Annotated in this window: 44 protein-coding genes; 19 read left to right on the plus strand and 25 right to left on the minus strand. The window is 44.5% G+C overall.

What is annotated here, in order from left to right:
• On the plus strand, positions 1-629 hold a 629-nt coding region (locus tag GTH32_RS17075), incomplete at its 5' end, for a transposase (RefSeq protein ID WP_425482380.1).
• A gap of 307 nt (positions 630-936) precedes the next feature.
• Here the strand turns inward: GTH32_RS17075 and rrtA are convergent.
• Complete coding sequence (gene rrtA / locus GTH32_RS17080) at positions 937-1,545, minus strand: rhombosortase (protein WP_163088108.1); 609 nt, start codon at positions 1,543-1,545, stop codon at positions 937-939.
• A 150-nt stretch (positions 1,546-1,695) separates the two neighbouring features.
• Here rrtA and GTH32_RS17085 point away from each other — a divergent pair, with 150 nt between their 5' ends.
• Positions 1,696-2,460 carry an enoyl-CoA hydratase gene (locus GTH32_RS17085; protein ID WP_163088027.1) on the plus strand — a complete coding sequence of 255 codons (765 nt, stop codon included), beginning with the start codon at positions 1,696-1,698 and terminating at the stop codon, positions 2,458-2,460.
• Positions 2,461-2,475: 15 nt separating this feature from the next.
• Positions 2,476-4,233 carry a gamma-glutamyltransferase gene (gene ggt / locus GTH32_RS17090; RefSeq protein WP_163088029.1) on the plus strand — a complete coding sequence of 586 codons (1,758 nt, stop codon included), beginning with the start codon at positions 2,476-2,478 and terminating at the stop codon, positions 4,231-4,233.
• A 70-nt stretch (positions 4,234-4,303) separates the two neighbouring features.
• Here the strand turns inward: ggt and GTH32_RS17095 are convergent, their stop codons facing one another.
• Together GTH32_RS17095 and cysK are read right to left on the minus strand one after the other, a co-directional pair.
• Positions 4,304-4,786 carry a nuclear transport factor 2 family protein gene (locus tag GTH32_RS17095; protein WP_246223308.1) on the minus strand — a complete coding sequence of 161 codons (483 nt, stop codon included), beginning with the start codon at positions 4,784-4,786 and terminating at the stop codon, positions 4,304-4,306.
• Positions 4,787-4,962: 176 nt separating this feature from the next.
• Positions 4,963-5,928 (minus strand): cysteine synthase A, encoded by a 966-nt coding sequence (gene cysK / locus GTH32_RS17100; RefSeq protein ID WP_163088031.1) that lies wholly within the window; start codon positions 5,926-5,928, stop codon positions 4,963-4,965.
• A 227-nt stretch (positions 5,929-6,155) separates the two neighbouring features.
• On the opposite strand from cysK, the gene GTH32_RS17105 reads away from it, so the two are divergent.
• From GTH32_RS17105 to GTH32_RS17115, 3 genes are read left to right on the plus strand one after another with little or no spacing between them, the layout of a single operon-like run.
• Positions 6,156-6,992, plus strand: coding sequence for an AAA family ATPase (locus GTH32_RS17105; protein WP_163088033.1), 837 nt, complete (start codon positions 6,156-6,158; stop codon positions 6,990-6,992).
• Positions 6,992-8,173 (plus strand): vWA domain-containing protein, encoded by a 1,182-nt coding sequence (locus tag GTH32_RS17110; protein WP_163088035.1) that lies wholly within the window; start codon positions 6,992-6,994, stop codon positions 8,171-8,173. Before GTH32_RS17105 ends, GTH32_RS17110 begins: the two co-directional genes overlap by 1 nt.
• Before the next feature lie 6 nt (positions 8,174-8,179).
• Entirely contained in the window at positions 8,180-8,821 is a 642-nt protein-coding gene (locus tag GTH32_RS17115; protein ID WP_163088038.1) for a nucleotidyltransferase family protein, read from the plus strand.
• 50 nt (positions 8,822-8,871) lie between these two features.
• On the opposite strand, the gene GTH32_RS17120 is transcribed toward GTH32_RS17115, so the two are convergent.
• The 8 genes from GTH32_RS17120 to cmoA form a co-directional block, all read right to left on the minus strand.
• Positions 8,872-10,245, minus strand: coding sequence for an MATE family efflux transporter (locus GTH32_RS17120; RefSeq protein WP_163088040.1), 1,374 nt, complete (start codon positions 10,243-10,245; stop codon positions 8,872-8,874).
• Positions 10,238-11,518, minus strand: a complete 1,281-nt coding sequence (moeA, locus tag GTH32_RS17125) for a molybdopterin molybdotransferase MoeA (protein ID WP_163088042.1) — start codon at positions 11,516-11,518, stop codon at positions 10,238-10,240. Before moeA ends, GTH32_RS17120 begins: the two co-directional genes overlap by 8 nt.
• 161 nt (positions 11,519-11,679) lie before the next feature.
• Positions 11,680-13,434 (minus strand): sugar phosphorylase, encoded by a 1,755-nt coding sequence (locus GTH32_RS17130; protein ID WP_163088044.1) that lies wholly within the window; start codon positions 13,432-13,434, stop codon positions 11,680-11,682.
• Between the two features lie 3 nt (positions 13,435-13,437).
• Entirely contained in the window at positions 13,438-14,664 is a 1,227-nt protein-coding gene (locus GTH32_RS17135) for a glycosyltransferase family protein (RefSeq protein ID WP_163088046.1), read from the minus strand.
• Positions 14,665-14,676: 12 nt separating this feature from the next.
• A complete protein-coding gene (locus tag GTH32_RS17140) occupies positions 14,677-15,486 on the minus strand; it encodes an HAD-IIB family hydrolase (RefSeq protein ID WP_163088048.1) in 810 nt (269 codons plus the stop codon).
• Complete coding sequence (locus GTH32_RS17145) at positions 15,483-16,355, minus strand: P-loop NTPase fold protein (RefSeq protein WP_163088050.1); 873 nt, start codon at positions 16,353-16,355, stop codon at positions 15,483-15,485. The genes GTH32_RS17140 and GTH32_RS17145 overlap by 4 nt, the downstream gene beginning before the upstream one ends.
• A gap of 96 nt (positions 16,356-16,451) precedes the next feature.
• Positions 16,452-17,435, minus strand: a complete 984-nt coding sequence (gene cmoB, locus GTH32_RS17150) for a tRNA 5-methoxyuridine(34)/uridine 5-oxyacetic acid(34) synthase CmoB (RefSeq protein ID WP_163088052.1) — start codon at positions 17,433-17,435, stop codon at positions 16,452-16,454.
• Between the two features lie 27 nt (positions 17,436-17,462).
• Positions 17,463-18,191, minus strand: a complete 729-nt coding sequence (cmoA, locus tag GTH32_RS17155; protein WP_163088054.1) for a carboxy-S-adenosyl-L-methionine synthase CmoA — start codon at positions 18,189-18,191, stop codon at positions 17,463-17,465.
• 174 nt (positions 18,192-18,365) lie between these two features.
• Between cmoA and GTH32_RS17160 the strand changes: the two genes are divergently transcribed.
• Positions 18,366-19,001 (plus strand): response regulator transcription factor, encoded by a 636-nt coding sequence (locus GTH32_RS17160; protein WP_163088056.1) that lies wholly within the window; start codon positions 18,366-18,368, stop codon positions 18,999-19,001.
• A gap of 281 nt (positions 19,002-19,282) precedes the next feature.
• Here GTH32_RS17160 and fadE read toward each other — a convergent pair whose 3' ends face one another.
• From fadE to purM, 4 genes are all read right to left on the minus strand, one after another.
• Positions 19,283-21,748: an acyl-CoA dehydrogenase FadE gene (gene fadE / locus GTH32_RS17165; protein ID WP_163088058.1), complete on the minus strand. Its 2,466-nt coding sequence runs from the start codon at positions 21,746-21,748 to the stop codon at positions 19,283-19,285.
• A 287-nt stretch (positions 21,749-22,035) separates the two neighbouring features.
• Positions 22,036-22,779, minus strand: a complete 744-nt coding sequence (locus GTH32_RS17170; protein ID WP_163088060.1) for a DUF3108 domain-containing protein — start codon at positions 22,777-22,779, stop codon at positions 22,036-22,038.
• Positions 22,739-23,389 carry a phosphoribosylglycinamide formyltransferase gene (gene purN, locus GTH32_RS17175; RefSeq protein ID WP_163088062.1) on the minus strand — a complete coding sequence of 217 codons (651 nt, stop codon included), beginning with the start codon at positions 23,387-23,389 and terminating at the stop codon, positions 22,739-22,741. The genes GTH32_RS17170 and purN overlap by 41 nt, the downstream gene beginning before the upstream one ends.
• Positions 23,386-24,426 carry a phosphoribosylformylglycinamidine cyclo-ligase gene (gene purM / locus GTH32_RS17180; protein ID WP_163088064.1) on the minus strand — a complete coding sequence of 347 codons (1,041 nt, stop codon included), beginning with the start codon at positions 24,424-24,426 and terminating at the stop codon, positions 23,386-23,388. The genes purN and purM overlap by 4 nt, the downstream gene beginning before the upstream one ends.
• 226 nt (positions 24,427-24,652) lie before the next feature.
• Here purM and GTH32_RS17185 point away from each other — a divergent pair, with 226 nt between their 5' ends.
• Positions 24,653-26,092: a DUF2066 domain-containing protein gene (locus tag GTH32_RS17185; protein ID WP_163088066.1), complete on the plus strand. Its 1,440-nt coding sequence runs from the start codon at positions 24,653-24,655 to the stop codon at positions 26,090-26,092.
• A gap of 5 nt (positions 26,093-26,097) precedes the next feature.
• Positions 26,098-26,838 carry a DnaA regulatory inactivator Hda gene (hda, locus tag GTH32_RS17190; protein ID WP_163088068.1) on the plus strand — a complete coding sequence of 247 codons (741 nt, stop codon included), beginning with the start codon at positions 26,098-26,100 and terminating at the stop codon, positions 26,836-26,838.
• 59 nt (positions 26,839-26,897) lie between these two features.
• Here the strand turns inward: hda and GTH32_RS17195 are convergent, their stop codons facing one another.
• The 3 genes from GTH32_RS17195 to arsC are packed head-to-tail and all read right to left on the minus strand — an operon-like array spanning position 26,898 to position 28,271.
• On the minus strand, positions 26,898-27,317 hold the full coding sequence (locus tag GTH32_RS17195; RefSeq protein ID WP_163088112.1) for a DUF2069 domain-containing protein: 420 nt from the start codon (positions 27,315-27,317) through the stop codon (positions 26,898-26,900).
• Entirely contained in the window at positions 27,307-27,918 is a 612-nt protein-coding gene (wrbA, locus tag GTH32_RS17200; protein WP_163088070.1) for an NAD(P)H:quinone oxidoreductase, read from the minus strand. Before wrbA ends, GTH32_RS17195 begins: the two co-directional genes overlap by 11 nt.
• Entirely contained in the window at positions 27,918-28,271 is a 354-nt protein-coding gene (gene arsC / locus GTH32_RS17205; RefSeq protein ID WP_163088072.1) for an arsenate reductase (glutaredoxin), read from the minus strand. The genes wrbA and arsC overlap by 1 nt, the downstream gene beginning before the upstream one ends.
• 219 nt (positions 28,272-28,490) lie before the next feature.
• Between arsC and GTH32_RS17210 the strand changes: the two genes are divergently transcribed.
• A complete protein-coding gene (locus GTH32_RS17210) occupies positions 28,491-28,973 on the plus strand; it encodes a TlpA family protein disulfide reductase (RefSeq protein ID WP_163088075.1) in 483 nt (160 codons plus the stop codon).
• Here GTH32_RS17210 and bepA read toward each other — a convergent pair.
• The gene (bepA, locus tag GTH32_RS17215; protein ID WP_163088077.1) at positions 28,959-30,425 is read right to left on the minus strand and encodes a beta-barrel assembly-enhancing protease; all 1,467 of its coding nucleotides are present in this window, start codon (positions 30,423-30,425) and stop codon (positions 28,959-28,961) included. The genes GTH32_RS17210 and bepA overlap by 15 nt on opposite strands.
• A gap of 271 nt (positions 30,426-30,696) precedes the next feature.
• On the opposite strand from bepA, the gene GTH32_RS17220 reads away from it, so the two are divergent.
• Positions 30,697-31,770 (plus strand): AI-2E family transporter, encoded by a 1,074-nt coding sequence (locus tag GTH32_RS17220; protein WP_163088079.1) that lies wholly within the window; start codon positions 30,697-30,699, stop codon positions 31,768-31,770.
• Positions 31,771-31,844: 74 nt separating this feature from the next.
• Here the strand turns inward: GTH32_RS17220 and bcp are convergent, their stop codons facing one another.
• Positions 31,845-32,312 (minus strand): thioredoxin-dependent thiol peroxidase, encoded by a 468-nt coding sequence (bcp, locus tag GTH32_RS17225; protein ID WP_163088081.1) that lies wholly within the window; start codon positions 32,310-32,312, stop codon positions 31,845-31,847.
• Positions 32,290-32,853: a glycine cleavage system transcriptional repressor gene (locus GTH32_RS17230; RefSeq protein ID WP_163088083.1), complete on the minus strand. Its 564-nt coding sequence runs from the start codon at positions 32,851-32,853 to the stop codon at positions 32,290-32,292. Before GTH32_RS17230 ends, bcp begins: the two co-directional genes overlap by 23 nt.
• A gap of 181 nt (positions 32,854-33,034) precedes the next feature.
• Here GTH32_RS17230 and dapA point away from each other — a divergent pair, with 181 nt between their 5' ends.
• From dapA to GTH32_RS17250, 4 genes are all read left to right on the plus strand, one after another.
• Positions 33,035-33,919 carry a 4-hydroxy-tetrahydrodipicolinate synthase gene (gene dapA, locus GTH32_RS17235; protein WP_163088085.1) on the plus strand — a complete coding sequence of 295 codons (885 nt, stop codon included), beginning with the start codon at positions 33,035-33,037 and terminating at the stop codon, positions 33,917-33,919.
• Between the two features lie 12 nt (positions 33,920-33,931).
• A complete protein-coding gene (gene bamC, locus GTH32_RS17240) occupies positions 33,932-35,035 on the plus strand; it encodes an outer membrane protein assembly factor BamC (RefSeq protein ID WP_163088087.1) in 1,104 nt (367 codons plus the stop codon).
• Between the two features lie 12 nt (positions 35,036-35,047).
• Positions 35,048-35,761, plus strand: coding sequence for a phosphoribosylaminoimidazolesuccinocarboxamide synthase (purC, locus tag GTH32_RS17245; protein ID WP_163088089.1), 714 nt, complete (start codon positions 35,048-35,050; stop codon positions 35,759-35,761).
• 177 nt (positions 35,762-35,938) lie between these two features.
• A complete protein-coding gene (locus GTH32_RS17250; protein ID WP_163088091.1) occupies positions 35,939-36,847 on the plus strand; it encodes a DMT family transporter in 909 nt (302 codons plus the stop codon).
• Between the two features lie 5 nt (positions 36,848-36,852).
• On the opposite strand, the gene GTH32_RS17255 is transcribed toward GTH32_RS17250, so the two are convergent.
• Positions 36,853-38,043, minus strand: a complete 1,191-nt coding sequence (locus GTH32_RS17255; protein ID WP_163088092.1) for an MFS transporter — start codon at positions 38,041-38,043, stop codon at positions 36,853-36,855.
• A gap of 49 nt (positions 38,044-38,092) precedes the next feature.
• On the minus strand, positions 38,093-39,196 hold the full coding sequence (locus tag GTH32_RS17260) for an NADH:flavin oxidoreductase (RefSeq protein WP_163088094.1): 1,104 nt from the start codon (positions 39,194-39,196) through the stop codon (positions 38,093-38,095).
• Positions 39,197-39,612: 416 nt separating this feature from the next.
• Between GTH32_RS17260 and GTH32_RS17265 the strand changes: the two genes are divergently transcribed.
• Genes GTH32_RS17265 through GTH32_RS17280 form a run of 4 tightly spaced genes read left to right on the plus strand, consistent with a single transcriptional unit; the run spans position 39,613 to position 42,465 of the window.
• Positions 39,613-40,242, plus strand: coding sequence for a hypothetical protein (locus GTH32_RS17265; protein WP_163088096.1), 630 nt, complete (start codon positions 39,613-39,615; stop codon positions 40,240-40,242).
• A gap of 3 nt (positions 40,243-40,245) precedes the next feature.
• Entirely contained in the window at positions 40,246-40,503 is a 258-nt protein-coding gene (locus tag GTH32_RS17270; protein WP_163088098.1) for a hypothetical protein, read from the plus strand.
• The gene (locus tag GTH32_RS17275) at positions 40,496-41,368 is read left to right on the plus strand and encodes an HprK-related kinase A (protein ID WP_163088100.1); all 873 of its coding nucleotides are present in this window, start codon (positions 40,496-40,498) and stop codon (positions 41,366-41,368) included. The genes GTH32_RS17270 and GTH32_RS17275 overlap by 8 nt, the downstream gene beginning before the upstream one ends.
• A complete protein-coding gene (locus GTH32_RS17280; RefSeq protein ID WP_163088102.1) occupies positions 41,365-42,465 on the plus strand; it encodes a nucleotidyltransferase family protein in 1,101 nt (366 codons plus the stop codon). Before GTH32_RS17275 ends, GTH32_RS17280 begins: the two co-directional genes overlap by 4 nt.
• Before the next feature lie 15 nt (positions 42,466-42,480).
• Here the strand turns inward: GTH32_RS17280 and yfaE are convergent, their stop codons facing one another.
• The gene (gene yfaE, locus GTH32_RS17285; RefSeq protein WP_163088104.1) at positions 42,481-42,753 is read right to left on the minus strand and encodes a class I ribonucleotide reductase maintenance protein YfaE; all 273 of its coding nucleotides are present in this window, start codon (positions 42,751-42,753) and stop codon (positions 42,481-42,483) included.
• Positions 42,754-42,762: 9 nt separating this feature from the next.
• Positions 42,763-43,893 (minus strand): class Ia ribonucleoside-diphosphate reductase subunit beta, encoded by a 1,131-nt coding sequence (gene nrdB / locus GTH32_RS17290; RefSeq protein WP_163088106.1) that lies wholly within the window; start codon positions 43,891-43,893, stop codon positions 42,763-42,765.
• Between the last annotated feature and the right edge of the window lie 210 nt (positions 43,894-44,103).

Raw genomic sequence — 44,103 nt, forward strand, 5'->3', positions numbered from 1 at the left:
AAACCCACATTGAAGCGGTGGAGGAAACAGCAGAAGTCTGGCGCAAACGGCTATTTGATATCAGTTGGTTTATGCGTGCATTAAATGAGTATATTGCCAGAGCTGCCAATAAAGAAGACGACTGCACCGGGCACTTCTGGGAAGGGCGGTTTAAATCGCAAGCGCTATTAGATGAATCGGCCCTTGCCGCCTGTATGGCCTATGTTGATTTAAACCCGGTACGGGCCAAAGTAGCAAAAACGCCAGAAACCTCTGACCATACCAGCATTCAATACCGTATTAACGCCGCCAGGGTAGGTAAAACGCCCAAGCGACTCATGCCTTTTGTAGGCAACTCAAACCAGGCAATGCCTCAGGGGTTACCTTTTACCTTGCCCGATTACCTTCAGCTTGTAGATATAACCAGCCGGTATATTCACCCAAACAAGCGAGGAAAGGTAGACCATAGTCTGCCCATCATACTAGAGCGCCTCAATATAGAACACGAGCAATGGCTAACTTTAACCACACAATTTGAAACCTGCTTTAAGCAGGCGGCTGGCAAAGTGGTACACCTTGAACAGTATGCCCACAATCAACATCAACAACGGGTACAGGGACGACAAAACGCCAGGCGATTACTGGGGTAGAATTGTACCTTAATAATCCAATTCTCTAAATTTACCACCACTTCACGCTAGCGAACAAATCCCCTAAGGCGAAAATAAGGCTTACACGCACATTCACAATTACTGACAATCCCCAACATAGATAAAGTTACCTACATTAATAACCTCCTGAAAGAGGTTATGCATGCTACTTTTCATTTCTAAAAGTGCCTGTCTTAGTTAGTGGTACTAAATATGCCTGTCTCGATTAGTATCGTATCATGCCTGTCTTGCTTAGTAGTTGTGTTTAATGATTTCCGTTAGTGTGGTATCGCTAAAGGGAGGCCGTCTAGGCGTTAGACGATGTATTGGAAGAGTGGCGAACAGACGTTAACCACATCAGAAGAAAGAGAAAAGCGCCACTAATTGCACCGAATAAGTGCGCATCGATGGCAACTTTTGCATCAATTAGCGCTGCTACTTCGGCGCTGCTGCCAGACATTTGTTCGTAAATAACTTTTACTGCCACACCTATAAGCAACAACCAGCCTGACGTCATACGTTGGCGTATATCCATACACGCTCCCCATACAAAAATGCCGTGCAGTGCGCCTGACAACCCCGCGTACCATATAAGATTTTCAGCAAAAAAATAAAGGCCCACACTGGTGCCCAGACTGCACCATACGAATACTTTAAGAAATAGCCCTATCCGATAATGCTCACCATGCAATGCCCAGAGCAGTGTCAACCCAGCAAGATTTAACAAAACGTGATACCCATTAGTATGCACAATATTCCCTGTCAGTAATCGCCACGTTTCCAAACCTTGAATAGCATAACGGTCGTACGCTAGCCAGTTTCCCGCAGTAGGCTCCAAGCAATAAGCGATAACAGAGAGTAAGGCGAGTATTAGCGGGCCTAGGCTATACTTTGGCGATAGTGGCAGTGACATCATCATTGATAATTATTTTAGTAATAGTGCTGGGCTGGGTATGATACAGAAAATACCTTACCTACGTAAGGACCTACATAAGTTCAACCACGTACCTTAAGTGAAAACCGTGAGTCTACGTGGTGTTAATAACCTACCTACGAGGACGTGTTTATGTCGCTAATTTTAACCGAAACAGCAAACCACGTGTTAACCATAACAATAAACCGCAGCGAAAAGAAAAATGCGTTGACGCGGAAAATGTACCAAACAATGGCCGATGCCATTTTCTCTGCCAAACATAACGATGAAGTTAAGGTTGTACTAATAAAAGGTGAGGGCGACTGCTTTACGGCGGGGAATGACATTAGCGACTTTGCAAATCGAGAGGAAAGTGAGCACATCGGCGAAACAGTAGCCTTTATGCGAGCCTTAATGGATTGTGAAAAGCCTGTTGTAGCTCAGGTTCACGGTATGGCTGTAGGAATAGGTACTACCATGTTACTGCACTGTGATTTCATCTACGCTGAGCAAAATACCCGATTTGTTCTACCGTTCATCAATTTAGGTCTTGTTCCAGAATATGCATCCAGCTATCTTCTGCCTAGAGTGGCGGGCCATGCAAAAGCCAGCGAATGGTTGATGCTAGGTGAGCCCTTTGGCACGAAAGATGCCTATCAGTTTGGCCTGCTTACTGCGGTAGTACCAGAAAGTGAGTTGGTGTCGACGGTGAACACCGTTGTTCAAAAGCTTGTAGATAAACCTGCATTTGCACTGTATCAAACCAAATCGTTATTAAAGGGTGAGAACGACCCAGTTCATCAACAAATGAACGTGGAGTTTGATGTGTTTTTAGAGGCAATGGGCACCCCTGCCGCACAAGAAGCGTTTGAAGCTTTTTTGAAAAAGCGGCCCATTAATCCGGAAAAGTTTAAGTAAAGAGGACGAAATATTTTGAGAAGAGGTTCGTGGTTTAGTTCATCAATTATTACTTTGGCAGTAACAAGCTGCTTAGTTGTCCCCGCAGTTGCGAAGCAAAAACGTGAAGTGGGAGAACCAGAAGCTGCCACCGGCTATATTGAAAAAACAGCGGTAGTCGCTGAAGATTATATGGTGGTAGCAGCGAACCCCTATGCTTCGTGGGCGGGAAAGCAAATTCTGGAACAAGGCGGAAGTGCAATTGACGCGGCTGTAGCTGTGCAGTCCATGCTGTCGTTGGTGGAACCACAATCCTCTGGTATCGGCGGCGGTGGCTTTATTCTTTATTGGGATAATGAGAACAAGGTACTGCACACTTTTGACGGCCGGGAGATGGCCCCTCAATCGGTAGATGAAAATTGGTTTATGCAAGGCGACAAACCAATGAAGTGGATAGACGCGGTAGTAGGCGGCAAATCGGTGGGCGTACCCGGTGCGGTAAAAGCATTGGAATTGGCCCACAATCAGTTTGGTAGCTTACCGTGGCGTTCTCTATTCACAGATAGCATAGAAACAGCGCGAGAAGGATTTGAAGTATCGCCCCGTTTGGCTAAATTAGTTGCGCTTAATTACCACCGCGGGTTAAAAACCTTTCCCACCAGCCATGACTATTTCTTTCCGGGCGGCGAGCCGCTAAAAGCGGGCACTATAAAGAAAAACCCTGCATTAGCTAAAACTCTGCAAGGTATCGCTGAAAATGGCAGTAGTTATCTGCATACAGGTGAGGTAGCCAAGCACATAGTAAACGCGGTTAATTCGGTTAGTATTAACCCAGGTAAAATGACCCTAGACGATTTGGCAAACTATGTACCTAAAGAGCGTGCGCCTATGTGCGGTGTATATCGTGAGAAGAAAATCTGTGGTATGGCGCCGCCAAGTTCAGGTGGCATCAATGTTTTCCAATTACTAAAAATGCTAGAAGGTCAAAATCTTGGGGCAATGGGGCCAGATTCAGTTGAGTTTGTTAACGCCTATGCACAGGCCAGCGCTATGACGTACGCTGATCGCGAAAAATACATTGCCGATAGCGACTTTACCACGCTTTCTTATGAGGCCATGATAGATGCTGACTACTTAGCGCAACGGGCAAAAAATATCGATCCTGCTAAACCGTGGCATAAAGCGAACGCAGGCAACCCTTTTGGCGATGCTCAGGTAGCACAAGGTATGTCTAAAGAGTTACCGAATACCTCGCATTTTTCTATTGTAGATAAAAAGGGTAATGCGTTATCTATGACCACCAGTATCGAGTTTATGTTTGGTTCTGGTATTATGGTTGATGGCTTCTTATTGAATAACCAGCTTACCGACTTTTCTTTTTCTCCTATCAAGAATGAGCAATTGGTCCCTAACCGCGTAGAGCCATCCAAGCGTCCGCGCAGTGCCATGAGCCCAACTATGGTGTTTGATAACGAGGGTAGCCTTGAGGTAGTAGTAGGTTCGCCAGGGGGTTCACGAATAGTAAGTTACGTGGCGCAAACATTAATTGGTGTTATCGACTTCGGTCTTGATATCCAACAAGCTATCAACCTGCCCAAAGTAACCAACCGTAATGATTATACTGCGTTGGAAAAGGGAACTCCTATTACTGCGTTAGCGGAGTCGCTTGAAGCATTGGGACACCCAGTGAAGATTGTCGACCTTAATAGTGGTTTACACGGTATCCAGTTTAAGTCGGGTAAAATTGTTGGTGGTGCTGATCCTAGAAGAGAAGGGGTGGCGTTGGGCGAGTAGCCTTAATATCTTTAAAAAATATACCACTTAATTGAAAAAAGGCTGTCGAAATTAATTCGGTAGCCTTTTTTTAGAAAAAGTGATCAGGATGCACTTTGGTGATTTTCCATTCGCCATCAATTTTCTTTAAATCGATACTGCGAATATCTTCAATTTTATCCCCGTCGTACATACCACTGAAAAATACGGTAATCGTCGACTTCTCGGCATATTGGTTGCGACCCACATCGTTATTACTTTGTGGCGTTAGTTCTACCGTATCGTATTTCAAGTTAATTAGGTGTCGCTGTGCGTTACCATTCGTATGGTAGCGCGTTAAAATGCGCGCTAAGCTTTCATCCGATAACGCAATAGCCGTATCAAGATTGTCGTCTTCATATATGCTGCGCAAAAACGCAATTGTTACGTATTCAGGCGTATTTTCATCCAACATGCCATAACGTCCCACCCCTTTTTCTTTCTTGTCACATCCAGACAAAAATAAAAGGGTAATAAAACTGATTAAAATGAACCACGAATAACTGCGCATAACAATAATCTGACTGCTTAACATTAACAGTGTCTATTATTAAGCTTGTGAGAGGGAAGTGCAATCATTGAAATGACGTGCACAAATGATCGGCACGTTATACTAATGAATGCAATTTAAAACGGGCTACAAAAAAACGAGGCAGAGCCTCGCTTTTTTATTTAGCAAATGTTTAACTTTTTAAGCGCTATATTGTGCGTTTACTGAACTTCTTCTTGCTCATCAAACGCGCCAGCAAACATTGGGCTACTTAGGTAGCGTTCGGTACCACTTGCCAATAATACAACTACCACCTTATCTTTATTTTCTGGGCGCTCGGCAAAACGTTTCGCGGCAACAACTGCTGCACCAGAAGAAATACCGGCTAAGATACCTTCATCGGTCATAAGCTTGCGGGCCATTTCCATGCATTCTTCATTAGACACTTGTTCAACTTCATCAATAAGGTCTAAATCTAAGTTTCCTGGGATAAAGCCTGCGCCAATACCTTGTATTTTGTGCGGCCCAGGGGTGAGCTCTTCACCGGCGAGTGCTTGGGTGATCACGGGAGAGTCAGTCGGCTCTACAGCTACCGCAGTAATAGCTTTACCTTTCGTGTTTTTAAGGTAACGCGTAACCCCAGTAATAGTGCCACCCGTACCGACACCAGCAACGAATGCGTCGACGCTACCGTCAGTGTCTTCCCAAATTTCCGGGCCTGTGGTTTTCTCATGGATGGCTGGGTTGGCTGGGTTGTCAAATTGTTGCAACAGTACGTATTTCTCTGGATCAGAGTCTACAATTTCTTGTGCAGCGGCAACCGCGCCTTTCATTCCTTTAGGCGCTTCGGTAAGTACTAAGTTAGCACCTAGCGCTTTAAGTAGCTTACGGCGCTCTAAGCTCATGCTGCTTGGCATCGTTAAAGTAAGCTTATAACCACGCGATGCAGCAACGAAAGCTAGCGCTATACCCGTATTGCCGCTAGTCGGCTCGACAATTTCTTTGCCTTCGGTTAATACGCCGCGTTTCTCAGCGTCCCAAATCATGTTAGCACCAATACGGCATTTAACGCTGAAGCTTGGGTTACGAGATTCAATTTTTGCGTACACATTACCTGAAGTAACGCGGTTTAGTTTTACTAGCGGCGTACGGCCGATAGAAAGTGAATTGTCGTCAAATACGTTCATTATTATTCCTTACCTTGTTCCTTTAATGTTAGGAAACCCCATCTATTGTTTTAAGTACAAGATACTTAGTACTCTCTGCTTAATAGTTAATAATTCATAGCCTGAATTAGGGGAATTCTTTATACCCTTATATCATTGGTCCCAAACGCAAAAATGCAAAGTGTTTTTTAGCTATATGTTATTGTTAAAATACATGACGATTAAGAATTCAACGGAGTAACGCAAGCATGGCTTTTAGTGGCACGTCTAATTATATTGCAACCAAAGACCTCCAACTGGCGGTAAATGCGGCCATAACCCTAGAACGTCCCTTATTGATAAAAGGTGAGCCAGGGACGGGGAAAACTTTATTGGCTGAAGAATTGGCCGCCAGCTTAGGCACAGATCTTATCCAATGGCATATAAAATCCACCACTAAAGCACAGCAGGGCCTTTACGAATATGATGCAGTATCGCGACTACGCGATTCTCAATTAGGCGACGATCGTGTTCATGATATTTCAAACTATATTGTGAAGGGAAAACTATGGCAGGCTTTTACTGCCGAAAAGCGTCCTGTGTTATTGATTGATGAGATTGATAAAGCGGATATTGAGTTCCCTAACGACTTGTTACTCGAACTCGATAAGATGGAATTTTTTGTATATGAAACACAAGAGCGTGTTGTTGCTAAGCAGCGGCCCATCGTCATTATTACCTCTAATAACGAAAAAGAACTGCCAGATGCATTTTTACGTCGCTGTTTCTTCCACTATATTAAGTTCCCGACGCCAGAAGAAATGCAAGATATTGTAGACGTTCATTTTCCTAATCTCAAAAAGCGTCTGCTAGAAGAAGCATTAAACGCTTTCTTTGAAATTCGTGATGTGCCGGGACTAAAGAAAAAACCCTCTACCTCAGAACTAATTGATTGGTTAAAACTGTTGGTCGCCGAAGACATACCACCTGAAGCATTGCACTCTAAAGACGGTAAGGCCACTATTCCGCCATTATACGGTGCATTGCTTAAAAATGAGCAAGATATACATTTGTTCGAAAAATTGGTCTTTATGGCGCGTCGCTAATGCTTATTCAGTTTTTTTTCACGCTACGCAAATACAAGGTTAAGGTTACCTTGCGAGAGCTGCTTGATTTACTGAAAGCGATGGAAATGCATGTTGTCTATGCAGATATAGAAGATTTCTATAGCATCGCCCGTACCATCATGGTTAAAGACGAAACCCAGTACGATAAATTTGATAGGGCATTCGCTGAATATTTTGACGGTGTTGAGTCTATCGATTTGTTTGGCAAAGAGATCCCAGAAGAGTGGCTGCGTAAGCAGATAGAAAAAACGCTAAGTGATGAAGAACGTGAGACCCTGCGTCAATCCGGCGGGCTAGAGCAGTTGATGGAGACGCTAAAGCAACGATTAGCGGAGCAAGAAAAGCGCCATCAAGGGGGTAATAAGTGGGTCGGTACGGGAGGCACGTCGCCCTTCGGTGCATATGGTGATAATCCTGAGGGCGTGCGAATTGGGCAGAAAGGAAATCGTCGCTTTTCTGCGGCCAAAGTATGGGATAAACGCGAATTCAAAAACCTTTCGTCCGACGTTGAACTTGGTACACGCAATATAAAGGTTGCTTTAAGAAAGCTAAGAAAATTTGCCCGTACCGGCGCCAGTGAAGAACTCGATGTGAGTACCACTATTGGAGAAACGGCCAAAAAGGGCGGTATGCTCGATATTCATATGACACCTGAGCGACATAATGCGGTTAAGGTTCTGATGTTCTTTGATGTTGGGGGCTCGATGGACCCTCACGTAAAAACGACCGAAGAGTTATTCTCAGCGGTTCAATCTGAATTTAAATATTTAGAGTATTTTTACTTCCATAACTGCGTGTATGAAGAAGTATGGAAAGACAACCTACGTCGCAACAAAGAGCGCATTTCTATTTGGGATATCATTCATCGCTACGGTAAAGACTACAAAGTGATTTTTGTCGGCGACGCAACTATGGGGCCTTATGAAATTACCTATCCAGGGGGAAGCGTAGAGCATTGGAATGAAGAGCCTGGTAGTGTGTGGATGCAACGGCTTGTAAACCACTTTGATAGCGCCATATGGTTAAACCCTCAGCCGGAAAACTATTGGCCGTATTATTCCTCTCTCTCTATTATGAAAGAGCTTATGGAGGACAGGATGTACGGTCTCACGCTTGAAGGGTTAACCCAAGCTATTAAAGCGCTTAGCCAACGAAAATAAATGGCTATGGATAAGCGAAACGCAATGAAAACAGTAGGGATATTGCTGGCGGCAGGGGAAAGTAAGCGTTACCAAGGCAATAAACTAGTAGCCTTACACAAAAGCGGTGTGCCGTTGGTACGTTACTGTGCAGCGCAGTTGGCTAACCTTTCCCTTGCTCATAACTATATTGTAACCGGGCGCTGGCATAGTGACATCGCCAGCGTAATGCACAGTAGCGCGGCGGCGAGAGACAGCCTAAACGTTGATATCGCGCTTACTCATAACCCCCAATGGCAAGAGGGAATGGGCACAAGTTTGCACTGGGGAGTGCAACAAGCACTCGCTGCAAGCGACGATGTTACCCATGTTCTAGTGACGCTTGGCGATCTGGCAAAAGTAACCACTGAGCACCTTGCTATGTTGTATCGCACGAGTGTAAATCACCCAGATAAATTGGTATGCAGTGGTTGGCATAGCAACGGTGAGTGCCGTTTTACTGTGCCCGCTATTTTCCCCGCTGCAGCCTTCCCCTCGTTACTTTCTCTAAAGGGAGATACGGGCGCCAAGGCTGTAATTCGCCAGTGGCGTAAAGCCAACGATGTTATTGATGTTTCGCTACCTGAAGCTGAGTTTGATATTGATGTCCCCAGCGATTGGCAAAAATAGCCCTGTTCATAGCCGGCAGCCTAAAAGGCCGCAAAAAGACAAGATATAGGTTAGATATAGCTACGGGTGCGTTGGTAACTTTCCCTTTGAATGAAGGATAAACGCGCGCCCAACATAATAGCAGCTGCGCTTAGCCCTACGATAAACCCAATCCAAAAGCCTGCCGCCGACATCGGGGCATCAGTTATCCAATCAGTGCGCCCTAGAATAACCCCAGTAGGTAAACCAATAAGCCAATAAGATACAAAGGTGATCAGGAACATGGCAGTGGTATCTTTGTATCCTCGAAGTGCGTTAGCAGAAATAACCTGTACCGCGTCTGACAACTGAAACAATGCGGCATAAATAAGCAACGCATTCGCCAGTACGTAAACGTTGTTGTCGTTAGTGTACAAGCCGATAATAAACGCCTTTGCAGTAAGGGTGAATGTGGCGGTGCAGGCCGAAGTAATAAAGCCTATAAGTATAGCGCAATGGGCAGCTACTCTTGCTTGGCGACGGTTATTTTGGCCTAAGCGAAAACTAATTCTAATGGCTGCAGCCATGCCTATGCTCATAGGAAACATAAACATAAGTGCAGAAAAGTTTAGTGCAACTTGGTGAGCTGCAACTGTAGTGGAGCCAAAGGGCGCGAGTAAAAGTGCAACCACCGCAAACAGGGTTACTTCAAAAAGTAACGTCATGGCTATGGGTAAGCCTAATTTAAAGGTTCTGGAAATCGCCTTTGCTGATGGCCGGTAAATGATTGCCAGCAGCCCGTACTTTTTAAGTGCAGGGCTATAACGAACATACACAAAGGTAGCAATAAACATGGTGTAAATAACAATTGCGGTTGCAATACCGCAGCCAGCGCCCCCCATTTCAGGAATAGGGCCGATACCATAGATAAACGCGTAATTACCCGCAATATTTGCCAGTAGACCAATAACTGTAATGATCATGGTGGGCTTGGTTTTACCTAGCCCTTCGCAATAATTTCTAAGCCACTGATAGAGAGCGAAACCGGGCATAGCGCACAGCACATACATAACGTAATCGGTAGTAATAGTATGGAGCTCAGGCGCCATGGGGAATAAGGATACAAGAGATTCAGCAACGGGGATAAGGCAGGCTAATAAAACACCCACAAATAGCACTAAATAACCGGCTTGTTGCGAAGCATGGGCAATACCACCAATATCGCGATTTCCTTGTAGCCGCGAAATAAGTGGGGGAAGGGCCAGCGCGATACCTTGAATAAAGCAAAGCAGTGGGATAGTAATACTAAACCCTAACGCTACCGCAGCCATGTCGGTTGCACTATAACGGCCAGAAATTATTGTGTCGCTCACCCCCATTAGCATTTGCGTGATCTGCGCCACCAGTAGTGGCCACGCAAGTTTAATAATATTTCGACTTTCAAGCAGGTAACGGGTTTTATTCACTATCTTTTTCCGCGGTAGAGTAATTAGCCTTAGGCAGGTTCGGTGCTTTGTCTGGTGCAGCCAACGTAAAAGGGATGACAGGTACAGAGGCACCTGCTTCAAGACCTGTGCTGTTCTCATCAATCACCATAAGGCAATTTGCTGAGGTAATAGATGTCATAACACCTGAGCTTTGGGTTCTAAACGGCGTAACGTGTAAATTAAAGTTTTCATCATAAAACATAGTCGCGCGCTGGAAATCTCGCCGACCCGGGCGACGTTTAACTGTAGTAGTTAATGTGGCGGGCACTGCAAGCGGGGGGCGTATATCTGACTGGCCCTGCATTTTTTGAATAATGGGTGTCACCAATAACTTGGCCGTGACAAAGGCAGATACGGGGTTGCCGGGTAGGCCACAAAAAAGGGTCGTGTTTATCTTTCCTAAAGCGAAAGGCTTTCCAGGCTTAATGGCGACCTTCCAAAAATCAATGAAACCTAGCGACGCAATAATCTCTTTCACAAAATCGGCTTCGCCCACCGACACGCCGCCACTACTTACCATAATGTCGACACTGTCGCTGGCCTTGGTAAAGATGTTACGTAGAGCGTCTTTGTCGTCTTTTACTATGCCGAAATCAACAATATCTACATCGTATTCAGACAACAGGGCTTGTACACCAATACGGTTTGATTCGTAAATTTGTGCTTGTGATAGCGCAGCGCCCGGTTGCACTAGCTCAGAACCGGTGGCAACCAAGCCTACTTTAATTTTTTTGATAACAACAACGTCTGCCATGCCTTGTGAGGCAAGTAACATAAGGTGCTGAGGAGCCAATCGTGTTCCTTTGGCCACCAGTTTCTGGTTGGGCGCGATATCGCCGGCTTTAGGGCGAATATTTTCGCCAAGGGAGGGCTTTTGCGTAACGATAACACCGGCCTCTGTGCTGCGGGTATTTTCTACCATTACTACTGCATCAGCCCCTAAAGGTATGGGCGCGCCTGTCATAATTTTTATAGCCGAACCACTCTTTAGTTCGGCGTTTTCCTGCATGCCAGCAGTTATGGTGCTCTGAACGCTAAGTGGCTTATCTTCTTTTACCTCATCGGTTCGAACTGCATATCCATCCATGGCTGAATTGTCCCATGGTGGAACACTGAGTATGGCGTAAATGTCATTGGCTGCTATACGGCCTGAAGCCTGGGAAAGAGGAACCGTTTCTTTGTCGGTAACAATAGGGGTAGCGTCTAACGCTTTTTGTAGAGCGGCTTCTAGAGATAACCAGTTTGATGACATCGCGGGACTCCTTTTTTCGAGGAGCCGATTATCACCTAAATGATTAAATAAACCAATGCATTAAAGCATGAGAATTTGTCGAGTAAACAAAAAGTGGCGTACTGCCATACGCCACTTTCCCTTGTTTTTACACTTAGCAAAACACTGAATAAGGTTATAGGTTATTCAAAGTCTTGATTACTCAGCCACATGGTCTGGTAGGGTTTTAACTGTAAGAACGCACTGGAAAGTGAGATCTCCTGACGCGAAACCAAATCAAGCCAATTATCTGTGCCGATAAGATTAATATCTGACATGAGCACAGTTTGCTCTTCGTCACTTATATTACTGACACAGAATATACTTTGTTTTCTGTCTAGACTTTGTCGCCAGTAGCCAAAAATCTGATTACCTAGTTGCAAGGTGAATTGCGTGGCGTTAGGGTGAAAGGCGGGTTGCGCCTTACGTACACGTATCAATTGCGACAAGCGGGTAAGCACCTTATGATGCTGCGAATAGGGTGAGTCGAGTAATGGCTCTAATTCGCTTAGATCCCATCGGCGGCGGTTGATAGAGCGATTTTGCCCAGTATTGGCCACTTTTTCATAATCGTTCGATGTGCCTAACAAGCTATGAACATAAATACCTGGGATCCCTTCCATACCCAGCATAATTGCATGGGCACAAATAAACCGGTCAACTTGCCACTTATCCGGCCCCTTTATCGTACCTTGCAGAGCATCAAATAAGGTAATGTTAATTTCGTAGGGCTTTTGTTGGCCGCCTTCCGACGCGCGCCATGAAATTTTTCCACCAAAATGCTGCATCGTATGCACGAAGTCAGAAATTTCATCGTCACTCAATAAGCCTTCTGCAGGACGAAGCCCGATGCCATCGTGGGAGGCAATGAAGTTAAAGTATGTAGTACCGTTTTGCGCCGGAGGCATACTCATCATCCAATTTTTAAGGTATTTGCAATCCCCCGATACCAGCGTATTCACCAATAGGGGTGGTAACGAGAAATTGTATATTGAATGCGCTTCGTTAGCATTGCCGAAATAGGTAAGGTTTTCCCTATTAGGGATATTGGTTTCGGTAATTATGATGATAGAAGGGTCTACATGCTCAATTAAGGTTCTAATTAAGCGAATAACCTCATGGGTTTGGTCAAGATTGATACAATTGGTACCCACGATTTTCCATAAAAACGCCACCGCGTCTAAACGGAACAGTTTTGCCCCCTTATCTATGTAAAGCTTGATGATTTCAATAAAAGCCAGCAGCACCTTAGGATTTCTAAAATCAAAATCTACTTGGTCGTGGCTGAAGGTACACCATACATACTGAGTACCATTAGCGGTCTCGGTTTCTCGTAATAATGGAGATATGCGAGGCCGTGTTACCATACTTAAATCGTCAGTAGGATCGGCGGTAAAAAAGAAATCAGAGCCTGGCCCTTCACCCTTAATAAAATTACTGAACCACGCACTTCTCGCTGAACAGTGATTAATTACTAAGTCGGTCATTAGCCCATAGTCTTTTGCAATAGCCTCAATATCATCCCAGTTTCCTAGCGATTCATTTACGCTCGAATAATCAATGACCGAAAAGCCATCATCGGAACTGTAAGGAAAGAAGGGAAGAATATGCACCTTATTAATGGTGTTTTTGCAATAGCGGTGGAGAAAACGATTGAGGGTAACGAGCGGGCGCTCGTCACCTTCAATTATACTATCACCATAGGTGATCATTATAATGTCTTCTTCATCCCAGTAATTGCTATGCGGCGTAGGCGGTTTATCTAAATCGCTCGCCTCCAAGCCTATGGTCTGAATTAGCGAGGTGGCTAATTCTTCCGTAGGCATGGGTAAATCTACATCTGCATAGATGAAGTCTAATTGATGTTTTACTTTGTCATGGAGAAGTTTCCAAGTCATAGTTTATTTTTCCATAAATTCTGCAGTGTCGGCTTCTACCGCCTCCAACAAACGTTCTAGAATATCTGGTACAGCACTGGTCACTCGGTTCCAGCTAGGAATGAAAGGGGTTTCCATTGGGTTTGCTAAGAAGTTATCACCGGCTTTCATGATATTGCTTGCAAACATTTCAACCGCTTTTTCTTCACTATGGATGTCCAGCGTTAGGCCATTCATGACTGCATCGTTGTGGTAAGTTTCAATAAAATCTAACGCAATTCTAAAGTAGGTGGCTTTAATAGAGCGGAACATTTCATTACTAAATGTATAACCTTGGGTAGCTAACTTGCGGAAAATAGCTTTAGTTATATCGATAGACATTTTAGATAAACCGCCTTGATCATCATTTAGTGATAGATCTTGGTGCTTATGATCATAAATGTCGCAGATGTCTGCTTGGCATAACCGGTTGTGAGAATAGTTGCGATGCATTTCTGATAAAACACCAATCTCAAGGCCCCAGTCGCTAGGTATACGAATATCATTTAGTACATCGCGGCGGAACGAAAACTCACCGGCTAACGGGTAACGAAAACTATCCATAAACTCTAAGTATTCGTTATCGCCCATAATGCGCTTTAATGCACGTAGCAGCGGGGTTACTAATAAGCGCGAAACGCGGCCATTTATTTTACCGTTAGCAACGCGGGCGTAGTAGCCTTTACAAAACTCATAGTTAAACAGCGGGTTTGCAACCGGGTAAATTAGTTTGGCAAGTAAGTCTTTGTTATAGGTGACAATGTCACAGTCATGCAGTGCTACCGATTCAGCACGGTTTGAGGCTAACACATAGCCCATGCAGTACCACACATTACGCCCTTTTCCTAGTTCTCTAGGCGCGAGGCCTTGCGCTTGTAACTCTTCATCAAGCGCCTTTAGACGCGGGCCGTCATTCCACAGAATACGGTGATGTTGTGGTAGTTTGCCAAAAAATCCTAACGCGTGTTTATATTGATCTTCCGTTGCTCTATCTAAACCAATAACAATTTCGGATAAATAAGGTACCTCTTTAAGTTCATTGACGATATTAGGCAACGCTTCGCCTTCTAGTTCGGAAAATAACGAGGGTAATATAAGTGCCATAGGGCGCTTTTGTGAAAAACGCAGTAATTCTGCTTCTAGTTCCTCTGTAGGCCGTTGAGATAAATTATGTAACGTTGTAACCACACCATTTTGATAAAAATCAGCCATGTGTCCTCCTGATTATAGACAAAGCAATTGAGTAAGCATTTCGTTCCAGCCTCTAGGGCCAGGTAGGGTGCTGGTATATACCTCTTCTTTTTGTATTTCTGGCGGAGGGTTTACCGGTGAAAGAATGCGTATGGCGACATCGGCGGCTTCAAGCATAGCAACATCATTGTTGCCATCGCCTAACGCGAATGTACGCACATCTGTTTCTGTTTGTTTCTGGTATTCCTTGGCCAACCACTGCAGTGCTTGGCCTTTGTCACAATTGCCTGATACGTGAATAAAGCGACCACCTTCAAGGGGGTAAGCACCGCGATCACGTATGGCTTTAATAAAGTCCCGCTTTTTGTTCTCGTCCCCTTTCCACAATACAGGTTCGCCAAACTGGCGCTTGGCCGCTAGCGCCGCCGATGACTCATCAAGGCCAGTTGCATCTTGAATATCTTGCAAACTCATTTTCGAAAACTGTGTAAACTCGCCAACAAAATCGTTAGCAATTTTTTCCAGTAACTTAATCCAGTAATTTTTATTGGAAATAAATGATTTACACCAATAACCATCGACCCAAACAGTGCCGGTAGGTTTTTGCTTAAAAAAGCCGTGGGGAATGTAAATAGCGGCACCATTTTCAATAATAAATGGCCCTGATAAGTCAATTTTTTCACGTAAAGGTTGCAGTTCAGCAAAGGTTTTACTGGTCGTGGGGATCACGGGAATGCCTTTGTGAGCTAACGTCGTTAACGTAGGTTTTGCTGCTTCAAACGAGTAAGTATGGTGGTCTAACAGCGTGCCGTCCATATCGGTGAAAACCAGCGTTTTGGTCATTGAGTAACGTCCTGTGAAGTAATAACTCTATCTTCATTTAAGCTAAATACCGTATCACATGTGGCAGGGAGTGTAGCCAATGCGTGTTCAGTTAAACGTTGATAGTGTTGTATGAAAGTTGCTATTTGCGTTTCGCTCATAATTCCACTGGAATCGGCATGAGTTGATGAGCGTAATTTATCCTCTTGTTCTAAACGCCAGTGAAAAACGCAATCAAATGAGGGCGCTTTTAGCATTACTTGGTAATCGATCTGTGCAAACAATTCTTGATAAGCGCCGGCTAACTCAGTATTGACGAAGTTTCGCCAGATACCAAGTGAGTCGTGATTTTCTTCTAACAAATTTATCGGTTCGCGCACAGAGTTTACTGCTTGAGGTTGAACACCCACGCACCAACCTTCTAAGATAATTACATCAACCGGTGCAGCGCAGCGAGGCCAATGTTCCTTTGGAAAAGGGTTATCGGTGGCTTTATTAAATCGCGGGATAGCAACATCGCCTTTGTTTTTTAAACCTTTTATCGTGGCCATCGCTAAACGAATGTCATGGGTGCCAGGCACGCCTCGGGTGGCCAATAAAGGGTGAAATTTAGTTGCTAAACTATTGCGGTGCGATTTATCAAAATAAAAGTCGTCGATAGAAAGCGCTACAACCTTGAGATCATACTCGTTTTCAAGGTATGCAGAGATAAATGCAGTAAGGGTGGATTTTCCTGAACCTTGGCTGCCATTTATGCCGACGACGAAGGGTTGACCTGCACTTTTTTGGTGCGTTTTGATGCGTTCACAGAGAGGTTCGAACCATTTTTGTGCAGTGTCCGCGTATGCAAGGGGTAATTGTTGGGTGTCTAAAAAGCGTTGTATGTCCATGTTGTTACCTCAATCGGTGCGGATTAAGCACGTTTACCAAGATTGAGGTTACAACATTTATGCCAAGTTCAATAAATTCGCTCGGTGTAGGGGCGTTTATTTGCGTGTGGCCACAATAACGGCCCTTTGTGGTGCAGGATACCCCTCAATAGTGCGCGTAATATCTTCAGGGTCGAGAAAATCTTTCAACGACTGGCTTTCCATCCAAGGTGTGGCCCGCTGTTCATCGAGGGTTGTGTGATTAACATCTACAACCCGAGGGTTTTCAAAACCCAAACGGGTTAGCCATACACATAATGCCTTGGTACTAGGTAGGAACCACACATTACGCATTTGCGCATAGCGCTCGCCGGCCATCAGTACGGTTTGTTCATCACCATCTACCACTAACGTTTCTAATACCAGTTCACCGCCTTTACGGAGTTGATGCTTCAACTGGGTTAAAAACTGCATGGGATCTTTACGGTGATACAAGACACCCATTGAAAATACAGTGTCAAACGCATTTAACGGCTGCATTTCTTCGATGCCTAAGGGTAAAAAGTGAATTCTATCGTTGGGAATAAAATGCTTGATGGCCTGAAATTGAATGAGAAACAATTGTGTAGGGTCGATACCCATTACCCGAGATGCGCCATGCCCTAGCATTCGCCACATGTGATAGCCGCTACCACAGCCAACATCAAGAACCGTCCGGTCTTTTAAATTAGAAATATGTGGCGCCACCCGATCCCATTTCCAGTCAGATCGCCATTCAGTATCAACATGAATATCATGAATGTGAAAAGGCCCTTTTCTCCATGGCATAAACTGTTGCAGTAACCCGGTTATTTTCTTTTGTGTATAGGTGTCAATATCTTCTAAGCAGCCCACAGAAACACTGTCTTTTAGATCGAGCCTAGAGGGCGTGGTGTTAGGAAGCTTCGCGAGCAAGCGACACCATTTATCAAATTCACCATGCTTTGCGCTAGTTTGCCACGTGTTTAGCTGCCCCGGAAGCGTTTGTAACCAGTGTTGCAAAGGCGTATCTAAAAGGGATTTATAACAGTCGTTAAACCATGTTGCTTCGGGTTTACTCATTCATTTGTTCCATCAGGTATAGAGGGGTTATTTAATTGCAACTAATGAGGTGAAATTGTAGCACTTAAACCACATCACCACGTCACTAAAGCCTACATCTAATAGGCGGCGTTCATGCTCTGCAAATGTATCGGTGAGCATAACTTTCTCCAATGAGGCCCGCTTTTGACTCACCTCAAGCTCACTGTAACCATTATCGCGTTTAAATTGGTGGTGAAGATCTATAAGTAACTCGTTACCAGCAAGGGTAGGGTGTTTTATTTTTTCCGAAAGAATAAAAATTCCCCCGGGGTTTAGCCCTTCATAGATTTTTTTTAGTAGCGCTTTTCTATCTTCAGGAGGAATGAACTGCAAGGTGAAGTTCATTATCACCATAGATGCATTGTCAATGCTGGCGTCTTGAGCACTTTGTTGGTGGATGTCTATGGGGTTAGGTAGATTAAACCCTTGCACGGTACGCCGACACCTTTCCACCATTGCTAAAGAGGTATCTAGACCGATAATTTTGCAATTCACATTTTGGGTTGCCCGCGCCACCGACAAGCTTGCGGCGCCAAGCGAGCATCCAAGGTCGTATACGTTTGACGCTGGTGTTACCGCAGATTTAGCTAATTCGCCAATAGTATGCACAATGGTTTCATAACCCGGTACAGAGCGCTGAATCATGTCTGGAAACACGTCTACCACTGATTCATCAAACTTGAAGTCGGCTACTTTTTTCAATGGGTTAGCGTACAAGTTGTCTTGTTTTTGCACAGTATTTACTCTCATTGGCAATTATTGGGCGCTAATTTTACCTTCAGTGAAAAAAATGCCAATGAAAAACGCTAAAAATTATAATAAAGCTGTTTTTTTGGTAGTTAGGGGTTTTCGTAGTATTATTAACGTATTACCCTAGGGACGATAGACCACAAGGAAGCAATAACACCAATGACAAGAATTCTTGTAGCAGACGATCATCCATTATTTCGCGAAGCATTAAGCGGCGCATTAGAACCCTATTTCCAAAACGCTCAAATTATTGAGGCGGGAAGTCTTGATGATGCATTAGACAAGCTAAACCAATTCGATTCGGTAGACTTGGTTTTACTCGACCTAAACATGCCTGGCGGTGAATATTTCAATGGCATTATTTCACTGCGTGAACAATACCCAGATATTCCTATCGGTGTTGTGTCGGGAAGCGATTCGGTAGAAGTTGTTGCACAAGTTATGATTTTGGGCGCACAAGGTTTTATTCCTAAAGTCACGCCCACCCGCGAAATTGCGCAAGCCATCATGGATATGATTGGCGGAAAAAAATGGTTGCCGGAAGGGATGGAAGCCGAACTTGAAACCGTTGATGATGAGCTAAAGCTTTTATTGCAACGTTTTCGTGAACTTACACCTAAACAAATTCAAGTGTTGTCATTTTTACGTGCAGGCCTTATGAATAAGCAGATTGCGCATGAGATGAATGTTACGGAAGCCACAATCAAGGCGCATATCAGCGCTATCCTGCGTAAACTTGAAATTAATACCCGTACGCAAGCGGTATTACTTATGGACAAGTTGCAGCTTAACTAAAGCAGGTTCAACAATGTCGAAAAGCGCTTGTTATACTTGTTATAACAAGCGTTTTTTTTGCTTTGTGAAATAGGAACAAGGCTTCTTATTTCTACGCAATAATATAAGGGCTCACCGCTGTATGTCTGTAACAGCCAGTGCGCATCGATTTCTTTGGCCAATAAAAAAGCCGTAATAGTCAGCTATTACGGCTTTTTTGTTTGAACGTTAGCGAACAACGTTTGGTGCAGAGGCTTTTGCGTAGGCTAACCTAGCACTGAGGTAAGGTTAGCCTAGTGCTATTAAGCCGCCTTGCCGTCGTTCTTTTTCTTTGACTCTGTTTGAGAGTTAATTTTCGCAACTAACTCTTCATGGTCAAAGTCATCTACGTTAATTGTACGTAAGCGGCCTGCTTCTGCTTTACGTAGCAATTCAGCTTCCTCGCTATCAATTACATCCTCTGCTAATGCTTCATCAGCGAGTACATCTAAACGAGTGAAAGGAAGTTTAGCCTTTTTATGCTTACAAATACGCTCAAAAATAGGTTCTGCAGCTAGCACATCGTCAAGGGTTTGCTCTAAATCGCCGAACAAATTACCTTCCTCACGGGTAAGGTATTGACCGTAGCCTAAGCGACTACGTGCAGAGCTCGGGGTTTGCAGCATTTTGGCAATTGCATGTTCCGTTTTATCAGAGGGCTTCCCAACACGGCGGCCAAAAGGCATTACCAGTACGCGCATTACCCCTGCAATAGCCCTATTAGGGAAGTTCGCAAGGAAGTCATCAATGGCGGTTTCGATATCATGTAAGGTATTTTGCATTGCCCAATGAAGCAAAGGTAAGTCTTCTTTTAGGCGGCCATCTTCGTCAAAACGCTTCAATGTAGTGCTGCCCATATAAAGGCCACTTAATATGTCGCCTAGACGCGCAGAAAGACGTTCACGACGTTTTAGGTCACCACCAAGCACGCCCATAGAAACATCGGTCAACAATGCTAAGTTAGCGCTATAGCCCTGTAATAGTTTGTAATAGCGAGCGGTTTCGTCTGTGAACGGCGCACTACTAAACGCACCATTAGATAACGAGAACCAGATACTTCTTACAGTGTTAGCAATAGCAAAGCCAATATGGCCGAATACCGCTTTATCAAACGCAGCTAGCGCCTCGTTTTTATCTTCTATGGAAGCGGCTTGAATCTCTTGCAGTACGTAGGGATGACAGCGCATAGCTCCTTGTCCGAAAATCATCATATTTCGGGTAAGGATATTTGCACCTTCTACCGTAATAGACACCGGTACGCCTTGGTAGCCGCGGCCTAAATAGTTGTTTGGCCCAAGCATAACGCCTTTACCACCATGAACGTCCATTGCATCATTAATAACCTGACGCATTTTTTCGGTTAGGTGATATTTACATATGGCTGAAATAACCGAGGGTTTTTCACCCAAATCTACACCCACAGTGGAGAAGCGTGTGACACCATCCATCAGATAAGCGTTACCGCCAATGCGTGCGAGCATTTCCTCTACGCCTTCCATCTGTCCTACTGGCATACGGAATTGGCGACGAATACGTGCATACGCGCCTGTTGCTAACGCCACTGATTTAGCGCCGCCAGCGGCTGACGAGGGAAGGGTGATACATCGTCCTACAGACAAACATTCAACCAGCATGCGCCAGCCTTTGCCTGCCATCGATGGGCCGCCAATAATGTAATCAATAGGAACGAAAATATCGTTGCCACGAATTGGACCGTTTTGGAACGGCGTGTTTAATGGTAGATGACGGCGGCCTATTTCTAAGCCTTTTGTATCTCTTGGAATAAGCGCACAGGTGATACCTGGATCTTTATTCTCGCTAAGTAGACCGTCTGGATCTTGCAGTTTAAATGCTAAGCCAATAACAGTGGCTACAGGGGCCAGCGTAATGTAGCGTTTGTTGAAGGTAAGGCGCATACCTAACACTTCTTCGCCATTCCAGTCACCTTTACACACTATACCCACGTCTGGAATAGCACCAGCATCAGAGCCTGCTTCCGGGCCGGTTAATGCAAAACAAGGTACTTCTTCACCTGCGGCAAGACGAGGTAAGTAATGATCTTGTTGTTCTTTGGTTCCATAGTGCTGTAATAGTTCGCCCGGGCCTAATGAATTAGGTACGCCCACGGTACTTGAAAGTACAGCGCTCACTCCAGCTAACTTTTGTAGCACACGCGACTGTGCGTAAGCAGAAAATGCCAAGCCACCATATTCTTTTTTGATGATCATGGCGAAGAACTTATGTTCTTTAAGGTAATCCCAGACTTCTGGCGGCAAATCAGCGTCTTTATGGTTTATTTGCCACTCGTCTACCATTGAACATACTTGATCTACGGGTCCGTCTAGAAACGCTTGTTCTTCCGGCGTTAGGCGCCCTTTTTGTATGCGATGAAGTTTATCCCAGTCAGGTTTGCCACTGAAAATATCGCCGTCCCACCATACAGTACCCGCGTCTATGGCTTCTTGTTCTGTGCTCGACATTTCGGGCATAACCTTTCGATAGAACGACAGTAGCTTTTTGGTAATGTAAGACTGTCGAACGTTGGATAAGGTAAAGGGGAGGGTAAGTGCTAAGTAAATTACCCAGCCAAACAAGCCGATGTCGCCAAACAGTGTGCCTAATATCATCACACCTGCACCCATAGAAACCGCAGTAACTAGGGTGGTACGCTGGTAACTCGCAACCGCTAGGGTTAATACGACCAGCAAAAACCATATAAACTCTGCCATACTTCACTCCTGAAAAGGCGTTAAACAAAACACTGGTTAGCTTTATAGCTCAACAAAAAAGCCGATAGCTATTTTGTCGATTTTGAGGTCTGACCAGCATGGTGTAAAACTATTCCTTAATGACGCAAAGATCAAGATTTTTACATGAAGTTTGCATTATTTCCCGTGATAGTAGTGATATGATTTCAGTGAGGCAGGGGATAAACGGAAGGGCGTCACTCCTCTAAATAAAAAAAGAGCAGCGAATGCTGCTCTTTTATATACTATGAACTAATCTAGTTTAGGCGTTATAAAAGTTGAAACGATTTAAGTTTGATATCGCCTTGTTCGTCGCCGTCTTTAAATTGCTGCAGTCTAACAAGCGCATAGTCTAAGTTTGGTGCAAACCATGCAAATGTTTCGCGGGTTTTTGAGTCGCGGATAAGTTTCACTTTAATGGTATTTAACTGCCCAAACGGCAAGGTTAGCGCTTCACGTTCCAACACTTCAACCCCATACTCACGAAGTTCACCACGATAATTGATAAACTGATAATCAATATGTGTTTCGCCATCCGCTAAGCGCTTAGCAAGGTCAATACGATAAATTTGATTATCATACTGGCCCGCAAAGTCGAAAGTCTCACCTTCAGCCACCATAATTTTGCCGTTCTCTTCGTTAAAGATAACGTCAAGTTGTTTATCTGGCCCGGTACCTGTGCGCGAGTAGTGGTACTCCTGCGGTATCAACTGACCATCGGCTACTTTGAAGATCGAATGCTCGTGGCGCTTATCAGAAAGAAAAAATTTAGATACTTTTGAGCCGTAGGTCAAAGAGTACTGGTTATCACTGATCTCTTCTAATTTAATACGGGCTTCGCCAACCTCACTGCCCCATTTAAACGCACTATACACGGCTTCATAAGGAGTAATGCTAGTACCACTGGACTGTTCATCCGCCGCAAACACACTGCCGGTTGCCGCCCACACAAACGTAGCAGCAACAAATAATTTACTCGCTCGCATAACCCGATTCTGGAAGCTCTTGTTCATCAAGAATTGCCCTATTATTCCGCATTGTTAGTCGCCCTGCACTGAACCACGAAAGCACCAGCGGGTACAGGCGACGTTCCTGTTCTTGAACACGTTCAGCAAGCTCTACCGCACTGTCACCTTCAAACACGGGCACTCGGCTTTGTATTATAACCGGGCCGCCATCTAATTCAGGCGTGACAAAGTGTACACTAACACCGTGTTCTTTGTCGCCGTTGTCGATAGCACGCTGATGTGTGTTCAACCCTTTGTACTTAGGCAATAAAGAAGGATGAATGTTCAGTAATTTTCCTGTAAAGGCATTCACAAACTCGGGTGTAAGTATGCGCATGAAACCAGCCAGTACTATTACATCGGGCTGTAATTCTTCAATTGCACCTTGCAATGCCGCGTCATAATCAACCCTATCTTCATAGCGAGTATGGTCAAGGCAAATCGCTGGAATACCAGCATTTTTGGCGCGCTCAAGACCAAAAGCGTTAGGTCGGTTGCTAATAACACCTACAATTTTTGCAGGTAACCGTTCGGCTTCTATTTCATCAATAATAGCTTGTAAATTGCTGCCGTTACCTGAAATAAGCACACACAATTTAGTTACCGAGCTGCTCACGCGTTAATCTCTACTTGTTGGCTGCCGTCTTTCGCTTCGATATCACCAATTAACCACGCATTTTCGCCATGATTGTTGAGTAGAGTGAGAGCCGCATCAACATCGCTTTCGTCCACCACAATAACTAAGCCTACGCCGCAGTTAAAGGTTCTGTACATTTCGTGACGGGTAACGTTGCCGTTTTCTTGCAGCCATGAAAACACAGTGGGCCACTGCCAGCTGTTTTCATTTATAACGACTTTGGCGTCTTCTGGGAGTACGCGAGGAATATTTTCCCAAAAACCGCCGCCGGTTATATGAGAAATAGCACTAACGTTAACCTCTTCAAGTAGTGCTAATACAGATTTCACATAAATTTTGGTAGGTTCGAGAAGGTGGTCAATAAGGGGTTTACCGTTTAGGTCTTGATTAACATCCGCTTCGCTGACCTCAAGAATTTTACGGATAAGCGAATAACCGTTGGAGTGAGGACCTGAAGAGCCTAAAGCAATGAGTTTTTGCCCCGGCTTCACTTGCGTCCCATCAATAACTTTGTCGGCTTCAACAACACCTACGCAGAAGCCGGCTATGTCGTAGTCGCCGTCGTGATACATGCCAGGCATTTCAGCGGTTTCCCCGCCAATAAGTGCACAGCCAGACTGCTCACAACCCGTTCCTATACCGGTGACAACTGAGGCTGCCACGTCAACATCAAGTTTACCCGTTGCGTAATAGTCTAAGAAAAATAGCGGTTCAGCACCTTGCACTATCAAGTCGTTCACGCACATGGCCACTAAATCGATTCCTACACCATCATGACGACCTGCGTCCATTGCAACACGCAACTTAGTACCGACCCCATCGGTGCCAGAAACAAGTAAGGGCTTTTTATATTTTGTTGGCAATTCACATAACGCGCCAAAGCCCCCTAAGTTTCCTTTTACCTCGGGACGATGTGTCTTTTTGGTAACTGATTTTATGCGTTCGACAAGTTGATTTCCTGCATCGATATCAACACCAGCATCTTTGTAACTAAGAGAGGTTTTATTTTCGCTCACGTTTGCGCCCTGGAACTAAGAGGTAGAAAACCGCGGATTCTACCAGCATGTCGCCACATGTCCAATTTTCAAACGTGGTAAACCAGCTTATTTACCTAAATAAAATAAACAAACCTACAAAGTGATGGTTAAAAACGTCTTAATAGGGGGGAAATACGTAACGAGATTGGGGCTTTGAATCAGCCACCAAAATGAAAGCGAAATTATTGATGAAAAATGCCGGCAGATGAAAGAGAATAGCACTATTAATCTGTGGCTTTACAATGCAAAGGGAGTATCGAAGAAGTTGATTTCTTTTATTAAGGAACTGTCAGGGCGTCATTTCTGTGGTAAGTCTATTGGCTCTCCACTACGAGCAATATTACTTACGGGAAGTCTTTTAACTTCTTTTAACCTTCAGGCTACCCAAGTAATAGAAACCAATGTGTCCCAAATTCCTGTTGCAGATCAAAGTCAAAGGTCACAAGATAAAGCGGTTAAAGCCGCGTTTGAACGGGTGATGGTTAAAATGTCGGGGAATAGAGAGGTGTTAGATAACCCCGGCGTAAGCGCTGCTATGCGAACGCCTCAAGCCTACCTTCGTTCCTATCGCTACGCGTATGAAGGGGCCACTATTTTTTATGTGGCAGAGTTTGATAAACCCAAGCTTAATGACCTTTTGCAACGAGAGAGTTTGCCTCTGTGGGGCGAAAGGCGGCCTGAAACTATTCTCTGGTTAGCCATTGAAGACGAGACAGGCGAACGCAGTATATTAGATGAAAGCGCCGCCCATCCTCTGCATGAAGTTTTGCGCAATAAGGCGAAACAACGGGGCCTACCATTAAGTTTGCCCTTAATGGACTTAACCGACAGTGCCACTATTTCCATCTACGATGTATGGGGGCGGTTTATACAGCCACTTACTAACGCGTCGTCGCGCTACTCAGTAGACAATGTTATTGGGGCTAGGCTGTACGAGAATAAGGCAGACTCGGTAAGTGCTGTTCCTGGCGAGAAGGCAAGATTGGCGGAAGACAAAGCAGCCTCTGGCGCTACGCAACCAAGCAGCGCTAGCCATTCAAAAAGCATGCAATTCAATCGCATCGATAAAGAGATGGAAAACACCTTTGATCAAGACGGGGCGAGGGACAACGGTGTAGCAACTAATGGCGAAGTTTTAAGTGGCCGCACCGGCGGTTCGAATGTTGCGCCTTTTACTATGGATGAGTTTACTCAGCACGCCCAGCGCGCAGACAACGGTGCCTATGCACTGGATTGGGTGTTTGTCGGCGGCGGACAGATTACTTACGGCAGTATTTTTGCAGATGATCCTAATCAACTTAGTGAAAAACTAGTAAATGCCTATGCGAATTACCTGTCATCGCAGTACGCCATTATTCCGGGCCAATCTGATGCCGAACGCGTTACTATCGATGTATCAATAGCAAACATCGACTCGATAACCAGCTATGCTAATGCAACATCGTACTTAAATAGTTTAAGTGTGGTAGAGCGCGCCGCGTTAGTTAAACAGCAAGGGTCAGTGGCTACCTTTTCAGTTACCTTGTTAGGTACCGCGCAGGATTTATTAAATACGGTACAGCTTGAGTCTCGGTTACGCCCGGTGACTGATGCATATGGGCAAGCAGTACAAAGTTATACCTTTTATTGGAGCGATGCCTCATAAACGCTATGCAATTGCCTTTACCTGTAACGTTGCCCGTCGATGAAACCTTTGACAGTATTGTCGATACAGGAAATCAAGAAGTTGTAGCGCTGCTAAACGTTATTGCCAATACAATGCCCTCATGGAGAGAGGCTAACTCCCTTAGCAACTTAGCGTCTCTTCATCTCCCGTTGGTGACGCTACTTGGCGCAAGTGGTACGGGGAAAAGCCATTTACTTTATTCTCTTTGTCACCGGCTAGAGAAAAAGCAGGTAAGTCATCTTTACCTTAATTTAGCGAATTGTGCGCAGTGGTCTTTCGATATCTTTGATGGGTTAGAAAATCTTTCCCTTATCTGTTTAGATAATATACACGCGGTAGCGGGAAAGCCGATGTGGGAAGAGGCCCTATTTGATTTGTTTAATCGCGTTATCGAAAACCCCAACGCATTGATTGTTGGCAGTTCACAGGTAGGGCCGAGTCACGAAGGCTTTACCTTACCCGACTTACGCTCTCGTCTCGCGTGGGGGGTAATTTACCACCTGCACCCGCTAGACGATGCTGCGCGAAAGGAAGTGGTGCGTTTACGTGCGAAACAGCGGGGGCTAAAGCTATCCGAGCAAGCATTGCAGTTTCTGCTGCATCATAGTGAGCGCGACTTACGTAGTTTACTTGGGTTATTAGCGCGCCTAGATACGCGCTCACTGCAGGAACAAAAAAAGCTTTCCGTGGCTATGGTAAAACGCGAGCTTGGTGATTCCTTGTAGCAATGCCTAACGAAAAGCTATTTCTGTTTAAAAGTGAGGGTAAAAGCCCATAGTAGGCTTTATTTACGGTTTTCGAAATACGCTTTTTCTTGCTTCATTTCTTCTTTAAGTTTGATGATCCCTAAACCTAACTCTCGTCCACGTTTACGGGCAAATGCAGCGCACCCAATAAACATTCCTGTGCACAAGAGAATTTCAATTCCAGCATACCAGCGCTCAGCAGGAACGGCATACGCCACGGTACAACCATGCATTAAGTAAAATAACACCACAAAATTGGCCCACGCGTGGGTGTAGGGTTTACCTTGAATAACCCCCTTATAAGGAAGCAAGATAGGTACTACATACATAATGGCGATAAATACCAATGAATACGCGTGGGTTGTAGTTAGCAAAAACTGCCAGATAACTATCCACGCAATTAATAGCGTATGACAGACGAGGGCTAGGTAGCGGTAGTTGCGCGTTTCAGGCGCCATCATTATTCTCCGAAAATTGTGAATATAGTGCTTTGGCAAGTTGCGCTAAACGTTTTCCTTGAGCAAGGCAAAGTGCTTTTTCATGATCGCTAAGTGCGGTATTGTTGCTATTAGCAACGTGGGTAACGCCATAGGGGGTACCCCCGGTAACCGTGTCGTGCAATGCCGGTTCACTATAGGGAATGCCGCACATCACCATACCATGGTGAAGTAAGGGAACCATCATAGATAATAAGGTGCTTTCTTGGCCGCCATGCATGGAAGAGGTTGAAGTAAAAACGCACGCAGGTTTATTGATTAAATCGCCTTTAATCCATTGCGCACTGGTACTATCTAAAAAGTGTTTCACCGCAGCGGCCATATTGCCAAAACGAGTGGGGCTGCCTAACGCGAGCCCGCTGCACTGTGCCAGCTCGTCCCGTGTCACTTCTGGTGCACTAAGGCTTTGTGCTGTCTCGCCGCTTGCGTTGTTTTCATGCAAACTTTTAACCGTACGTACCCATACCTCACCACCCTCACTGACGATGCCTTGTGCTATAGCATCGGCGAGCTTTTTAGTACTGCCATGATGGCTGTAGTAGAGAACTAAAATAGGGGCCATTAAATAATATCCAATACCGACTCAGGAGGGCGACCAATACGGGCGTTAGCGCCGTTAATAACAATAGGGCGTTCAATTAATTTAGGCGTCGTTGCCATAGCTTGAAATAAATCGTCATCCGCGATGCTATCGTCAGCTAAACCCAACGCTTTATATTCGGCCTCTTTTATACGCATCATATCGCGAACCGTTTTAACATTAAGTTTATTAAATAATGTCTTGAGTTCATCTACGGTAAGTGGTGTTTTCAGATATTCGATAACCGCCGGGGTAATGCCTTTCTCTTTAAGGAGGGCTAGGGTTTGGCGGCTTTTTGAACAACGTGGGTTATGCAAAATAGAAATGGATGACATGATAACTTCCCTTAGTACATAAAGTGGCGGCGACTATTGCCTTTTTTATGCAAATTTTCAAGTTTTTGTCTGCCTTTGTTAATGAACTCTCTTGCCAACCTTACCTTGAAGGTGCATGTTACGGGTATAGTCATAGTGGGCACCAACAACGCTGTAAAAGACCAATGGATGTTTAAACTGTGCCACTAACCTTATTAATTAAAAAGAGCCAAGAATGCTATGAAAAAAACACTCAAGGTTGCCGGTTTTATTGCATTAATGCTGCTTTCTTCTGCGGCAGGCATATGGGTATACCAAAGCAAACAAAGCGATTTTATTACCACCGATGGTACTAAATACAAATGGACATCGCTTGAAGGCAATTGGGTTATCATCAACTACTTCGCCCCTTGGTGTGTGCCCTGTTTACGAGAAATGCCCGAGCTGCATAGTTTCAATCAAAACCTACCTAGCAATACGTATTTATTTGCAATTAACTACGATAACCTCAGCAAAAAAGAACTAGCCAAGATGCTACAAAAGCACAATATAACCTTGCCCGTTATCCAAGCTAATAAAGACACGCAATTGCCGATGGAAAAGCCACCCTATCTTCCCGCCACTTTTATTATCGGGCCCGACGGCGAAATTAAAGATACCATCATGGGAGAGGTGAGTGGGGCGATGCTTCGTGCTCGCATACAGACTTTACAGACGCTGTAAACGCTCTTCTTGATCGCGAAACTGTTTAATGCGTGCCCGTATGCGTTGCTTTTGCAAATGATCTTCACCGGCGAAATTGTAGGCGTATTGAAGTTCGTCTACCGCACGGGTATATGCGCCATATAAGGCGTATACCTCAGCTTTGCTTTGGTGCATCTGCGAAAAGCGTTTGTCTTTTTGGTAAGCTTCACTCATAAGTTGATAAGCAATCTGATGCTCTTTATTCACCAATAAGAAATCTTTTAATAAGCTAATAGCCTCATCATAGCGTGATGCACTAATCAATGCATTGGCTTGGTTAAGCGCAAGGACTTGATTCCGTGGGTTTAGGGCAACATGGGGCGTGAGCAACTCAACCGCCTTTAACGGTTCACCTAAGGCTATAAAAATATCGGTTGCAGCATCTAAATAGAATAAATTGTCTGGGTCGTTTTTAAGCAACACATTACGCATTATGTCTAGCGCTTTTTGGTTATCTTCGTTACGCATATAGGCTAGCGCGAGGCCGTATAAGGCCGCATCTTTTATTTTGTAGGCTTTCTTGTCTAGCTCGGCTTTGTAGTAATCCACTGCATAATCGGGTTCAAACGAATAGCGTGCTTTAACACGGGACTTCGCCAGTTCAAACTGTAAACTAGGCATAACACGGCGGGAGGGGTAGTCAGCAGCCCTCGCTCTTGCATCAGCAATTCGCGTTTCGGTAAGGGGGTGGGTTAACAATCGCGCTGGCGGACGAGAAGCCATGCGATACTGTTCTGCCATGGTGGAGAAAAAGTCTGCAGCACCTTTTACATCGAAACCGGCACGGGCCAGCATACTAATTCCAATTCTATCCGCTTCCTGTTCATTGGTTCTCGTATAATCTATTTGCATTTGCGCCGATGCGGCTGACCCAGCCTGCATGGCCGCCATACCCGCTTCCGGATTCGCGATGGCGATTAACATCCCCCCAATAAGGGACGCGATGGCCAGCGGAGATGAACGCTTTTGTGCCTGCATTTTGCGGGCAATGTGGCGTTGGGTTACGTGAGATATTTCATGGGCCAATACAGAGGCGAGTTCGCTTTCGGTTTCTGCACGCCGCATTAACCCCGTATGTACACCAATATGACCGCCAAAAAACGCAAAGGCGTTAATTGCATCATTGTCTACCCAAAAAAACTCAAAAGGAAATTTTGCATTTTCAGCATGCACAACTAAACGATTACCTAAGTCTTGCAGGTACTCAGTTAATACCGGATCGCCAATAACCGGGCTTTGACCGCGCATTTGGCGCATAACGGCATCACCTACAATCATCTCCTTGTCTAAAGAGATAGCGTCGGAGGCGACGACACCAATTTCGGGAAGGGCGTTTTTATTGGTATACGCTGAATCTTGCGCCACAGCAGATAAACTCGCTAGCAGCAAAAACGAGAAGAAAAACCAGCATGGTGTTAAACGTCTATTCATGTACCCTTGAACTACTGAAGTCACTTTATTGATTGATTAGAGCATCAAAGATGCCGTTCAGTTTCAATTATTTGTCGTCTATTTTTGCATTTTGCCGTAGTCATCGCCTTTATACCACCTTTTGGGGATAAAATGTGTGCTTGTTAGCGGCGTTGCTAAAGTGCTAGAAGCTAGCCATACCAAGCTGATTTTAATAGATTCTTTGTTGCTCCTTTAGTTGATGTTACTCTATCATGCTGTCTTAGATGATTTATTACCGCAGGCGTAACTTATGATTGATGTGTTTGGTAAATGGTACCGACGCAAATTCTCTGATCCCGATGCAGCCATGCTGCTCATTCTTATCTTATTATCCACGGCGGTTTTGTTGTTGTGGGGCGAACTTCTTATGCCCGTTCTCGTGGCAGCAGTGATTGCTTATCTGCTTGATTGGCCGGTTACCAAATTAGTCAAGGTAGGGGTAAGTCGCGTACTGGCCTGCGGTGTAGTATTGCTGGGTTTTATTACACTGATGGTATTTATGCTGGTAGGGCTAGTTCCCATTATCACCAAACAAAGTGTCAACCTTATTCAAGAAACCCCACTTATTTGGCAAAAAGCACAAGACTGGATCTTAACCTTGCCTGAAAAATACCCCGACTATGTTCAGGTTTACCAAATACATCAAATGATGGAAGGGATTAATGAAAAGTTAGTTGAAGTAGGGGAAACCCTCATTTCGGCGTCTTTTAGTAATATTGCTAATGTAGCAGCATTGTTGGTTTACGCAGTACTTGTACCACTTATGGTATTTTTTATGCTAAAAGACAAAATGTTTTTTTTGGAAAATATTTCGCGCTTACTACCTAAAGAACGCCGCTTGATCACCCAAGTGGGACATGAAATGAATTCTCAAATTGCCAATTATATTCGTGGCAAGGTGATTGAAATATTAATTGTGGGTGGGGTTTCTTGCGTTACCTTCGCGCTTATGGATTTGCGCTACGCTATCTTACTGGGTGTGTTAGTGGGAATTTCCGTACTCATTCCTTATATAGGGGCCGCTGTCGTAACTATACCGGTGGGCGTAGTTGCTATGTTTCAGTGGGGGATTACCTCTGAGTTTTGGTATCTCATGATTGCCTACGGCATTATTCAGGCACTGGACGGCAATTTGCTTGTACCGCTTCTGTTTTCCGAAGCGGTAAGCTTGCACCCGCTCTATATTATTATCGCCGTTTTGGTGTTTGGTGGGCTTTGGGGCTTCTGGGGCGTGTTTTTTGCAATACCTCTGGCTACCTTAGTCAAAGCGGTGGTTACCGCATGGTCGAGTAACCCCAATATAGCGCCCCCTGCGCAAAGCTAACAAAAAAGCCGCCAAGAATATGCTTGGCGGCTTTCTTAATTATCGCTGGCTTTAATGTTTAGCAATACCTGGGGTTATTCCCCCGACAAATAATCCAATACAACCGTATGGTGTTCTTTTGTTTTAAATTTATTAAAAACATGCTCAATAACACCGTGCTCATCAACCATAAAGCTGGTTCGGTGAATGCCATCATATTCTTTACCCATGAACTTCTTCGGGCCCCATACACCAAAAGCGTCAGCTACTGCGTGATCTTCATCTGAGAGCAACGTAAAATTCAAGCTTTCTTTCTCTGCGAACTTAGGTAAACGTTTCACTGCATCTGGGCTAATACCCACTACCTCAACATTTTTTTGCGCTAATTGGTCTTTGATGTCGCGTAAACCTTGAGCTTGAACCGTACAACCTGGCGTCATGGCTTTAGGATAAAAGTAAACCAGTACTTTCTTTCCGGCAAATTGGTCTAAGGTAACCGTTTCATCGTGTTGGTTTTGCAGTGAAAATTGAGGTGCTTTATCACCAGCTTGTAACATTTTCATTTGGATCCTTAATCAGTTTATCTATAACTTTCCCAGTGACGTTTAGTTTATCAAACAGCAACATCAAGTCGGCAACCAGTGCGTCGAAATCTTCTGATGCAGCCATATTGACCACAAATTTACATTTCATCGACTCTTTCTCTGCGTCTTCCTGTTTAAATGTTTTCTGTCTAAATGCACTAATAGTGGCATTTCGTTCGGCAAAGAACCCGGTTACTGATTTAATCAGCCCGGCGGTGTCCTCACCGCTAAATTCCACGTGGAAAAGGTGTTCTAAATTTTGTTTCGCGTGATGGCTTGTACGTTTCATCATAGAGAGTAGATCGAGCCGCTGACATACCGGCGGCAACATGCACTCCGCCTTCGTTATGGCGGGCTGGGTTCCTTCTAATATCATAGTAAGGGAAAAGTCGCGCCCGTAAATTGCCTGGCGGCTATCTAAAATGTTGCACTGTGCTTCAGAAACCGCGGCGGCAATTTCACTTAAAATTCCGCTTTTATCCGTGCCTAAGATGGTCACGATAAGTTGATGTTGAGACATGCAAAATTTTCGTATTAAGAAACTATTACAACGATGGTAGCATAGAGTTTTTTTTGAAGTCAGCGCCTTTTTGTCTATTGAAGCCATTATATTGGTAAATTCTTGCTATTTAGCGGGTCATGCCGCTTGTGTTTAGGCACTGACATATTTACCATGTGCGCTCACATTTTGCGGAGAGATTATGTTTACTGGCAGTTACGTAGCACTCGTCACGCCGATGTTCCAGAACGGCGATATCGATTATAAGTCACTAGAGAAACTAGTAAGGTTTCATGTTGAGCAAGGCACCCACGGCATCGTATCAGTGGGCACCACTGGCGAATCTGCCACTCTTCCGTTTGATGAACACGTTAACGTGGTCAAAGAAACTGTTGCTATGGCCTCCGGCGCAATTCCGGTTATTGCAGGTAGCGGCGCAAACTCTACCGCTGAAGCAATATTCCTTACCGAACAGCTAGGTAAGGCTGGTATCGACGGGTTCTTAAGCGTAGTGCCTTACTACAACAAACCACAACAAGCAGGCATGGTAGCGCATTTTAACGCTATTGCAGATGCCAGTGAGTTACCTATCTTATTGTATAATGTACCTGGACGGACAGTGGCAGATATGTTGCCAGAAACCGTTGCAGAAGTTGCTGCGCATAAAAATATCGTAGGTTTGAAAGACGCCACTGGCGATATTTCTCGCTTAAAAGCCACACAAAGCTTGGTTCCTGAAGATTTTGTTTTATTAAGCGGTGACGATGGCACTAGCAGTGAGTTTATGTGCGAAGGTGGCCACGGCGTCATTTCTGTTACTGCAAACGTAGTACCTAAGGCAATTGCGCAAATGTGCGACGCTGCATTAGCAAAAGATTTTGAAAAATGTAAACAAATCGATAGCACTATCGAACTGCTCCACAGCGCCCTATTTATCGAGCCTAACCCAGTTATGCCTAAATGGGCATTGTACAAAATGGGCATGATGGAAAGTGCAGAAATGCGATTACCGATGGTTTTACCGGAACTTGCAAGCCAAAAACATATCGAAGAACTACTAAAAAAATACGAATTGATTTCTGGTTAATAAGGAACATAGATGAAAAGCATGCTGGCTATAGCAAGTACGATCACCTTGGTCGCACTGGCAGGTTGTTCAAGCCAAATAGATAGAAAAACGGCTTCGGGTAGTTATAAGTACACAGAAACAAAAGAAGGGAAAGGGCTAGTTGTTCCTGCTGATTTATCTGCACCTTCGTTTTCTAGAGATTTTGAGCTACCTGAACTTGGTGAGAACGCAGACCCTAGCTTGGTGGGTAAAAATTTAATTATTCAGTCTCCCGCGTTAGTGTTGCCATTGGTAACGGGCTCTCACGTAGAGGAAGGACGTTCGTCAGCCACAATTTGGTTCGATCAAGTGGACGACAGTCAACCCCTTGATGAGGCTATTTGGAATTCGCTTCTTAGCTTTCTCGATGAGGAAGGTATTGGTGTAGAAAACTTTGATGCCGAAAACAACGTTCTCGTCACAGACTGGATGCGTATGACAAAAGAGCTCGATAGCCCTTGGTATCAATGGTCTGATGTGGAAAGTGAAATTAGTCGCCGCTTTGAGTTTTCACTTGAGATGAAACCTCATGGCCGAAGCGCTGCATTAAGTGTTGATCTAAAAGACTATAAAGAGAAAACCGCAGATAAGGTTATTGATGAGGTCTCTGGCCTTGAAGAGCGCCGTGAAGAAGTTAGCGTGTTGAACCAAGTCATTGGTCATTATGAGTATCAAATTCAGTTAGAAGAGACCCGCCGTATTGCGCGTATCCGCCAAGGTTTGCAAACCGAAATGGGCTTTAACAGTGACGGTGACGCTGCGTATATTGTGTCGTCACAATACGATGTGGTTTGGCCACGTACCTTATTAGTTTTGCGTAAACTAGGCTTCGATGTAAAAGATTTGGATAAATCGACCGGCTTGCTGTTTGTTCGGTACAATGGTGCTGATAACAAGTGGTGGGATGGTTTGTTCTCCGGCGATGATACATTACTTGAAAAGGGCGACTATCGGTTAAAAGTAGCGGCGGCAGGTGAAAACCGTACCAGTATTACTTTTATGGATGATGAAAGCGTTCCTTTTGAGCCTAACCAGGTATCCGACCTATACAGCACATTTGCTGAGGTCATGTCAGAAGATAACCTTGATATTTAATTGAGACTGAGAATGGAAAAACGTGACGAGCTTTACCGTGGTAAGGCAAAAACAGTGTATTTTACTGATGATAGCGATAAGCTGATCCTACATTTTCGCAATGATACGTCTGCGTTTGACGGCGAAAAAATTGAACAGTTAGATCGTAAAGGTGAAGTAAATAACAAATTTAATCACTTTATTATGACCAAGCTTGAAGAAGCTGGTGTGGCAACTCAAGTAGAATCACTCATTTCTGATACTGAGTCTTTGGTTAAAAAGCTCGATATGATCCCTGTTGAGTGCGTAGTCCGTAATTTGGCCGCGGGTTCACTTGTGCGCCGTTTAGGGGTAGAAGAGGGGCAGGAGTTGTCTCCGCCGGTATTTGAATTCTTTTTGAAGAATGACGCGTTACACGATCCGATGATTAACGATTATCATATCGCATCGTTCGGCTGGGCTAGTGAAGCTCAAATCGCCAAAATGAAGAGCATCACGTTTGAAGTGAATAATGTGCTAAAAGCCTTGTTTGCTGAAGGTGGCATGTTGTTGGTAGATTACAAGTTAGAGTTTGGCGTAGATAGTGACGGCAATATTGTACTTGGTGATGAGTTTACGCCTGACGGTTGCCGATTATGGGACAAAGAAACCCGTAAAAAAATGGATAAAGATCGGTTCAGACAAGGATTAGGTTCTGTAGTTGAAACCTATATTGAAGTTGCCGAGCGTATAGGCCTTTCTCTTTAGGTCATTCATTGCAGCAAAGTGCCCGGTGTAATAGATGCCATCTTTGGCGCTAAGTAATTGAAAGCTAAGTAATTGAAAGAATAAAGGACCTTATTAGGTCCTTTTCTTTTTTCTATAAAAAATAAGCCGCAATACGCGCATAATTTTGGCTAATGTTGTTTTTGAAAAGGAATGAAAATGGGTAATGCTTGGGTAATGGTATGTGTGTCTATGCTGGCATTTGCGGCGAATTCACTGTTTTGTCGAATGGCATTGGCACACACATCAATAGACCCTGGCGTATTCACTGCAATAAGGTTAATCAGTGGCGCATTTTGTTTAGGTTTGCTGGTAATGATTACCCAGCGCCGCGCAAGACCTATGACTATACAAACCGAGGCCAGTGATGGCGGCGCTCCATTGCCAACTGCATCGGCGCTAGCGTCGATGTATCATCATGGTAATTTACTGGGGGCGTTAGCACTTTTTATTTACGCGATAGGTTTTTCCTACGCCTATGTAAGTATGACCACAGGCGCCGGTGCCTTATTATTATTTGGGGCAGTTCAACTTACCATGTTGATAGTGGCCATGCTAAAAGGTGAACGTTTTTCTCTGCTGCAGTGGTTGGGTTTTTTGTTTGCATTTAGCGGCTTAGTTGTACTTCTTTTACCTAGCGCCAGTGCACCTAAATTTATCTCTGCGTGTCTTATGATAGTGGCGGGAATAGCCTGGGGCGTTTATTCGCTACTGGGTAAAAAAGCCAATCGCCCTTTATTGCTAACCGCGGGCAACTTCGCCTTTGCCAGTCTTATGGTTGTTCCTTTTGTAGTCTGGTTATGGCTAGAGGCAAAGGTTGATTTAGATACGCAAGGGGCCTTCTATGCATTGGCATCAGGAATATTAGCGTCTGGATGTGGCTATGCTATTTGGTATAAAGCCTTGCCTTTAATTCAATCGACCACAGCGGCAACCGTTCAACTTAGTGTACCTGTCATCGCCACCGCTATGGGGTGGCTATTTTTAGCCGAGCCCATTAGTGGTCAAATGATGGTAGCATCGTTGATGACGTTAGGTGGAATTTGGCTTGTTATTGTTAAGCGGTGAGTGGGTTAACTATGCTGTACATTAAATTTCAAAGTGGCAGCAAATAACACTACATAACTTGCTAACGCAAACCAGTAGGGAAGGGCGCTGTCAATAGAATAAAGATAGGCACCCAATAGTGGGCCTACCGCAAAACCAAGGGGAGGACACGCGCCGGCAAGCCCCGCCACTGCCCCTTGCTCTGTGGAAGAGACGGCAACAGAAGCGCCTGCCATAAAGCCAGGCCCAGCTATTCCCAAACCCACGCCAAGAATTACCATGGCAATCAAGTAGGCCGTTTGTGTTTCAGCTATCGCTAAAATAGCAAAGGCGCACATCATAATGGGCATCGATAGCCGCAATAGAGAAAATGGCCGATATGATAACTTAGGTATAACGACGAGTTGTACAAATAGTGCGGCACCGGCGCAGCACATTAGGCTTATTCCCACTAGGCTTGCGGTTGCGGGCCCGGAAAGTTGAAACATATCCTGAAATCGAAATGCTATGGTTTGTTGTACTATGGCAAAACCCATAAACAAAAGCACGCCGGCAACCATTAGTGGGAATAACCTAGGATCGGTATATTTAAGCTTTGGCTGTGCAGTTTTTTTCAACGATGGGGCTAATACAGGTAGCGTCATTATCGCTAAAGTAGCAACGACTAACGTAATGCCAACTGAGAAATATAGGGGGGTTAGTAAGCTTATCCCAGCCAGTAACCCACCTATTGCAGGACCAAGTATCGAGCCTATATTCGTCGCCGCCCCTAAGGATCCCATTCCCTTCACTCGCTCTTCTACTGTTGTAATATCGGCCATATAGGCATTTGCCGATGGCGAAACGGCCGCCATAACTATGGCATTGCCTACGCGGGTAGTAATAAGTAGCGCTAGCGCCATGGAAGGGAGGAGTAACCCATAGAGGGCAGCTTGAAAAACGCTGGCGAAAAACAATGTGCCAAAAGCGTAGCCGAACAAACCAATGAGGAGGACACGTCGGCGCCCCCACTTATCGCTTTTTCGGCCCCAAAATGGGCTAACAATGAAAAGTGTTAGGGATGAGCACGAAATGATGCTACCAATTTGCACATCACTGAGTCCTATTTCTCTGCCTAAGGGGGCTAATATGGCAAACAGTACTGTTTGGGCAAAGCCAATTGCGCCCGTCGCCAACAGTAAGGTGTATTTGGCAAATCGTGTTTGACGAGCGGGCATGGAATATATTTCCTATTCTACGTGGTGTTACGCAACGGCGAATGCTACTTTACGATAAGGTAGCGAGTGCATCACCTGAATATTCAGTCAGTTCACTGGTTTTGTTTTCCCTAATTTTGTTCGCCCAATTAGGATCTTGCAGCAGCGCGCGGCCTACCGCCACCAGGTCAAATTCCTTATTATCTAGCCGTTCTACAAGGTCATCTATGGCTCGGGTGTCTGAGCTTTGACCTTTAAACGCGCCGAAGAAATCGCCATTTAAACCAACGGAACCAACAGTAATAGTGGGTTTTCCTGTAAGCTTTTTAGTCCATCCGGCGAGATTTAAATTACTATCCTCAAATTCTGGTTCCCAATAGCGGCGCTGGGAACAGTGGAAAATATCTACACCAGCCTCGCTTAATGGTAACAAAAATTGCTCGAGGCGTTGAGGGGTGGTAGCTAAACGCGCGCTATAATCTTGTTGCTTCCATTGAGAGTATCGTAGCACGATAGGAAAATCCGGTGACGTTGCCCCACGAATAGCTTTAATAATTTCTACTGCGAAGCGTCCTCGGTTTTCCATCGTACCGCCCCAACTGTCACTGCGCTGATTAGTACCTTCCCAAAAAAACTGGTCGATGAGATAGCCATGTGCGCCATGAATCTCTACGCCATCCATGCCCATCTTTTGCGCATCTGCAGCTGCAGTAGCAAACGCCTCTATCACTGCTTCTATATGCGCTTGGGTCATAGGCTCTGCGCCCTGTTTACCGGGCTTGAAAAGCCCCGACGGCCCTGCACTTGGTAAATCAGGAAAAGGGGCTTTTTGAGCAACGCGTGCCATGCCCACGTGCCACAATTGAGGCATTATTTTACCACCCGCTTGATGCACTTGTTCTACCACATTCTGCCAAGCTGATAATGCAGCGTCTCCGTGAAACTGAGGAATATTTGCATCCATAGTGGCTACGGGGTCGTTTACTGTCGTGCCTTCTGTAATGATTAGCCCAGTGCCACCGGCAGCACGTCGAGCGTAGTAGGCGGCCACGTCTTCTGTTGGTACGCCTTTTGGTGAAAATTGGCGCGTCATAGGCGCCATAACAATGCGATTGTCTAACGTAAGGTTGTCGCTGTTAAAAGCGCTAAAAAGGGCACCGATATTCGCTGTCATATTTTGTCCTTAATGTGCGGCTATACTCCTATTATTGCAGTAGACTGCCAATAGCGTATATGCCCAAGTTTAAACCAGGGTTTAAGTGAAGTAGGAAGTAACGGGAATACTACGCTGAGTGACTCTGCTGTCAATTTTCAATTATTAATAGTCACTTATAACAAAAAATAACAGAAAATTTGTGGTAATAAATTACCCAGTTATAGAAAATTTTCTGGCACAAAATATCGCACATAATCGATATAAGGACTATTATCAATCATTAGTATAAGTTTTAATTAAAATTGTATCTGTCAAGTAAAAAAGTGTTATTATTGTTGGCATATGGGTGCTTAATCGCAAAGGATTATTGCGGGTACGCGTTAACAATAGGTGGCGAACACTGCCTATCACTGTATTTAAGGTAAGAGGTAAAAATGGATAGTAAACAAACAAATAACTCTCGTCGCCGCATTCTCAAAGGAGTTGTCGCAGGTAGCGCAGTAGCCTCTATTCCTGCTAAATCAGTGTGGGCGAGTACCGTGACGACATCTGTTACTACGTCTGGGCAAGGCTCGGGCAATTTGCAAACAAGCTGTCTAGCACTGAGATCCCCAGGCTGGGTGAAGAACAAAGGTAACGGCTACTCATCCTATAATAGCTCGCTCAAGTTCTCTGACGTATTTGGCTTCGGGTTAATTGGAACGTTAAAATCTGGTACCTCAGCCGATGATTTAAAGAACGTTACCTTACAGCAGGTTTTGGATTACGGAAGCGCTGGTAACCTTGAATGGAACAGTAAGAAAAATAAACCGAAAAGTTTAGGTGGCACTGAAAACGTTAACCGATTTTTAGTGACCATGTACGCTAACGCTTGCCTTTCTGGCTCTGGCGGAATCTGGTACCCTGTTCTCAGTAGCAATGGCGGTAGCTATCACTCAGCGCAAGATTTTGCGCGAGAAATATATAACAGCGCAAAGCTTAACCCTTACGAATTTAAGAGCCAAGCAGAGAGCTTAATTAACGATAACCATGCAAATAGTTACTTACCAGATTGTGCAATTTAACCTATGGCAGTAGCGTTTAACCTGTGTGAAGGGGTGGTTTTGCACTCCTTTTGTGACAGTAGCGGTAGTGTTTTCTATAACGATACCAGCGGCGACATCCTTTCTGTTCCTTTGACAGTATCCCCTTCTGAAGGGGGAAGGTTTATCTGTCACAACACGGAAGGTTTAGGGGGTAAAAGCGTTATAACACCTCCCGAAGCTGTGACAAACAGTATCGAGCAGTTGGTTAAACGGAAGTGGATCACGCTGCATAATGCATGAAGTTATACTTAATACCCATCCGTTTTCATTCAGAATCCACACCAACGCGCCGTTAGTCCTTAAGAACCTAGAACGTATTTATGGGGCGGAACGGTTAAATTTCTCCCCTAATAGCAATGATTTTGCGCACTATAACGTGTCTCTTGTCATAGAGCGAAAGCTCGGCCGCTTGTGGAAGCCTCAGGCACATTTTCTGTGTGATGAGATAGAACCTTTCGTGCCAATGGATAGCGATAAAGCATACGCTATGTTGGAATGGGGGTTAAATTGGGTTGTTGCAGCCCATGAAGTAAATCATGCTATTGTTCATGCTGCTGTGTTAGCAAAAGAAGACAAAGCGGTATTGTTACCCGCCCCGCCAGGTTCAGGTAAAAGCACAACTTGTTGCGCTTTCATGGCCCATGGGTGGCGTTTATTGTCGGATGAGTTAGCGCTAATTACGCCCAATACTTTAACCGTTACGCCCTTTGTGCGACCTGCGTGTTTAAAGAATAAATCAATTGAAGTGGTAAAAGGTTGGTTACCAAATAGCGTTTATTCGGATATAGCACGTAACACGCACAAAGGTGATGTGGTTCATTTATCGCCAAGCGAACATTCGTGGAAACACAGATATCATGATGCGGTATTGACCACTGTGGTAATGCCTACGTATAACGCCAATACCTATTGTGACATAACGCCCTTAACCCAACGGCAAACCTTCCAACAGGTTTTTGACAATTGTTTTAATGTTGGCATATTAGGGCAGGAAGGGTTTTCCACGCTAAGTCACGCGGCAGATAATCTTGAAGGTTATCAAATAACCTTTAATAATGCCGACGAAGTTGTTGCATTTATTGAGGAAACGCACGGGTTTGCATGAGTCAATTTAGCCCCCAATTCTTACATGATATTTGGCATAAACGTGCTGATTTAACATCACTTTCTGCAAAAGAATGGGAAGACCTGGTGTTGTTATTACGAAGCGAAATGCTATTGGCGCGCTTTGCGTACTTTTACCAACAGCAAAGTGCTGAGTTTCCTCGCTTTGTGCAATGGCACTTATCAAATGCACGTAAGTTAGCCAGGAAACAAGCCAAGCAGGTGCTATTAGAAGCGACTTTGCTTACGCCTTTGTGTCGTGCGCACTCAGATAGTGTGGTATTTCTTAAAGGCGCAGCGTATACCTTGCTAGGAGGCGAATTGGCCCAAGGTAGGGTTTATTCCGATATAGATTTACTTGTATCCAAAGCGGGCATAAACAGCATTGAAAAAGACTTAGTATTTCGAGGGTGGATAAGTAAGCCGCTTAACGACTATGACGATTATTACTATCGACAATGGGTACATGAAATTCCTCCATTGATACATAGTAACCGAGGGACAGTATTAGATTTACATCACAATATTGTGCCTCCTATTTCGGGCAAAGCGCCAAACGTAGATAGTCTTTTATCTTGTGTTACTGAAACGGATGATGGCCTTACCGTATTATCACCAGCTGGGTTATTGCTGCATTCGTGTGTTCACTTGTTTTTTAACGAAGAGCAGGAACATGGATATCGAGATCTCGTCGATATTTGGTTATTGCTGACACGCTACAAAAGCCCGGATTTCTGGCAGCAATTGCACGAAATTATTGAACATGTTGGGTTTAAAACTGAGGTGATCTTAGGGCTTCATTACACAGCACAATTTTTTGAGGTTGATATTCCCGCTTCACTAAGCCGTCATCAAATAAATTCTGTGCGCTGGTCTCTGCTAGACTTTATTTACAAACGCACGTTATTACCTAACCACAAAACGGTGAAGGTTAGCGCACAGAAACTGGCTATTTTTATGGCTTGGGTGCGAGGGCATTGGTGCAAAATGCCCATACACATATTACTGTGGCATTTTATTGCGAAGGGGGGCCGTAAACTAGCTGAAGGTTTATTTGGCACTCATATTTTCAAAAAAACCGTACCGCAACAGCAATAGCCTGCACTACGTTGCTTAAAGTGGTACTTTTATTTTAAGTGGGCAAACAGCAACACAGCAACACGGCAGTATTTCATCGTCATCAATAAACGCTAAAGGGTCGGTGGTATAAGCCACTTCACCTTCAAGCAGTTTTGTTCTACAGGCACCACAAAATCCTTCTCGACAATGATAGTGAATGTGCACATTTGCACCTTCTAAGGCCGTGAGTAGGGTAGTTTCAGAGGTAGCAGTAAGGCTTCCCACATCAACCACATCGATGTGAAAAGCCTTTGCGTTTTTACTCATGTATAGTGTTTACAGCTCGAAATCTGCGAAATCGCCTTCACCTACCGCAGAATCAATTTGACCTACTAAGTAAGAGCTAATTTCAGACTCCTGAGGCGCTACTTGAACGTTGTCGGAGTTAAGATAGTTGTTCATCCACGGAAGAGGATTACTGCTAACATCGAATGGGGCGTCGAAACCAATGGCAGTCATACGTTGATTAGCAATATATTCAATGTACTGACAAAGGATTTCTTTGTTCAAACCTATCATTGACCCTGTTTTAAAGAGGTAATCAGCCCATTCTTTTTCTTGCGCTACTGCATTCATGAAGATAGCGCGGGCTTCTTCCTTACACTCTTGTGCAATTTGCGCCATATCAGGGTCGTCTTTGCCTTTAGCCCACAAATTCAAAATATGCTGTGTAGAGGATAAATGAAGGTTTTCATCTCGCGCGATAAGGCGAATAATTTTAGAGTTGCCTTCCATTAATTTACGTTCTGCAAAAGCAAACGTACATGCGAAGGAAACGTAAAAACGAATGGCTTCTAATGCATTTACCGAGTTCATGCATAAATACAGCTTTTTCTTCAATTCATACATATTGATTGTGTGGGCAACGCCATCAATAGTGTGAACACCTTCACCTTGTGTTTGCCACAGCTGCGTGGCGAAAATCAAATCGTCGTAGTACTTCGATATATCCGCAGCGCGGCGTTTGATTTCATCATTAACCACAATATCTTCGAATATTTCACTGGGGTCTGAGAAAAGGTTTCGCAGTATATGTGTATACGAGCGTGAGTGGATTGTTTCGAAGAAAGACCAGGTTTCTACCCAAGTTTCTAATTCTGGCAGTGAAATAATGGGTAAAAAGGCAATATTCGGGCTACGGCCTTGAACTGAATCCAATAGCGTTTGATATTTTAAGTTAGAAATAAAAATGTGCTTTTCAGGATCGGATAACTTTTGAAAGTCAACGCGATCGCGAGAGACATCTACCTCTTCAGGACGCCAAAAAAAGCTAATTTGCTTTTCAATAAGCTTTTCAAATATAGCGTGCTTCTGTTGGTCGTAGCGCGCCACGTTAACGGGATTGCCGAAAAACATTGGCTCGACCAATGGGTTAGTGCTTTGCTGATTGAACGTAGTATATTTCATAGTAGCCTAAATAAAATACTCAATGATAAACGCGTTTATTTATTAATGTTCTTGCTGCCATATGGCGAGAAAGTGCGTGCTATATTTTGTTATGTCTTGTGTTTTTTAGTATCACTGAGTGGGTGGGTTGGTCGTAACCCTTGTTATCTCTCGCACTCTTCACAAACATAACTTGAATCCTCAAATTCTTTTCTATCAGTATAAATAAGT

The organism is Alteromonas profundi (genome assembly GCF_010500865.1).
In the GTDB taxonomy this organism is placed as follows: Bacteria; Pseudomonadota; Gammaproteobacteria; order Enterobacterales; family Alteromonadaceae; genus Alteromonas; species Alteromonas profundi.

Excerpts from the sequence above, each read along its gene's own strand:
- rrtA (WP_163088108.1), bottom strand. The coding sequence starts at position 1,545 with ATGATGTCACTGCCACTATCGCCAAAGTATAGCCTAGGCCCGCTAATA.
- GTH32_RS17085 (WP_163088027.1), top strand. The coding sequence starts at position 1,696 with ATGTCGCTAATTTTAACCGAAACAGCAAACCACGTGTTAACCATAACA.
- GTH32_RS17095 (WP_246223308.1), bottom strand. The coding sequence starts at position 4,786 with ATGTTAAGCAGTCAGATTATTGTTATGCGCAGTTATTCGTGGTTCATT.
- cysK (WP_163088031.1), bottom strand. The coding sequence starts at position 5,928 with ATGAACGTATTTGACGACAATTCACTTTCTATCGGCCGTACGCCGCTA.
- GTH32_RS17105 (WP_163088033.1), top strand. The coding sequence starts at position 6,156 with ATGGCTTTTAGTGGCACGTCTAATTATATTGCAACCAAAGACCTCCAA.
- GTH32_RS17110 (WP_163088035.1), top strand. The coding sequence starts at position 6,992 with ATGCTTATTCAGTTTTTTTTCACGCTACGCAAATACAAGGTTAAGGTT.
- GTH32_RS17115 (WP_163088038.1), top strand. The coding sequence starts at position 8,180 with ATGGATAAGCGAAACGCAATGAAAACAGTAGGGATATTGCTGGCGGCA.
- moeA (WP_163088042.1), bottom strand. The coding sequence starts at position 11,518 with ATGTCATCAAACTGGTTATCTCTAGAAGCCGCTCTACAAAAAGCGTTA.
- GTH32_RS17130 (WP_163088044.1), bottom strand. The coding sequence starts at position 13,434 with ATGACTTGGAAACTTCTCCATGACAAAGTAAAACATCAATTAGACTTC.
- GTH32_RS17135 (WP_163088046.1), bottom strand. The coding sequence starts at position 14,664 with ATGGCTGATTTTTATCAAAATGGTGTGGTTACAACGTTACATAATTTA.
- GTH32_RS17140 (WP_163088048.1), bottom strand. The coding sequence starts at position 15,486 with ATGACCAAAACGCTGGTTTTCACCGATATGGACGGCACGCTGTTAGAC.
- GTH32_RS17145 (WP_163088050.1), bottom strand. The coding sequence starts at position 16,355 with ATGGACATACAACGCTTTTTAGACACCCAACAATTACCCCTTGCATAC.
- cmoB (WP_163088052.1), bottom strand. The coding sequence starts at position 17,435 with ATGAGTAAACCCGAAGCAACATGGTTTAACGACTGTTATAAATCCCTT.
- GTH32_RS17160 (WP_163088056.1), top strand. The coding sequence starts at position 18,366 with ATGACAAGAATTCTTGTAGCAGACGATCATCCATTATTTCGCGAAGCA.
- fadE (WP_163088058.1), bottom strand. The coding sequence starts at position 21,748 with ATGGCAGAGTTTATATGGTTTTTGCTGGTCGTATTAACCCTAGCGGTT.
- GTH32_RS17170 (WP_163088060.1), bottom strand. The coding sequence starts at position 22,779 with ATGAACAAGAGCTTCCAGAATCGGGTTATGCGAGCGAGTAAATTATTT.
- GTH32_RS17185 (WP_163088066.1), top strand. The coding sequence starts at position 24,653 with ATGAAAGAGAATAGCACTATTAATCTGTGGCTTTACAATGCAAAGGGA.
- hda (WP_163088068.1), top strand. The coding sequence starts at position 26,098 with ATGCAATTGCCTTTACCTGTAACGTTGCCCGTCGATGAAACCTTTGAC.
- GTH32_RS17195 (WP_163088112.1), bottom strand. The coding sequence starts at position 27,317 with ATGGCGCCTGAAACGCGCAACTACCGCTACCTAGCCCTCGTCTGTCAT.
- wrbA (WP_163088070.1), bottom strand. The coding sequence starts at position 27,918 with ATGGCCCCTATTTTAGTTCTCTACTACAGCCATCATGGCAGTACTAAA.
- arsC (WP_163088072.1), bottom strand. The coding sequence starts at position 28,271 with ATGTCATCCATTTCTATTTTGCATAACCCACGTTGTTCAAAAAGCCGC.
- GTH32_RS17210 (WP_163088075.1), top strand. The coding sequence starts at position 28,491 with ATGAAAAAAACACTCAAGGTTGCCGGTTTTATTGCATTAATGCTGCTT.
- bepA (WP_163088077.1), bottom strand. The coding sequence starts at position 30,425 with ATGAATAGACGTTTAACACCATGCTGGTTTTTCTTCTCGTTTTTGCTG.
- GTH32_RS17220 (WP_163088079.1), top strand. The coding sequence starts at position 30,697 with ATGATTGATGTGTTTGGTAAATGGTACCGACGCAAATTCTCTGATCCC.
- bcp (WP_163088081.1), bottom strand. The coding sequence starts at position 32,312 with ATGAAAATGTTACAAGCTGGTGATAAAGCACCTCAATTTTCACTGCAA.
- GTH32_RS17230 (WP_163088083.1), bottom strand. The coding sequence starts at position 32,853 with ATGTCTCAACATCAACTTATCGTGACCATCTTAGGCACGGATAAAAGC.
- dapA (WP_163088085.1), top strand. The coding sequence starts at position 33,035 with ATGTTTACTGGCAGTTACGTAGCACTCGTCACGCCGATGTTCCAGAAC.
- bamC (WP_163088087.1), top strand. The coding sequence starts at position 33,932 with ATGAAAAGCATGCTGGCTATAGCAAGTACGATCACCTTGGTCGCACTG.
- purC (WP_163088089.1), top strand. The coding sequence starts at position 35,048 with ATGGAAAAACGTGACGAGCTTTACCGTGGTAAGGCAAAAACAGTGTAT.
- GTH32_RS17250 (WP_163088091.1), top strand. The coding sequence starts at position 35,939 with ATGGGTAATGCTTGGGTAATGGTATGTGTGTCTATGCTGGCATTTGCG.
- GTH32_RS17255 (WP_163088092.1), bottom strand. The coding sequence starts at position 38,043 with ATGCCCGCTCGTCAAACACGATTTGCCAAATACACCTTACTGTTGGCG.
- GTH32_RS17260 (WP_163088094.1), bottom strand. The coding sequence starts at position 39,196 with ATGACAGCGAATATCGGTGCCCTTTTTAGCGCTTTTAACAGCGACAAC.
- GTH32_RS17265 (WP_163088096.1), top strand. The coding sequence starts at position 39,613 with ATGGATAGTAAACAAACAAATAACTCTCGTCGCCGCATTCTCAAAGGA.
- GTH32_RS17270 (WP_163088098.1), top strand. The coding sequence starts at position 40,246 with ATGGCAGTAGCGTTTAACCTGTGTGAAGGGGTGGTTTTGCACTCCTTT.
- GTH32_RS17275 (WP_163088100.1), top strand. The coding sequence starts at position 40,496 with ATGCATGAAGTTATACTTAATACCCATCCGTTTTCATTCAGAATCCAC.
- GTH32_RS17280 (WP_163088102.1), top strand. The coding sequence starts at position 41,365 with ATGAGTCAATTTAGCCCCCAATTCTTACATGATATTTGGCATAAACGT.
- yfaE (WP_163088104.1), bottom strand. The coding sequence starts at position 42,753 with ATGAGTAAAAACGCAAAGGCTTTTCACATCGATGTGGTTGATGTGGGA.
- nrdB (WP_163088106.1), bottom strand. The coding sequence starts at position 43,893 with ATGAAATATACTACGTTCAATCAGCAAAGCACTAACCCATTGGTCGAG.